At 44.0% G+C, this 57,671-nt stretch carries 44 protein-coding genes and 1 pseudogene (1 of these 45 only partly in view); 41 read left to right on the top strand and 4 right to left on the bottom strand.

The annotated features are described in order from the left end of the window. Positions 1-364 precede the first annotated feature (364 nt). The 11 genes from NST74_RS07170 (at position 365) to NST74_RS07220 (ending at position 10,712) form a co-directional block, all read left to right on the top strand. Complete coding sequence (locus NST74_RS07170) at positions 365-1,609, top strand: glycoside hydrolase family 130 protein (protein WP_341111162.1); 1,245 nt, start codon at positions 365-367, stop codon at positions 1,607-1,609. A 131-nt stretch (positions 1,610-1,740) separates the two neighbouring features. Beyond that, positions 1,741-2,802, top strand: coding sequence for a LacI family DNA-binding transcriptional regulator (locus NST74_RS07175; protein ID WP_341111163.1), 1,062 nt, complete (start codon positions 1,741-1,743; stop codon positions 2,800-2,802). 45 nt (positions 2,803-2,847) lie between these two features. Continuing rightward, on the top strand, positions 2,848-2,991 hold the full coding sequence (locus NST74_RS07180) for a hypothetical protein (RefSeq protein ID WP_341111165.1): 144 nt from the start codon (positions 2,848-2,850) through the stop codon (positions 2,989-2,991). A 286-nt stretch (positions 2,992-3,277) separates the two neighbouring features. Continuing rightward, positions 3,278-3,424, top strand: coding sequence for a hypothetical protein (locus NST74_RS07185; protein WP_341111166.1), 147 nt, complete (start codon positions 3,278-3,280; stop codon positions 3,422-3,424). A 952-nt stretch (positions 3,425-4,376) separates the two neighbouring features. Next, on the top strand, positions 4,377-5,264 hold the full coding sequence (locus NST74_RS07190) for a carbohydrate ABC transporter permease (RefSeq protein WP_341111167.1): 888 nt from the start codon (positions 4,377-4,379) through the stop codon (positions 5,262-5,264). Continuing rightward, entirely contained in the window at positions 5,264-6,094 is an 831-nt protein-coding gene (locus tag NST74_RS07195) for a carbohydrate ABC transporter permease (protein ID WP_341115845.1), read from the top strand. Before NST74_RS07190 ends, NST74_RS07195 begins: the two co-directional genes overlap by 1 nt. A gap of 21 nt (positions 6,095-6,115) precedes the next feature. Beyond that, a complete protein-coding gene (locus NST74_RS07200) occupies positions 6,116-7,309 on the top strand; it encodes an AGE family epimerase/isomerase (RefSeq protein WP_341111168.1) in 1,194 nt (397 codons plus the stop codon). Then, positions 7,309-8,481 carry a glycoside hydrolase family 130 protein gene (locus NST74_RS07205; RefSeq protein WP_341111169.1) on the top strand — a complete coding sequence of 391 codons (1,173 nt, stop codon included), beginning with the start codon at positions 7,309-7,311 and terminating at the stop codon, positions 8,479-8,481. Before NST74_RS07200 ends, NST74_RS07205 begins: the two co-directional genes overlap by 1 nt. A 354-nt stretch (positions 8,482-8,835) precedes the next feature. Further along, entirely contained in the window at positions 8,836-8,979 is a 144-nt protein-coding gene (locus tag NST74_RS07210) for a hypothetical protein (RefSeq protein WP_341111170.1), read from the top strand. 128 nt (positions 8,980-9,107) lie between these two features. After that, entirely contained in the window at positions 9,108-10,391 is a 1,284-nt protein-coding gene (locus NST74_RS07215) for a cellulase family glycosylhydrolase (RefSeq protein WP_341111171.1), read from the top strand. 87 nt (positions 10,392-10,478) lie between these two features. Then, complete coding sequence (locus tag NST74_RS07220; RefSeq protein ID WP_341111172.1) at positions 10,479-10,712, top strand: hypothetical protein; 234 nt, start codon at positions 10,479-10,481, stop codon at positions 10,710-10,712. Between the two features lie 279 nt (positions 10,713-10,991). Here the strand turns inward: NST74_RS07220 and NST74_RS07225 are convergent, their stop codons facing one another. Continuing rightward, positions 10,992-12,239: a prolyl oligopeptidase family serine peptidase gene (locus tag NST74_RS07225; protein ID WP_341111173.1), complete on the bottom strand. Its 1,248-nt coding sequence runs from the start codon at positions 12,237-12,239 to the stop codon at positions 10,992-10,994. 647 nt (positions 12,240-12,886) lie between these two features. Here NST74_RS07225 and NST74_RS07230 point away from each other — a divergent pair. The 6 genes from NST74_RS07230 to sigK (NST74_RS07255) all read left to right on the top strand — a co-directional run bounded on the left by NST74_RS07230 (position 12,887) and on the right by sigK (NST74_RS07255) (position 22,588). Then, positions 12,887-14,200: an ABC transporter substrate-binding protein gene (locus NST74_RS07230; protein ID WP_341111174.1), complete on the top strand. Its 1,314-nt coding sequence runs from the start codon at positions 12,887-12,889 to the stop codon at positions 14,198-14,200. 378 nt (positions 14,201-14,578) lie between these two features. Continuing rightward, complete coding sequence (locus NST74_RS07235; RefSeq protein ID WP_341111175.1) at positions 14,579-14,995, top strand: hypothetical protein; 417 nt, start codon at positions 14,579-14,581, stop codon at positions 14,993-14,995. Positions 14,996-15,009: 14 nt separating this feature from the next. Beyond that, on the top strand, positions 15,010-19,617 hold the full coding sequence (locus NST74_RS07240) for a glycosyl hydrolase (RefSeq protein WP_341111176.1): 4,608 nt from the start codon (positions 15,010-15,012) through the stop codon (positions 19,615-19,617). 163 nt (positions 19,618-19,780) lie between these two features. Next, positions 19,781-21,178 (top strand): glycosyl hydrolase, encoded by a 1,398-nt coding sequence (locus NST74_RS07245; RefSeq protein WP_341111178.1) that lies wholly within the window; start codon positions 19,781-19,783, stop codon positions 21,176-21,178. A 97-nt stretch (positions 21,179-21,275) separates the two neighbouring features. After that, positions 21,276-21,500, top strand: coding sequence for a hypothetical protein (locus tag NST74_RS07250; protein ID WP_341111179.1), 225 nt, complete (start codon positions 21,276-21,278; stop codon positions 21,498-21,500). A gap of 557 nt (positions 21,501-22,057) precedes the next feature. Next, positions 22,058-22,588, top strand: coding sequence for an RNA polymerase sporulation sigma factor SigK (sigK, locus tag NST74_RS07255; protein ID WP_076119904.1), 531 nt, complete (start codon positions 22,058-22,060; stop codon positions 22,586-22,588). A 1,215-nt stretch (positions 22,589-23,803) separates the two neighbouring features. On the opposite strand, the gene NST74_RS07260 is transcribed toward sigK (NST74_RS07255), so the two are convergent. After that, complete coding sequence (locus tag NST74_RS07260; protein WP_076107158.1) at positions 23,804-24,169, bottom strand: winged helix-turn-helix transcriptional regulator; 366 nt, start codon at positions 24,167-24,169, stop codon at positions 23,804-23,806. A 130-nt stretch (positions 24,170-24,299) separates the two neighbouring features. Between NST74_RS07260 and NST74_RS07265 the strand changes: the two genes are divergently transcribed. From NST74_RS07265 to sigK (NST74_RS07365), 22 genes are all read left to right on the top strand, one after another. Continuing rightward, positions 24,300-25,043, top strand: coding sequence for an NADPH-dependent F420 reductase (locus tag NST74_RS07265; RefSeq protein ID WP_341111180.1), 744 nt, complete (start codon positions 24,300-24,302; stop codon positions 25,041-25,043). Positions 25,044-25,160: 117 nt separating this feature from the next. Beyond that, a complete protein-coding gene (locus NST74_RS07270; protein ID WP_341049585.1) occupies positions 25,161-26,129 on the top strand; it encodes a LacI family DNA-binding transcriptional regulator in 969 nt (322 codons plus the stop codon). 270 nt (positions 26,130-26,399) lie between these two features. Then, the gene (locus NST74_RS07275; RefSeq protein ID WP_143759120.1) at positions 26,400-27,317 is read left to right on the top strand and encodes an ABC transporter permease; all 918 of its coding nucleotides are present in this window, start codon (positions 26,400-26,402) and stop codon (positions 27,315-27,317) included. 13 nt (positions 27,318-27,330) lie between these two features. Continuing rightward, complete coding sequence (locus tag NST74_RS07280) at positions 27,331-28,227, top strand: carbohydrate ABC transporter permease (protein WP_076107150.1); 897 nt, start codon at positions 27,331-27,333, stop codon at positions 28,225-28,227. Positions 28,228-28,334: 107 nt separating this feature from the next. Then, positions 28,335-29,960, top strand: coding sequence for an ABC transporter substrate-binding protein (locus tag NST74_RS07285; protein WP_341111181.1), 1,626 nt, complete (start codon positions 28,335-28,337; stop codon positions 29,958-29,960). 28 nt (positions 29,961-29,988) lie between these two features. After that, positions 29,989-32,445, top strand: a complete 2,457-nt coding sequence (locus NST74_RS07290) for a PfkB family carbohydrate kinase (protein ID WP_341111182.1) — start codon at positions 29,989-29,991, stop codon at positions 32,443-32,445. Positions 32,446-32,459: 14 nt separating this feature from the next. Beyond that, a complete protein-coding gene (locus tag NST74_RS07295; protein ID WP_341111183.1) occupies positions 32,460-34,739 on the top strand; it encodes a GH32 C-terminal domain-containing protein in 2,280 nt (759 codons plus the stop codon). 195 nt (positions 34,740-34,934) lie between these two features. Next, a complete protein-coding gene (locus NST74_RS07300; protein ID WP_341111184.1) occupies positions 34,935-40,574 on the top strand; it encodes an S-layer homology domain-containing protein in 5,640 nt (1,879 codons plus the stop codon). Positions 40,575-40,708: 134 nt separating this feature from the next. Continuing rightward, positions 40,709-41,239 carry an RNA polymerase sporulation sigma factor SigK gene (gene sigK, locus NST74_RS07305; RefSeq protein WP_076107143.1) on the top strand — a complete coding sequence of 177 codons (531 nt, stop codon included), beginning with the start codon at positions 40,709-40,711 and terminating at the stop codon, positions 41,237-41,239. Between the two features lie 151 nt (positions 41,240-41,390). Then, a complete protein-coding gene (locus tag NST74_RS07310) occupies positions 41,391-41,675 on the top strand; it encodes a hypothetical protein (protein ID WP_341111185.1) in 285 nt (94 codons plus the stop codon). Next, positions 41,672-41,884 (top strand): hypothetical protein, encoded by a 213-nt coding sequence (locus NST74_RS07315; RefSeq protein ID WP_341111186.1) that lies wholly within the window; start codon positions 41,672-41,674, stop codon positions 41,882-41,884. Before NST74_RS07310 ends, NST74_RS07315 begins: the two co-directional genes overlap by 4 nt. A 660-nt stretch (positions 41,885-42,544) precedes the next feature. Beyond that, the gene (locus NST74_RS07320) at positions 42,545-43,423 is read left to right on the top strand and encodes an ABC transporter ATP-binding protein (RefSeq protein ID WP_341111189.1); all 879 of its coding nucleotides are present in this window, start codon (positions 42,545-42,547) and stop codon (positions 43,421-43,423) included. Beyond that, entirely contained in the window at positions 43,420-45,876 is a 2,457-nt protein-coding gene (locus NST74_RS07325) for a hypothetical protein (protein WP_341111190.1), read from the top strand. Before NST74_RS07320 ends, NST74_RS07325 begins: the two co-directional genes overlap by 4 nt. After that, positions 45,873-46,565, top strand: a complete 693-nt coding sequence (locus NST74_RS07330) for a hypothetical protein (RefSeq protein ID WP_341111191.1) — start codon at positions 45,873-45,875, stop codon at positions 46,563-46,565. Before NST74_RS07325 ends, NST74_RS07330 begins: the two co-directional genes overlap by 4 nt. A 26-nt stretch (positions 46,566-46,591) precedes the next feature. After that, positions 46,592-47,194 (top strand): RNA polymerase sigma factor, encoded by a 603-nt coding sequence (locus tag NST74_RS07335; RefSeq protein ID WP_341111192.1) that lies wholly within the window; start codon positions 46,592-46,594, stop codon positions 47,192-47,194. Then, positions 47,160-48,137 carry a hypothetical protein gene (locus NST74_RS07340; protein ID WP_341111193.1) on the top strand — a complete coding sequence of 326 codons (978 nt, stop codon included), beginning with the start codon at positions 47,160-47,162 and terminating at the stop codon, positions 48,135-48,137. The genes NST74_RS07335 and NST74_RS07340 overlap by 35 nt, the downstream gene beginning before the upstream one ends. A gap of 11 nt (positions 48,138-48,148) precedes the next feature. Beyond that, positions 48,149-48,799: an ATP-binding cassette domain-containing protein gene (locus NST74_RS07345; protein ID WP_341111194.1), complete on the top strand. Its 651-nt coding sequence runs from the start codon at positions 48,149-48,151 to the stop codon at positions 48,797-48,799. A 149-nt stretch (positions 48,800-48,948) separates the two neighbouring features. Beyond that, the gene (locus tag NST74_RS07350; protein ID WP_341111195.1) at positions 48,949-49,128 is read left to right on the top strand and encodes a hypothetical protein; all 180 of its coding nucleotides are present in this window, start codon (positions 48,949-48,951) and stop codon (positions 49,126-49,128) included. Positions 49,129-49,284: 156 nt separating this feature from the next. Continuing rightward, positions 49,285-49,464 carry a hypothetical protein gene (locus NST74_RS07355; protein WP_341116025.1) on the top strand — a complete coding sequence of 60 codons (180 nt, stop codon included), beginning with the start codon at positions 49,285-49,287 and terminating at the stop codon, positions 49,462-49,464. Next, a complete protein-coding gene (locus NST74_RS29930) occupies positions 49,457-49,600 on the top strand; it encodes a hypothetical protein (protein WP_445668130.1) in 144 nt (47 codons plus the stop codon). The genes NST74_RS07355 and NST74_RS29930 overlap by 8 nt, the downstream gene beginning before the upstream one ends. A 123-nt stretch (positions 49,601-49,723) precedes the next feature. Then, entirely contained in the window at positions 49,724-50,056 is a 333-nt protein-coding gene (locus tag NST74_RS29935) for a hypothetical protein (RefSeq protein ID WP_445668131.1), read from the top strand. A 27-nt stretch (positions 50,057-50,083) separates the two neighbouring features. Beyond that, positions 50,084-50,632: an RNA polymerase sporulation sigma factor SigK gene (sigK, locus tag NST74_RS07365; protein WP_341111196.1), complete on the top strand. Its 549-nt coding sequence runs from the start codon at positions 50,084-50,086 to the stop codon at positions 50,630-50,632. A 272-nt stretch (positions 50,633-50,904) separates the two neighbouring features. On the opposite strand, the gene NST74_RS07370 is transcribed toward sigK (NST74_RS07365), so the two are convergent. Continuing rightward, the gene (locus tag NST74_RS07370; RefSeq protein ID WP_341111197.1) at positions 50,905-55,329 is read right to left on the bottom strand and encodes an endo-1,4-beta-xylanase; all 4,425 of its coding nucleotides are present in this window, start codon (positions 55,327-55,329) and stop codon (positions 50,905-50,907) included. A gap of 230 nt (positions 55,330-55,559) precedes the next feature. On the opposite strand from NST74_RS07370, the pseudogene NST74_RS07375 reads away from it, so the two are divergent. Then, positions 55,560-55,772 (top strand): annotated as a pseudogene (locus tag NST74_RS07375) (sigma factor); the annotation flags it as partial. Between the two features lie 78 nt (positions 55,773-55,850). Further along, the gene (locus NST74_RS07380; protein ID WP_341111198.1) at positions 55,851-56,483 is read left to right on the top strand and encodes a hypothetical protein; all 633 of its coding nucleotides are present in this window, start codon (positions 55,851-55,853) and stop codon (positions 56,481-56,483) included. A gap of 106 nt (positions 56,484-56,589) precedes the next feature. Here the strand turns inward: NST74_RS07380 and NST74_RS07385 are convergent, their stop codons facing one another. Beyond that, positions 56,590-57,671: the 3' end of an amidase family protein gene (locus NST74_RS07385; protein WP_341111199.1), read on the bottom strand. Its footprint extends 2,086 nt past the window's final position; only the last 1,082 of its 3,168 coding nucleotides appear in the window; the start codon falls outside the window, past its right edge — the gene reads right to left on this strand; the stop codon is at positions 56,590-56,592.

Here is a 57,671-nt window from a genome sequence, read left to right on the forward strand (position 1 = left end):
AATGGATAATAAAAGTAACAAATTCTACTATTTGTTATGAAATGTATTAAACTTTCACATATTGAAATAATTAATTTTGTGATTGGAGTCTCGCATGTACAGCTCAGGCGTGTGTATAAAGCGCATAAAATTAACATAATTACGCTACAAGAAAACAAATTGCAATAATAATAGGTCTAAAAGAAAGTTGGAGAAATAATAAGATGAATTTGTATACTTTTAAAAAGACCAAAAAGTTTCATTAAACAATTAAAAAATATTGAAAGAATTAGGTGTGTATGATAAAGTTGGCTCGTGGGTGTTATATACGAACGAATAGTATGTGACGCTCATAAAGAATTCGAGGTTTATGGAGGAGGAACTTATGAAACCACAATTTCGTTATTTGGATAAACCTGCCCTAGAGCCAGTACCTGGTTGTTCATGGGCTGACAAAATGGTCTTGAATCCTGCGATCGTAAAAGATCCGGATTCGGATACGATTCATATGCTCTTCCGTGCGACAGGCCCGTGGCCACAGAAGAGAAGGGAGGGTTGCCATGATCCTTACCCCATTTTTTTAGGGTATGCCAAAAGCGATGATTTGGGCAAAACATGGGATGCGGATTTCTCAAGACCCGCTCTGGCACCAAATCTTGGCTACGAGGAGGAAGAACTTTACATTACAGATATTCACGGGAATAGGGTTAGGAATTATGCCAACGGCTGCATTGAGGATCCGCGTATTTTCCCGGTAGAAGGAGAACTTTATGTAACGGTTGCCTGCCGGGCATTTCCGCCGGGGCCTTACTGGCTAAGCGACCAAGATCCGCCGGTAGAAACGCGGTTTGAGTATGTGCCGGAGTGGATCTTGCAGGCTAGCAATGAGGACCCGTTTGTCAAAACAGCACGTTCCAATGATACCGTAACCGTGCTTTACAGGCTTGACTTGGAACAGCTAAAAAACGGAAACTATGAAGAGGCTTTTCATTATATCGGTCCACTTACAGAAGGTCATGTCAGTGATAATCGGGATGTATTTTTGTTTCCTGAAAAAATGAAGATTGGCGATAAACATCAGTATTTAATGCTTCACAGGCCTATGAATGTTTTGCCGTTCCCGGAAGGAGAACGTATAAAGAAGCCGTCTATTTACTTAGCGGCGGCGGAAGCCATATCGGATTTTGCTTCGCCTAAGGCAGAGCACCGGTTGCTCGCATCTCCGGTTTTTGATTGGGAGGAGAACCGTGTGGGAGCAAGCTGGCCGCCTATTAAGGTTGGAGGCAGAGAATGGCTGGTTCCTTATCATGCGAAGAAAAACGTGGAATTCGGGTACACGCAATCTTTTATGATTATTAAAGAGCAAGACAACGACTATCCCGTTCTGATACACCGCTGTCCCGACAGGCTTATGTATGCGGAAAGAGAATGGGAAATGCCTTCCGATTATCCGACGCCGTGTCTCTTTACCACCGGGGGAGTGGTACTGAACGGCGAACTGATTATGTCTTATGGTGCTGCAGACCAAAAAGTAGGGATCTCCTGGGTTAACCTGGAGGAGCTGGTAAACCATATCCGCCAGTATGATCAGGAGGGCAAACTGCTTCAGCGAGATACCATCCAGATTTAAGATTAGGCGATAAGCGCCCTTGAAATGAACCGGTACATGCATTTTGCTACCGGCCATTCAAGGGTATTTGTGTTGAAAAAAGTTTAAAGACACAGTATGCTTAAGAAAATAACTCGTAAGGAGCATGAGAATTGAAGAAAGTTACCTTACAGATGATTGCTGAGCAGGTCGGAGTGTCTAAAGCTCTTGTGTCCAAAGCACTCTCCAATGATCCTGCGGTCAATAATAGTACCCGCGAGGAAATATGGAGAATGGCTCAGGATATGGGATACCGTTTTGACAAGCTGCGCAAATCATCTCAATTCACCAAGACCGGAAACATCGCTGTGCTAATGCCTGAGGCTTATCTGGATGATATAGAATACTGGGGGAAAATCATCCGCGGGATCGACAAGGAGCTCTCTGCCTACGATTTTAGTATGATCCTCTCCGGAATTAATATTTCGCTTGAGCCGGAAGAGGGACTACCTTCTAGTATAAGTGAGTCAAAGGCCGATGGTGCGCTGCTGCTAGGGCATATTCCTGAGTCGTACATGAAAGCACTGGATGCAATAGAGTTGCCGTTTGTGCTGGTGGACTCGAATGTGCCAAGTGCGGAGCATGACCATATCCTCGCGAATAATTACATTGGGGCCTATAGTGCCACCAAAAAGCTGATTGAATGCGGGCACCATAGGCTTGCTTTTGTCGGCGATATTGAGACGGCGTGGAGCTTTAAGGAGCGGGACCGGGGATTCGAAGAGGCGGTTAACGATCATAATGCGGCCGGTGGGGACCAGGCCAGTATAACCTGGGTGCGGGGTGTCGGCGTAAGTGGCAGGGGGAATTACACGAATTCAGAATTTATGGACAAGCTGCGTTTGTCCATAACGGAACAACAGGTTACCGGCTTCTTCTGTGCCAATGACATGCTGGCCATTGAGTTGCTGCGATATCTGATGGAATGGGGATACCGTTGTCCGGAGGATTTTTCTGTCATTGGATTTGACGATTTATCGCTAGCGGAATTTATGATCCCCAAGCTGACAACGATCCAGGTGCCTAAAGAACAAATGGGCTCAAGAGCAGTTAAGACTATTTTTGAACGGATCAAGCACCCTGGAACTGTGGCGGAACAAATCTTGCTGGCAACAAAGCTGATCGAACGTTCTACAGTTAAAATTCTTGATAGGACCGATTTAGCCGGAGAATAGCTTTTTATATAGAAAAAGAAAAGAAGCATCTCTTCCAAAATAGAGATGCTTCTTTTTGTGGTACGCCCAGCATGGGCGTCATCTCTAGGGTTAAAGTCCCGAGTGGTGGCTGCCAAACGCCTGCTGTTAGCTAAGGACAAGGGTGTCCGCAATGAGAAGGAATCTGAAGGAAGCTTACGGAAGGGCTGAACCGAAAGGAGAGAGAAAACTGACGTGTTCTTATGAAGAGTAAGGACAGCAAAATATCCCGCAAGAGAGCTTGCTGCTAAGAGAACCTGTGGAGCCGCCGGGTATGCCGAAGTGCCGAGTTCTTCGGCGGCACAAGTCGCCCCTTCCTTTCGCAAGCCAGAGAAAATCTTGCTGGAGAGTATGCTCAAAGGAGATAACCTTCGACTCGCGTACAAGCAAGTGATGCAGAACGGAGAGTACCTGGAGTAGGTAATGTAATGGAACGGTAGCAAATATCCATGCTTACTTGAGAACACACTGGGAACCGGTAGCAGTTGCTTATGGACCTGCACCAGTCAAACAGGTGGAAATCCCCAAACCCGGAGGTGGCTTTTGGCTGCTGGTCTTCCCTGTTATAGACCGTTTCTCCAGCAGTTTCTTCTACAAGTTTTGAATCCGGTCTGTGAAGCCAATTCTCGTGTCATAGCTACGGCTTTCGCCGGGGAAAAGTGCACATGATGCAGTGAAACAAGCTCAAAGATTTATCAAGGGCATTAGATGGGTCGTAGACCTCAATCTTGAGAAATTCTTTGATCGGGATATTTTTATGGCAAGAGTGGTGCGGAAATTAAGGTGTTATTTGTGTTCCGGGACATCTCCCATTGGTCTCGCCGAGAGTTGGCCTTCGTGAAGCAGGCACATTCGCATCCTTCTCCGAGTCCGTTTGGTCTTGCGTTTGCAGGTGTTTCTTAGCTGACGCCAGATGGAAATAGCTAATTCAGTCCATCACATATCGGTTTAGTCGGCGAATTCGTTCTTCCAAGGATATGGACGACATTCGATTTGTCAGTTCATGAATTCTTTCCTTGAATCGTGAGATGTTTTTCAGGGCTAATTGAATAGTTGCCTGTTTCTGGCTTGTAGAAGAAAAGCAAAAACTGAAAGTAAACCGGGAGAAAAGTACGGTCGTAGGATCCTGGGACCAGATGTTCTTAGGATTCAGTTTTCTGATCCTACTTCTTTTTGGGAAGAGAAAGGGATGAAGAGTTTACTTTCACAATACTTGGAGGTTTGTTAACCTTTTGGAACCGCCGCAGGCAGACCCACATGTACGGTTGGTTTGAGAGGGAAGGGGCTTGCCGCTCCCTCCTACTCGATAATTAATTAAACATAATAGTTTAGTTTAATGAAACAAATAAAATAGTTGAAGAAAAATTATGATTATGATAAAGTTTTAAAAAGCAGACGAAATCAGAATGTATAGGAGGTTATATTTTATTAATATTTTTCGAATAAATTTTTAAATAGTTGAAAAGTAATTTTTACTGTAAGCGATATCTAAAATGAACCAGGGGGATTGGACATGCGCTTTTGGATATTGAACAACGAGAAGGACGGTGCGGCGGATGGGAAGCTCTTATAACAGACAACGAATTCTTATATTACTCACATTTCTTTTTATACCGCTGGGGCTGCTGGGGCTCTTTACTTATTATCCAGCAGTAAGACTGCTGTATCTCAGCTTCACGGATTGGGACGGAATCAGTAAGACGGTAAATTTTTTGGGACTCGACAACTATAAGGAGGTATTTACCAATCCGGATTTGTTTGGTGTATTTATTCATCAGATCCCTTATGTACTTGGCGGGGTGCTTCAAAATATCGTTGCGATTCTGTTTGCAGTGATTCTGAATTCGCGAATCAAAGGACGCAATCTGTTCCGTGTTCTGCTGTTTGTTCCTTATATTATGAACGGTGTCGCGGTCGCCTTCATGTTCCAGTACGTATTCGATACGAACAACGGCTCGCTGAATGCGCTGCTCGGAATGGTTGGCTTGTCTTCGCTTCAGCACAGCTGGCTGGGAGATACCTCTCTTGTTAATTTCTCACTCGCATCGGTCAGCTTCTGGAGATATATGGGTTACACGATGATCATTTACCTGGGCGCCTTGCAGTCGATCCCCGGTGATATGTATGAAGCCGCTACCATCGATGGCGCGAACCGTTTTCAGTCCCTGTGGTATCTGACGCTTCCGAGCTTAACCCAGGTAATCCAGCTGAATATGTTCCTTACCCTGAGCGGGGCGCTAGCGGTCTTCGACCTGCCGTTTGTACTCACAAAAGGTGGACCTGTCGGCTCCAGTGAGACCTTCCTGCTGAAAACGACGGAGACGGCCTTTACTTTCAATAACTATGGCCTGGCTTCCGCCATGAGCATAGTGCTGCTTATTCTGACGGTGGTCATCCTGCTGGTACAGAATGTCGTGCTGAAACGTAAGGGGGATAGCAGATGATGACAAATAAAAAAAACGATCCTGTGCAGTGGCTCAAATACGTGCTGCTTGGCATCGCCAGCCTGATTGTATTGTTCCCGCCGTATGTTGTTGTGCTGAACGCATTCAAGGGGCCGGATGAGAGCTCCAGCCCGTTCGCTCTGCCGGCCAGTTTTCTAAACTTCGAAAATTTCCGAATTGTGATCGACAAGGCAAATATTCTGCAGGCGTTCGGCAACACATTCCTGGTCATTGCTGTCTCTCTGGTAGGGAATATCGTGTTTGGCACGATGGTTTCTTATGCGCTGGCCCGTATTGCTTTTAAAGGAAAAGGACTTATTCTCGGTTTGTTCCTATTTGCCAGCATTATTCCGACGATTACGACACAGGTGGTTATCTTCTCACTGATTCAATCGCTAGGTGTGTTTAACACGCTGTTTGCACCGATTTTGCTGTTTGTCGGAGCGGACGTGCTGCAGATCACGATCTACCTGCAGTTTATCCGCAATATTCCGGAGGAGCTAGATGAGAGTGCGATGATTGACGGGGCGAGCCTGTTTCGTATCTATCGCTCGATTATTTTTCCGCTGCTCAGTCCGGCAACCGTAACGCTGGTTATCCTGAAGACGATTAATATTTATAACGAGTTGTATATTCCTTTCCTTTATATGCCTAAGCAGAAGTTGGTAATGGTCTCGACTTCGATCATGCGGTTTGCCAGCAACAATCAGGCCCAGTGGAGCTATATATGTGCCACGATTCTGATTATTATGGTGCCGACAGTGCTGCTGTATCTGTTCCTGCAGCGCTACATTTTTGCGGGTGTAACCAATGGGGCTGTTAAGGGATAAAGAAGGAAGAGCAGGTGGAGAATGGTGAATAATCAACGTTTATCGGGACAAGTCCGGCTGGAGTTAAGGCGTATTCTGTCCTACTGGAGCAGTAAAACAGTGGACGAACAACATGGGGGTTTTTACGGAGCGCTCGACGGACATTCCCGGGTTATAGAAAGCGCACCCAAGGGGCTTGTGCTAAATGCGAGGCTGTTATGGACCTTCTCTAGGGCATACAGGCATGACGGAGATGGAGAGTGGCTGCGTTTGGCCGAACGGGCGCTGGATGTGCTTGAGGAGCAATTTTTGGACCGGCAACATGGCGGTTATTATTGGACGCTGGACAGTACAGGGCGGCCGTTGCATAACAAAAAGCAGATTTACGGACAGGCCTTTGTCCTGTACGCCTTGTCTGAGTATATGCTTGCAACCGGGAAACGGGAGCTACTGCCGCGCCTTCAGTATATTATCGATCTTGTGGAGCGTAGCTATGACCCGATTTATAACGGATATTATGAGGCGTACACCCGGGAGTGGCAGCTGGAGCAGGATTTGCGCCTCGGCAGCCATGATCTCAACGAGAAGAAATCAATGAATACCCATCTGCATATTCTTGAGGCTTACACCAATGCTTACCGTGTCTGGCCGGCGGATATTCTCCGGCTGCGGCTGCGCAATCTGATCCTGCTGATCGTGGAGCGGATAGTCGATCCGGTGACCGGGCATTTTCAGCTGTTTTTTGATGAGGATTGGACGCTGAAGTCGGACCGTGTTTCTTGTGGTCATGATATTGAAGGAAGCTGGCTGCTGTATGAGGCAGCTCAGGTGCTGGGCGACCCGGAAATTGTAGAGAGAATCAGGCCTGTTGTACTGACAATGGCAGATGTTGTGCTGGCAGAAGGCATTGATCAGGACGGAGGTTTGTGGAATGAGGCTGCTCCGGAAGGCATCATCGACAGGGACAAGGACTGGTGGCCGCAGGCGGAGGCCGTTGTAGGCTTTATTAATGCCTGGCAGCTTACCGGCGAATCCAAGTATTATGCTGCTGCGGAAGCAAGCTGGAATTTCATAGAGAACTTTATGCTCGATCAGGAGCATGGTGAATGGTTTTGGAAAGTGAATGAGGCTGGTGTGCCTTATCACGAGCCGAAAGTAAATGAATGGAAATGCCCGTATCACAACGGAAGAGCATGCTTTGAAATATTGGAACGACTGGAAGGGGAAGAAGAATAGTGAAGAATTCTAATTTTCAGGAACGGTATGAGCAGGTAAAAGCGCGCTATGAAGAGGTTATCGGGCGGAAAAATAAGCCACTTTTCTCGGAGAACGGCATTTACGAACGTTATGAGTATCCCGTGCTGACGAATCGCCATATTCCGCTGTCATGGAGATATGATCTGGATCCGCAAACTAACCCGTATTTCATGGAACGTCTGGGTGTAAACTGCGTGTTTAACCCGGGTGCCATTCAGCTAAACGGGAAGTTCTATCTTGTTGCCCGGGTCGAGGGCGCGGACCGGAAATCATTTTTTGCCATAGCTGAAAGCGAGAATGGTGTGGACGGTTTTACCTTTTGGGATTACCCGATTGTGCTGCCGGAAACGGAGGATCCAGATGTCAATGTCTATGATATGCGGCTGGTTAAACATGAAGACGGACATATTTACGGGCTGTTCTGCACAGAACGCAAAGACCCCACTGCTCCGGCAGGCGATCTATCGAGTGCGGTTGCACAGTGCGGTATTGTGCGCACAACAGATTTGAAGACCTGGGAGCGACTGCCTGATCTGCAGACCAAGTCGGCACAGCAGCGCAATGTTGTGCTGCATCCTGAATTCGTAGACGACAGATATGCCTTCTATACCCGTCCGCAGGACGGATTCATTGACACCGGGTCCGGTGGGGGGATCGGCTGGGGATTGTCAGAATCGATGAATCCGGCAGTTGTGGGTGACGAGATTATTATTGACGAGCGGGCTTATCACACCATTAAGGAAGTGAAGAATGGCCAGGGCCCAGCACCGATCAAAACTCCAGATGGCTGGCTGCATGTCGCCCATGGCGTGCGAAACACGGCTGCCGGACTACGTTATGTCCTCTATGTCTTTATGACGGATCTGGACAAGCCATGGGTTCAAACCTACCGCCCCGGCGGGCATCTGCTTGCTCCTGATGGGGAGGAACGTATTGGGGATGTGTCCAATGTTGTTTTCAGCAACGGCATGATCGCTACAGAGAGCGGGGAACTGTTCCTCTATTACGCTTCTTCGGATACCCGTTGCCATGTTGCGGCTACCGCTGTCGACAGACTGGTGGATTACGTCAAAAATACGCCGGAAGACGCGATGCGTTCTTATGCCTCTGTGCAGCAGCGCTCGGCGCTGATTGGACGCAATCTGGGTTAGCGGTCATTGGTACGATGGCCGGAACTTCTGAATAAGGGGTTCCGGCTGTTTTTTTTATATATCAACATTTATTCGAAACAAATTTACAACAAATTAATAATTGTTAAATAATATGGGCAGGAGATGAGTATCATCCGAACTATGTAAGAAAAAGGCTAGATGGAACCGGATATGAACTCTGCAAACTGGGAGCGGTCCAGTTCAAGAAAGATGTAGCCAGCGGAATATTCGCAATGTATATGATTGGGAACGGGGCCATCTCACAGCTAGCTTCTAGGGGAACAATCTCTGACCATGTAGGCTTTTTCCCGCTTCCGTAAGACAACTCCAGCACGTTTAATGGAACAATAGTGCATGATATTGGGCTTTTGGGTCAACAAGCACAGCGAACACTTGGATACAGCCGAAGCGTTTGTGAAATGGATGCTTGAAGCTTCCGGATTTAACAAATTCGCAGGCTTCATCCCGGTCATCAAGAATAAAGTACCAATGCAATGAAGTAAACCGCTATATAGGAAGAGAAATATTTAAAAACTGCGGAGGATTGACCTTAATGCTAATCTGTCGCAGTTATATTCACGGCTGTAAGAGCTGCTTAACTATCTAGAGATAAGGAATGAGACGCGATGGGAGAACAGGATTTTGTCAAAAGGAAGGGAAGCAGGCTTTTTGTTGGAGAGGAGCCATACCGCTTTGCCGGCCCGAATATTTATTGGCTGGGTCTAGACGAGAATGTAGGCGGAATTGACTGGCCCACCCCGTTCCGGGTCATCAATGCCCTGGATACAGCAGTTATGATGGGGGCCAATGTCCTCAGATCGCACACGCTCGCCGTATCTGCAGGTCACCCGAAGTCACTGATGCCGCGGCTGCGGGAATTGAACGAAGAGGCCTTTGAGAAGGTTGATTTTGCGCTTAACGAGATTGCTAAGCGTGGCCTGCGGGTAATTATCCCGTTTGTCTGCAACTGGAGATATTATCACGGCGGTAAGTCCACCTTTACCGGCTGGCGCGGCCTGGAAGATGAAAACGATTTTTACACGGATGCTGAGGTGATCGCGGATTTCAAATGGTATATCGAACAGGTTCTGAACCGGACTAACACGATCAGCGGTGTGAAGTACAAGGATGATCCGTCCATTATGGCCTGGGAGCTGGGGAATGAGTTGAATCATGCACCTGCCGCCTGGGTGAAGGACATCTGCAACTATATCAAAGGCATTGACCAGAACCACCTGGTAAGTCATGGAAAGCAGTTTGAGGTTGATACAGACAAGCTGGATATTGCACAGCTGGATATTATGGATGTGCATTACTATCCAGCAGATGCCAAGGAGCTGTTAGTAGATGTCAAAGTGGTGAGCGAAGCGGACAAAGTATATATTGCGGGTGAATACGGCTGGTCCTACGGTGAACTTCATGATTTTGTGAAGGAAGCGGAGCAGAATGAAGACGTATCGGGGACATGCTTCTGGTCGTTGTTCAGTCATGATGATCACGGAGGATATGTCCAGCATTATGACGGATTTTCCGTACACTACCCGGGCAATGGCCTAAATCAGGACCATCTGAACCGTATTCAAGCGCTGCGCGGCCATGCGTACCGGACTAGAGGAGAGGCGATTCCAGAGGAGAAAATCACAGACGCACCGCTCCTGTTGAGTGCGGCCGAAGGCAGGATTTCTTTCAGGGGGATAGCCGGCGGGGCATTTTATACCCTGGAAAAATCAATAGAAGGCCCGGAAGGGCCATGGACAACCCTGATTGAGAAAAGACCGTCCTATTATGACGGAGGCTGGAAGGATCCGCTGAGGGTCAAGACGCTTAAAGCCTATTACCGCATGAAGGCAATAAGTACAAACGGCGGGGAAGGGCCATATTCGGATACGGTGGAGTCTGAAGCTTTTTAAAACTACGTCTGCCCAATTACCGAACAAATTCGTTTTTCAAGCTGGCTTAAATAAAGATGGGGATCTCGACGAAAGAGAAGGCAGTTTGTGCCTTCTAGCAGCCGGGCTACCCATCTTTTACGTTCGGAGGTAAACTCATACTTTACACGGCTGAGCCATACGCAGATCGCCCAGTCCGCCATGGGGCTTGTGGACCAATGGTCTGGCTGCAGCTACATCTCCAATATAACGGGACTTTACAAGCAGTTTTTCAAGCTCATGCAGATTTGGGCGACGATACAGCTTATTACTTCTCCGGCTTTGGGCCGGAAATGGTCTTAATCAATGTGGGACGAACAATAAAACGTTTAATGCGAAAAGTAGAAAATGTTCACTTATGAAAATTTAGAATATAAAAAAGGATCAAGTCCAGTTAAAGACGGTTCCTTTTGGTTGTTTAAATAACGGGCATGCAAAAAATAATTAATTGGAATATAGGGTGTTCTCGTAAATAAAGCATCTAAAGGACTAAGTGGAATTGTTTGTCTCGTTCAATTTACTTTTACTTAAGAAGGAAAAATAACCTTAATTCCGGACTCATGAATTAAGGTATTTTGCTATTTACTGAAGCCGTTGCTTGGAAAGCCATTCTATGAGAGATATCTTATTTCCATCTATCATGTCATTGCACTGATTATTATAGACGTAGATCCATGATGAATGCCCTCCAAAATCATAGGCACTCCCATCTGTATTTTTGTATTGACCAGTTGTGTCAATTACTTTGCTAAAATTAGAGAGATGAACATTATCATGGCCGGCAGTCACCAGGCGATTATAAGTGGCTATACTGTAATGAGCAGGAGGGAAAATTGGATCTGTTTCACCACACGTAAACCAAATTGGGATATTTTTATATTTATGCAAATCGGAATCTTTTATGTAACAATCTTTAAGTCCTTCACAGGTTGGGAATGCTGCTGCGAAGTAATTACTGTAGTCTCGAGCCAACAGCATTGTCATATATCCTCCGAGAGAATAACCTCCTATATATATTCTTTTTATATCTATATCTGTATTCATGGAGATGAAGTTTTTTATCAGTGCCATTAGAGAGTCTTCATATATACTAGTTCCATTAAGTGGACTATCATTATCGATTATTCCCCAACCATCTGGGCACTGTGGTACCAAAACATAGACACCGTTAAAAATAGATTGAGTTTCAGGGGAGGCAAAATTACATGACTTGTTTGCTGATACTTGAAGTAAGCCGTCTGTTCCTCCTTCACCCTTACCGTGCAGCCAGATAATTAGAGGCTTTTGTTGGTTATCTTTAGCCGGAGTGTAACTCGCATATTTCAGAGTAATATTATCTGATGAATGTGTATAGCTAGAAATTGAAAATTTCTCTGTATTTTCAATTCTGTTACCCATACTTTGATTAATTGTGAGCCCGGAAATTATTCCGGATTTTGTAACGAAATTTTTGTGTTGTGAAATAGTGAATTCAATATTCACCCAGTGGTTTAGTTTGGAGATGGGATCATAAATGAATGGGAAGTTAGCAGTTATAGACGGATCAATTTCCAAATGAAGTGTAATGAAACTATCACAATATTGTGGTTTCCCGGTTTCATCTGAAACATGAGCATGTGTAACTGTGCATGCTTCGTTTGTTAGAACGGCGCCGGTTAATGCATTAGTTCTAACCGAGGAGACGATAAAAGTATCTTGATCAATATTCTCTGCTGTAACTGACTGGCCTAAGCGGATTATTAATTTGGTGACCGTGGCGCCCCAATCAGTAACGCTCATGATTGAACGGTAAGTTAATGTGTGTTGAAGCTTAGTTAAATGTTTAATCATTTCAAAATAACCTCCATTTAAAAGTTATAGTATAGTTAGCAATATAAATGATAACAAAAATATAAAAGTAATTATATAGTTTAATAAACTTATTTTGATGACATTGGAATTATAATGTAGACATTGAAGGTGTGAAGTGAATATTTAAGTTGAAAAGTTGTCTGATGTAAAATTTGGAAAACAATCTAGACATTATGAGCCGTCCTGAAATCATAGGACGGTTTTATATTTTAATAAATAGGATTAAAAACAAATTCTCGGATTTAATGATTTATCATAAAACTTGAACGTATCAAAAACCCGGAAAACGTGTTCGAGCAAATTTTGTTTGCCACAGAAGTGAAGGTACGTGCAAGTGTTCACGTTCCTAATTAGCTTGAGACTTGGAAAAAAGGATGAAATTGAATACGAGGTGCTATTAGCTTAGAAATGGTACGCGGATTGCCCTATTCTTTATAGATAGGGTGTTTTTTACAATGTTAATTTAACATAAGTGAAAAGGGGAGTGTATCTGTTAATTAATTCTGTGGATGAATTTCATTTTTTATTATAAGTTTAATGAAACAGAATAAAATAGTTGAATTTATCAAATTCATATGTTAATATTCATTTGTAAGCGATATCAAATATCATAAAGGGGGATAAAAATGAAAAAAACAATTACAACAGTGGCTTTACTAGCCATGCTGACTGCCAGTTTAACAGGATGTGGGGGCAATAATAATAACAATGGCGACACTACTGCGCCTTCTGAGACTAATGGTGAGGCTGTAAGTACTACTACCCCATCTGATGCACTGGAGGATATTAGTGGTACGATTACTTACTTAAGCAACCGCACTGACCTCATTGGCAACACATATGACGAATACGCTAAACGATTTAATGAAAAGTATCCAAATGCTCATGTAGAGTTTGAAGCGATAACTGATTATGACAAAACTGCAAAGGTTCGTCTTTCGTCTGGAGAATACCCTGACGTTATGAACATTCCTACAATCTCAAATACGGAGTTAGCGAATTTTTACGCACCATTAGATGATCTTGGCTTTAATGACCGAATTCGTTTTAAAGAACATAAATCTTTCGAAGGGAAAATTTATGGAATTCCTTCTTCTGTAGATGCAGTAGGTATTGTATATAGCAAAAAGACCTTTAACGCAGCGGGTATTACAGAAGTGCCTAAAACATTAGATGAATTTTATGCTGCTGCTGAGAAATTGAAGGATAAGGGAATCGTTGCGTTGGCTTCTAACTTTAAAGATCAATGGCCTCTATATCCATTTGCTCAAGAGACACCTGTTGCTATCTCTGGAAATGCGGACTTTTATAATGATCGTGTGAATACAGATACTCCGTATACGATGGATGGACCATTCGGCCAATCCATGTCGATCATCCGTACCATGTATGAGAAGGGTTACCTGGAACCGGATGTGAACTCGTCTAACTGGGAACAGTCGAAAAAGGATATCGCGAATGGCAAGGTTGGAATGTACTATTTAGGTGAATGGATTATTGACCAGCTTATTACGGGCACGGGTATGTCTTCGGATGACGTAGGATTCTTTCCATTCCCTTACGATAACGATCTTTCAACCAATAATGTATTGCTGCAACCAGGTTCCAATTCTTACGGTGTGAACAAAAATAGCGCTCATATCGCTACAGCCAAAGCATTTGTAAAATGGATGATTGAAGAATCTGGGGATGACAAGAACGTATTTCCTATTTTGAAGGATAAAGAGCCTGGATTGGCTCAAATTAAAGAGTTCGAGTCCTACAACCCTACTTACATTGAAGGAATGTCGGATAGTGTAAATGCGGTTTCCATCACCAACAAGGCACAAATTACGAAAGAAGCCATTGTTCAAGAATTTATTCTGAACAAAAATCCTCAAGACGTTTTTGATAAATACAACGCGTTGTGGGCGAAAGCAAAAAAAGCGGTACTGCAATAATTATTAACTGCTGAAGTGGGGCAAAACGTCGGATTGCCAAGAGCCGGATGTTTTGCCCCGTTTTCAAATCAGGTCAGCTTAAGGATGGTGTAATTAGAACTACCCTGCCGTAAGATTGATTTATTTAAGCTTTACGGATTGGGATGCAATTAGCAAAACAAAATGGCTGAAATATATATTGCTCGTATTGGCAAGCTTAATTGTTCTATTTCCACCTTATGTGATTGTGATTAAAGCATTTAAGAGAAACGGGGAGGATTCAAGTCCCTTTGCATTGCCGGGATAATTTTCGAGTTGTAATCGATAAAGTAAATCTGCTCCAAGCCTTTGAGAATTCCTTCTTCGTTATAGCTGTTTCTCTTATCGGGAATAACCTATTTGGAACACTGGTATCGGAGCAGATGGTTTACAAATAACTATATATCTGCAGTTCAGTTCATTAAAAATATTCCTGAGAAACTTGATGAAAACGCCATAATTGATGGAGCAAGCTTGGTTCGAATCTACCGACATTATATTTCTGCTTCTGAGTCCAGCTACGGTGAAGCTATAACGAGCTATACATTCCATTCTTTTGTATATGCCGAAAAAAAGCTAGTCAGGGTGTCTACTTCTATCATGTGTTTTGCGAGCAGTAATCAGGCGCAATGGAATTATTTTTCGTCCATTATTCTTACCATTATAATTCCTAGCTTGGTTCTCTATCTTTTGCTGCAAAGCTATATATTTGCTGGGCTACCAATCGGCGGTGAAGGGATAGGTATAAATTGTGGGGAATACGCAAAAAAATTATGAGAAGGAGAGCGAAAATGAAAATTAAGGCTATAAAGAAAGGCATATCTATAACCCTAACCTGCATTCTCTTATTTACCACTTTGTTTGGTATAGCTGGGCTTAACCTTAAGGTACCAAAGGCGCAAGCGGCTGCTGCAAATTTGATTGGTAATCCGGGGTTTGAGGATGGGCTGGAAGGGTGGAACGCTGGATCAAGTGGAAAATTCAGTATTAGCAATGAAGAAGCACATGGCGGAAGTTATTCATTAAAGCTGACAAGTGCAAGTCAAGACTGGAACAGCTTTTCATCCGTAGCAGTCGATGTTGTCCCTAATTCAGAGTATACTCTTCAATTCTATGGTAAAGGACAAGGAAATGTTATTTATAAAGTTCTGGATTCCGGATTTTCGGAGTCATTAAAAGAAGGAACTACCGTTAATGTCAGCGAACAGTGGACATTGTATTCTCTGACTTTTAACAGCAAATCATATTCGAATGTAATCATCTATTTATCGGATTCAGTTGATAACGCTTACTTTGATGATTTTTCTCTGACTAAGAATCCTACAATTCCGGCTAATGGCGATTTTGAAACCGGTGATTTATCCGGCTGGAGCGTACTTGGTACTAATAATAAGTTTAGTGTTACTGATGCCGTCTACCATTCTGGAGAATATAGTTTGAAAATTACAAGTAATAATCAGGGCTGGGCAGACAGTCTCTATCAGAGCGTTCCTACCAGCACTAATACTAACTATACATTGACTTTCAACGGTAAAGGACCCGGCAATACGTATTATAAAATAATGAAATCAGATTGGTCATCCGTACTAGCTGAAGGAAGCACTTCGAATACTTCTGCGGCTTGGACCCCATACACGATATCATTCTCGAGCGGAAGCAACTCAGGTGTTGTAATCTATCTTTCGGATACTAATGCTGACGCGTTTTTTGATGATTTTCTCCTGGCCAAGTCTACTGTAAAGCCGGCTGAGCCGGTAGAACCTATGAATAATAGACCCGCTATTGAAACTTCAGGATTCGATGTATCTCCAGTAAATCTGGTAGACAGTCATGCTACTGGTGAAACAGCCTCATTATTTGCCTATCTTAAAAATATTTCGGGATATTACGTGATGTTCGGACATCAGAATGATACAACAGAGCATGTCTCTGATCAAGCAGGCATACTCTCAGATACGTACAATAATGTGAATGCTTACCCTGCGGTGTTTGGTATGGATATGGGAGATGTTTTGAGATCTGGTATAGCTGGCACTGTATCCATAATTAAAGCTGCTTATGAGCATAATGGCACTATTACTTTAAGCGATCACATGCCGAATTTCACATCTGGAGGGTCATACAGCGATTTAACACCTACTATTGCCAATATTTTACCCGGCGGCAAGGACAATGCCAAATTTCTTGCTCGTCTGGATGCTACAGCAGAACTGGCGAGGAAGTCTGTCGATGATAACGGAAACCTGATTCCGATCATTTATCGGCCATTTCATGAAAATTCAGGCATATGGTTCTGGTGGGGAGCATCTAACAGCACGAAGAGCGAATTTATCCATCTTTGGAGATACACTGTTGAGTATTTAAGAGATGTGAAAGGTGTAGATAACTTTTTGTACGCCTATTCACCTAATGGACATTTCACAGACGATACCGATTATTTGAGCCGTTACCCGGGTGATGATTACGTCGATATTCTTGGGTTTGATATGTATAATGACAATCCGCAATACGACAGCGGTTGGATGGAGGCCACACTGAAGGATGCGCGAATCGTCGCAGGACTGGCAGCTGCCAGAGATAAGGTATCAGCTCTAACAGAAACTGGGCCGAGATGGGATGGAAGCAACGGACTTGCCTTAACGGGAAATACAATGCCGGACTGGTACAATTTGCTTCATCAGACGCTGACAGATGATCCCGTGGCCCAAAACATCGCTTATATGATGACTTGGAGAAATCAAGCTAAAAACGGTGGAGCCCCAAGCCATTTCTGGGTACCCTTCAAAGGTGATTCCCAGTACGGAAATCACGAGATGCTCTATAATTTTGTTGAGTATTATAATACAGATAGCGTTCTGTTCGCTGACCGGGTGAAGGGACAATACGATTTAAAAGTCCAGGCTGAGAACAAGGCTCCGTCTGCTTATCTCATGGCACCTGGAATGAGAGAAAAGGTTAAAGGACTGTATACGCTCAAGGTAAAAGTCCTGAATTATGATTCTATTGTCGAGGATGTAGCATTGACTGTGGATAACTCTGCTCCTTTGCAGGCTATTCTTGACAATGATGGTTATTATTCTGTGAATTGGGATACCACCAAGATAACAGACGGTCTTGTGACTGTAAAAGCTATAATTAAGCTTAACACGGGAGAGCTGGTTGATAGCTCAGTCGTCACCGTACAAAATGCAACAGATGTCGAGGGCCGTAAACCTTCAATTATTGACGACTTTGAAACTTACAATGGAGACACTGCCCTGCTCCGCGAAGAGTGGCTAAGGAACAGCAATGGAGATATCAATAATATCAAGCTAGTTCCTGATTTCTTTGGTACCGATCAAGGCTATGCCATGAATTTCAAGTATAATCTGGCTTCTTCCGGGTATACGGGCATATCCAAAACGGTCAATGCTGATTGGAGTGAGAGCAGAGCCGTAGGTTTGGATTTTCAGGGGGATGGACTTGGACAAGACATCATTCTTCAAATCAGCTCTGGAGGATATTCGTTTGAGGCACATCTGAATAATCTGCAAGGATTTAATTCAGACTCTGTAGAGCCACAATCTCTTGAAATTCCTTTTGATTCCTTTCTTCCCAAATCGGGAGGGACATTTAAACCTGCTTCTGTTGCTTCTTTTGCCCTGTATGTGAATGCGGTTAACGGAGCAAAAGTAACGGACAGCAATCTTTATATAGACAATCTGCATTTACTAAGCGCCTTGCCTGAATGGCCGGCTGATAGTGCCCTCGCAACCAGTGGACTCACCCGCAATGAAGTTACACTTCACTGGCCTAAGGCTGAGGATTACAAAGGAATAGACGCTTACGGAGTGTATATGGGAGACCGGCTTGTGGCAGAACTGGGGGCAGACACAACATTCTTTACGGTAAAAGACCTTCAAGAAAACACAGCGTATTCCTTTGAAGTTAAAGCGCGGAATCTGGATGGGAAATGGAGTGCTGTCAGCCTGCTTGCTTCCATAAAGACACTTGCTGGTGAACAGGGTCCAGCGAAGAATATTCCGCCGTATTGGGTGGCAGGAAGTGTAATTAATGTTACGAATCTCACTCAGAATAGTTTATCTTTGAGCTGGCCGACTGCGATAGATGACAATCCGGGAGTTACTTATGTAGTATATCAGGATAATCAATTCATCGCTAAGATCATAGATGATTCTACTACTTATAACGTCACCGGACTATCCGCTGGAACGGAATACTTGTACAAGATACGAGCTGTGGATGCCCATGGACTTGCAAGCAGTACCGATCTTGAGGTAGCGGCGAAGACAATTTCAGCGAATGATGGTTCGTTGCCTGTACAATCAACGCCTAGTTCAAGTACTGCGAAGGAGATCTTGCTGACAACAGTTTCTCTAGACAATGGAGTGACAGTTGCCAAAGCTTCCGCCAATCAGACATCGGTCGCGGTTGATATTTCACAATTGGATAACATCCCTTTGAATGTAGAAATCGGAAGCGTTCAATTGCTTCTTTCAGCTTCGCTTCTTCAGCAGCTGAAGTCGGAGATTTCTTCCTTAAACAACGCAATATTGAAGGTGAAGGCTGAACCACTTGCAGCGGGTTCTGCACCGGCAGGACTGTTGCAGGTCGGCCATGAATATGAAATTCAAATAAGCGTTACTGAGAAGGATGGTAAACAGCATATCTTTACCGGTCCTTTCAAGGGTCTTGAGCTTACTTTAGATTATGAACCGAAAGGGACAGATGCAGAGTTAATAGGAATTTATTATAAAAATGAAACCGCAAATTCCTGGGAATATGTAGGCGGAAAGCTCCTTGCTGCAGGACAAATTACCAGTCCATTAGCTCACCTAAGTAAATATGCTGTCCTTCAGTACAACAAAGTTTTCAGTGATGTTTCAACTAACCATTGGGCTGCACGTGCCATTCAGGTTCTGGCGGCGAAATCGATCATCCAAGGGGTGAGTAAAACTTCTTTTGCACCTGATAACGATGTCACAAGAGCTGAATTTATAAGTATGCTCGCCCATTCCCTTAAACTCTCTACGACACCGTATGTAAATGAATTTATAGATGTAAAGGCATCGGATTGGTATGCTGAGGCGATGGTTTCCGCTTATAAGGCAGGTTGGGTTCTAGGCGACGGGAAAGGAAGCGTCCATCCTGATACTCCAATCAGTCGTGCGGAAATGGCAGTTATAGCAAGCCGTGCTATGAACTTAAGTTTGGCCAGTACCAGCAAAATAAATTTCTTTAAAGATGAAGAGATTTTACCCGTGTGGGCGGTACCTTCCGTACATGCTCTTATGGAGAATGGCTTGATTAAAGGTTATGCAGATGGAAGCTTTGCCCCTTCCAATCATTTATCAAGAGCAGAAGCGGCAGTATTTATTCAAAGAATATTAAATCAATAGTCACAATCATTTTGATAAAGAGAGCAGATTATATAATATCAATTTATATAGTCTGCTTTTTTTTAATACTTAATGAAGGAGGAAGATGAAGAAAATCAATCAAATTGTAAGCGTTATCACTGGCTTATTTTCGATTTTTAATTGTTATTAGGAGGTTATACTAATGAAAAAGCTAATTCTTTGTTTTTTCTCGGTTTTAATTACACTGACTGGTTTAGCATTATTTCCTAACAATGTAGTTGAAGCCGCCACGCCTGTAAACGGAAACGCCACAAGAAAGGCCAAGGATGTATTGAACTATATATACAGTTTATCTGGTAATTACACATTGTCGGGTCAGCATGATAAACCGGGGGACGTTTCTTCAACATTCAATAATGTTAAGAACATTACGGGTAAGTATCCTGGTTTATGGGGAAGCGATTTGGGGTTTGCTTCATCAGGGCTGGATACAATGAACAACCGCCAAGGAGTTGTAAATGAAGCAAAAAACAAGTGGGCTTCAGGTTCCTTAGTCACGTTAACCTGGCATATGATACGCCCTCAAGATAACTCTCCCAATACTTTTGAGGGTAGTGTAAAAGGGCATCCTCTAACTAATAATGAATGGTCACAGATCGTTACTCCTGGTACAACTCTATACAACCAGTTTATTACTCGAATTGACGAAGCAGTTCCATATCTGAAGCAACTACGTGATGCTGATGTACCAGTTTTATGGCGGCCATTTCATGAAATGAACGGAAACTGGTTCTGGTGGGGAGGTAACACAACATATTCCAAAAAACTATACCAAATTATGTATGATCGCTATAGTAATACACATGGATTAAATAATTTGATATGGGTCTGGAATGTTGACCGCCCGTCCAATGGCGCTCCAGCAAGCTATTACCCGGGAAGTGACTACGTAGATATTCTGAGCATGGACATTTATGATAATGATTTTAATAGTTCGTATTACAATACGATGGTTTCACTGGCCGGTAGTAAACCGATTGCCCTCGGGGAAGTTGGACAATTGCCCACATCATCAATACTCAGTTCCCAGCCGAAATGGGCCTATTTTATGGAATGGACAGAGTACCTCACAGGATATAACTCAAATTCCTCAATTCAATCCCTTTATAACAGTACCAAAGTCATCTCTCAGGGAACTACACCGTTTTACAAAGTTTTGTGGAATCAAATCACTTCTCATACAGCGAATATTACGTTTGATTCACAAAATTCAAATTATTTCGAAAGCTGGCCTACTCGAGTGATACGTAGTTCAGCAACCAACGAGGAGATCGTTTGGAATCAAAATAGTATGAGTTCGTTTAAATTATATGGATACTACTGGAATTCTGAGGCGGTATCCCATTTTAGTTTTTATACTTCGAGTAACGGAACGAGTTGGAGTCAGGCTTCACCTGCTATTACTGGTGGTAGCGGAACATGGCAGAGTTATGTTTACACTCTTAGTGGCTTATCCAATGTTAATTATGTAAAAGTCCGTTGGAATAATACTTCAGGTCAATCATGGAGCCCACAAATTGCTGCAGTAACAATTAATTAATTGGAACGTGATAAATTGAAATGAAATGGTAACTTATAAGCAGTCATTTTCTATATCTGAGTGGAATGACTGCTGTTTTCTTGAGGGCTCTATTTCTTTGAGAAGTTTTAAACGAATTGAAACTAATTTGCTTACGCTTCATAATCAATTTCAAGCAAAAGATATCTGGTTCACAGAAGGTAGTTATGTTTCGTGGAATCCGAGTTTCAGTGGAATGATGCGTGAAATGATTGCTGTACCAAGAAATTGGGCGAAATCCTATATCCTTTGGAATCTAGCACTAAATCAGAATAATGGTCCTTCGTTTTTATCAACAGCATAAATTGGGGAACCATCACTGTCCGATCCGATGCGTCTGCGTTTCGTGGTTTCGTTAACCGACAACGTTCTTGGTTAAAGGCATAACAAGAAACTAGTTGTAATCTTGGCATGAGATTCTGTTAGTTTAAAGCATCATCAATGGGACGAAAAACTCACCACAGCGGAGAATTTGTTCGTTTCAGCTGCGGCGTCCCTTCGTTCGCCGGTATTTTGTTTTCGCTTGACGAATAAAACGTTCATTGTCATTATTTGTACGTGGAACTTAGGGCGAATCATAGCAGGTAAAGAGCCCTTTTCAAATGCTGTGGGTATAGTTTTAGAAGTTGGATACTAGCACGACATCTTCTTTTCGGGTATACGTTTTTTGCATACAGGGTAGCAAACAGTGCATCGCAAAGTGCACCGTTTCGCTACGCTGGTCCTCGTGACCGTTGCAGGAGCAAGCAACCGCGCAGTTATATAAATCGGAATCTGTTAAATAAAACAGGCGCATAAGGTTGTGCGTTGTTTTAAAACTGCTTTACGGAATTGAAATTATTTGAGAAGTATCGTTCTAAAATGACATCGTATCATGTCCATAACCTCAAGAAATTCGATAACACCGGAGAAGACATGGAGGATTTAATCTCCATCGGCACGATCGGCCTGATTAAAGCCATCGAGAGCTACCGCCCGAACAAAGGGACGAAACTGGCTACATTTGCGGCTCGTTGTATTGAAAATGAAATCCTAATGCACCTTAGATCCTTGAAGAAAACGCGTAAAGACGTATCTCTCCACGATCCAATTGGGACAGATAAAGAAGGTAATGAAATTACACTTATCGATATCCTCGGCTCTGAGGCTGATGATGTCATTAAAGAAGTCGATTTGAAGATCGAGAAGAGCAAGATATATCGTAATCTTGATATTTTGGATGATCGGGAAAAGGAAGTTGTCGTGGGGCGGTTTGGATTGGATACAGGTGGTGAGGAACGAACGCAGCGGGAGATTGCGAAGGAGCTGGGGATTTCGCGGAGTTATGTGTCGCGGATTGAGAAGCGAGCGCTCATGAAGCTGTATCATGAGTTTTATAAGGCGAAGCGATAAGTTCAAAATAGTGTAATTTTACTTATATCGGTAGAAGCTTGATGTTTTGAAAGCAACTTTTCTACGGGAAAGTTGCTTTTTCATTATCATATTAGGAAAGTACTTATATAGTACATAAGAACAAGAGGTTTAATAACTTTCTAGCTATTAGAGGAGTGCTACAATGAGATACAAAGAAATTTATGACCTCCATGTTCAACTGTTTCATGTATATGAAAATAATGAGATATATCAAGGTCCATATCAGAAGCAACTTAATTATTTAAGAGACAGTTTTTTATAGCTGAAGATATAGTTCAACGCATATTTGTTTTAAACCAGCTATTGAAAATCCAAGAAAAAAGTAGAGAAATAAAGATAAAGTGGTGTTCAGAAGAATATTTTAAATGATATCTGGATTTACTATGAGAAAGATGAGGCTACGAAAATTCTAATCAAAAAACATTAAAGAGAAGTTGGGGGGGGGCCAATGCTTACAATTTTGCTAAAGAAATAGATTCAATTCATAAAGCCCTTAACAAAAATATGATCCATCTGAACCTAATCAGATTGTTATAGGTCATTTGAAAAATCGAATAAAGTCAAATCTGAAATAAGCCTTGAATTAAAAGCTTGAATATGAATAAGTAAGTTATCGCCCTTTTCGTATTAGAGAGGGTAGTTAACATATTGAAAATACTTAGTACACCCAAGTGGCTTTATAAATGCGACAAGCGATGGCTAGATTACTGGTTATGAAATAAAACTGCGTATTCCTTAATACAGAGAAATCCCTGTGTGAGGTGAATTATGTTGACTATGTGATGCAATTGTTCTCAATGAGAATTAGTTTGATTAGGATTTATACGCGCTATACTCAAAATATTTATTTGAAAAATAGTGTTTTTTATACAGCTAATAAATGCTTATTCCATCGCGCTTATTATTATTTGGGATTTCATTATACAATCAAATGCTAATGCTGCAAAAATACGAATAGCCTATTCCGCTTACGTGAACTTAGTGGTGAGGTGTTTTCTATGATTTAGCTTTTTCTCGTTTGTTGAACTAACTGGCAGGATAGTTGACTAAGGTATTAGAAAACCAGATTGGAATGCCGACATGTTGGGAAAAATATATACGTAAAAGAGTCGAATTCTTTGCTTATAAGAATTCGACTCTTTTACGTTACATCAGAAATTTTATGGATACAAGGTCTGCAGTTATATAGGCTTATTATTCTATTTTTTCTCCGTATTTCTTCCCTAAATCCCCCATCAAATCAAGGATAGGAATAAATTCCTTCCCTTTTGATGTTAATGAATATTCAACGCGTGGAGGTACCTCTGGAAACACATTACGTTCAATTAAACCGTCAGCTTCTAGCTCTCGTAGTTGTTTTGTAAGTGAACCTTGTGAAATATCCCATAAAAAAGCTTTAATTTCATTGTAACGATATTCTTTTGATTTTAGAAACCAAAGGATGAGACATTTCCAACGACCCGATAGAATACTTTGAGTATAAGAAATTCCATAGACTTCTCTATTTTCTTTAATAAAATCCTTTTCAAATTCATAGCCATCCTTACAAATTCTAGCCATCATATCACCTTTATGTTCTCTATAGTACGAAAAAGTGTACTACAGCAATTTTTATTGCCTACTTCAAAAATTAGAGTATTGAGCTTAGTATATGATCTATATTTTAAAAACACAATCTGGAGGAATAATAATGAGATTTGGAATTATAGGTGCAGGACCAATAGGAACAACGATAGCTAATAAACTATTTATGAATAGACATGACGTCAAAATTGCGGATGCTCGAGGAATTGAACGTTTAGAAGGAAAAGAGATTGCTGGAACACCTGTGAGTGTAGAAGATGAAATTAAAAATATTGATGTTCTGATCGTATCTATCCCTTTTCATGCAATGCCAAGCATTCGTAGTATTGTAGATAAAGCTGGTGAGGAAGTAATTGTTGTAGACACTTCAAATTATTATCCTTTTAGGGACAATAAAGTTGAAGAAATTGAGGCCGGGAAGGTTGAAAGTGTGTGGGTTGCAAATCAATTAGGTAGACCTATTATCAAAGCTTTCAATAATCAATTAGCTTATACTCTTGAGAATAAAGGAACCCTCGAAGGTACTAGTGATCGCATTGCCATGGCGGTTGCTGGTAATGATCTATCACAAAAACAAATCATTATGGACGTAGTAAACGAGCTAGGCTTCGACGCAATAGATAGTGGTTCTTTAAGTGATTCGTGGAGACAACAGCCAGGAACTCCTGCATACTGTACAGAACTAACAAAAGAGGAGTTAACAGAAGCTTTGAAAAGGGCAAACAAAGAGAAATCCCCGTTCCTACGGGATAAAGTATTAGGAAATTTCTCAGCTGAATTTACACATGAAGATATTGTGAAGCTAAACAGAGAAACATATAACTCCTATCTGAGGGGGAACTCGAACTAGTCAAGAGCAATATAAACATTGATATCTATATCAAGTTGGAAACGTTTCAAAAAAAGATATTGAAACGTTTCCAACTTGATGCTATTATAATTTTTATAGAGAGTTCGGGGGTGTTAAATGACAAGCATTAAAGATGTAGCTAGCTTAGCCGGTGTTGCTGTAGGAACCGTGTCCAGAGTCATTAACAACTCTGGCGCTGTAAAACCCAAGACACGCAAAAAAGTGGAGGACGCCATACAAGAACTGAATTATTTCCCTAATGAAGTGGCCCGGAATTTCAAGATGCAGAAATCTAAGATGGTAGCACTACTGCTTCCGAGCATCTGGAATCCGTTCTTTTCTGAATTGGCTTATTACATCGAGGATGAATTGGACCTGGAAGGCTTCAAGCTTATGTTATGCAACAGCGGCGGCAAACCTGAAAAGGAGCTGTATTATCTAGAAATGCTCCGGCAGAATAAAGTGGCTGGTATTGTTGGCATAACGTACAACGATATCGAGAATAATGTGAGTAATGACATTCCGATTGTAAGCATCGACAGACACTTTAACAAGAAGATTACCTGTGTGACCTCCGATAATTATGAGGGAGGACGTCTTGCTTTAAGGGAGCTTGTGAAAGCGGGAGCCAAGAAACCAGCTTTTATGGGAAGTGTTACTTCTGTTTTTAGCGAAACCATGAACCGGAGACAAGGATTCATTCATGAAGCGGAAGCTTTGGGTATCGATTATGTGATCTACGAGAAACCAGATCCAATTGTGGATGACAGTGCCTATATTAATGAGTTCCTCAACAAGCATGGCGATGTAGATGGTGTTTTTGCCATTACCGATATGCTGGCAGCCAACTATATAGACAGAGCACGCAAGCAGGGCATTCGTATTCCAGAAGATGTGAGGGTCATCGGTTATGATGGTATTCAGGATAATCCTTATTTTCACCCTATTTTATCAACAATCAGGCAGCCGGTGGAAGAGATGGCACGCATGACAATCAGACTGCTCTATAACAAGATCGAAGGCATACCTTTAGATAAGCAAGTGTATCGTATCCCTGTTATATTCAAGCAAGGTGAAACTACATAATCCTATTTGGATCAAAAACGTCAGCGCATCCTGCATAAGTAATCTACTATCTGATGTTTTTCATTCTAAATTGGAAACGTTTCAAAAAAATCAAAATACCCAGATCTTCTAGAATATACAGGAAATATCGGCTCATCCAGTTGACTATTGGCATAGACCTACCAACTGGAGTTTTTCTAGAACTAAAATTGGAAACGTTTCAAAAATGATTACTTTTACACGAAAGGGAGAATAAGAGTGAGTTCAACAACTAGCAGGGCGGATCATTACATGATCAAACCAAAGCGTAAATTATGGAGCAGGCTCAAACGCGACTATCAATTGTATCTGTTTTTACTGCCGATCATTATCCTTTACCTTGTATTTAAGTATTATCCGATGTATGGGGTGCAAATTGCATTTAAGGATTTCTCTCCAAGTCAAGGGATCTGGGGAAGTGAGTGGGTAGGGCTTCAGCACTTCAGAGATTTTTTCGATTCCTATAACTTCTGGAACATTATCACGAATACGCTCTCACTCAGTTTCCTTTCGTTGCTATTTGGCTTCCCGGCTCCAATTATTATCGCAATTATGCTAAATCAAATGCTGGGTAAGACCTACAAGAAATTTGTGCAGACAGTGATTTATGCTCCGCACTTTATATCCACCGTTGTGCTGGTTGGTATGCTGAATGTTTTTTTGTCTCCAAATAGCGGAATTGTGAATCACGTGATCACCTTCTTCGGAGGGGACCCAATTCTATTTATGGCCGATTCAGGCTGGTTCCGCCCTCTGTATATATTGTCGGGAATATGGCAAGAAACAGGATTTGCCACGATTATTTATTTAGCTGCTCTTGCCGGGGTTAATCCCGAACTTCATGAAGCTGCAATTATGGATGGAGCGAGTAAATGGAAGCGTGTATGGTACGTGGATATTCCTAGCATTTTGCCGACGATCGTCATTCTGTTAATTCTCGCACTTGGAAATATAATGAGCATCGGTTTTGAAAAAGCGTTTCTGATGCAGAGTGATCTGAATTATGCTACCTCCAATATCATTCCTACCTATGTGTATGAAATGGGGATTCAGAAGGCCCAATATAGCTTTTCTACGGCAGTCGGTCTGTTCAATTCCCTGATCAATATTATCTTGATTTTCACCGTTAACCGAATCGCTAAAAAAATGACAGAAACCAGTCTGTGGTAAGGAGGAATTTATTTTGAACAAATTAATGAAGCGAAAGAGCAGTGGGGATGCATGGTTTGACATTATCAACTACTTTTTGTTGACCATCATTATGCTGCTTGTATTATACCCGTTGTATTTTGTGCTGGTAGCATCATTCAGTGACCCTAATTATATCTACTCAGGTGAGGTCTGGTTGTTTCCAAAAGGCTTCACTTTGGATGGTTATGAGCGAATATTCAGTGATTCCTCCATATGGATCGGATACGCAAATTCAATACTTTATGCAACAGTGGGAACATTAATTGGCGTAGCTGTGACGGTATTCGCTGCTTATCCGTTAGCCCGTAAGGATCTGGCCGGAAAGTCTGTGATTATGTGGTTTTTGTTGGTCACGATGTTCTTTAGTGGCGGGCTAATTCCAACCTATTTGCTGATTAAGGATCTACATATGCTGAATACGATGTGGGCATTGGTTATTCCAGGAGCTGGTGGTGTATTTAACGTCATCATTGTAAGAACCTTCTTTCAATCCTCCATCCCGGATGAGATGTGGGAAGCGGCTTCAATTGACGGATGTTCCAACACTAGATTCTTCTGGAGCATCGTACTGCCTTTATCAAAATCGATTCTAGCGGTTATGGTGCTGTACCATGTGGTCGGCTTCTGGAACGGATTCTTCGACGCATTGATTTACCTGAATGATGGAACCAAATATCCGCTGCAATTGGTGCTTCGAAATATTCTTGTTCAGAATCAGGTCAGTTCAGGCATGATGATCGATGTGGAATCCTATGCTGCCAAGATGCGTGTTACAGAACTGATTAAATATGGTGTCATCATGGTATCCAGTCTGCCGTTACTGATTTTGTATCCGTTCCTGCAGAAGTACTTTGTTAAAGGCGTGATGATTGGCTCAATTAAGGGATGAGATAGACAGGGTCTTGAAAGGGGGGATGTACAGGATCAGATGATTTATGCAGAAAAGAAATATTTGATTTTTGAATGTGGAACGATATAAGGGGAGGTTATGTATTAGTGAAATCTTTATTCAAAGGTGCTGGAATTGTAATGCTGGCTGGAGCGTTTGCGGTAAGCGGATGTTCTGGAAATGGGAACGGGGCAAATAAAGCGGTTGGTAATCAGAATAAGGAAGCGAAATTCAATCAAACTGGTCTTCCGATTGTTAACAATGAAGTGACTTTAAAAATGGTATCCCCGAAGTCTGCATTGGCACCGGAATACTCGGAGCTAGAAATTTTTAAACGTCTTCAAAAAGACACCAATGTAAAAATTAACTGGACCAATATTCCTGATACCGATTATACAGAAAAGAAAAATTTGCTACTTGCGAGTGGTGATTTGCCGGATGCCTTTTATGCAGCCGGATTCACTGATTACGAGTTAATCAATTATGGTAAGGATGGAACCCTTATTCCCCTAGAGAATTTAATTGAACAATATGCACCTAATTTGAAAGCGCTTCTTGATCGTCGACCTGATATCAAATCCTCGATCACAGCACCGGATGGGCACATCTACGGGCTACCGTCCTTTGAAGAAAATAACCTGGGGACCAATCCCTTCTTCCACGTCATCAATAAAGCTTGGCTAGATAAGCTGGGGCTTAAGGTACCACAAACACTAGATGAATACACGGAAGCTCTGTTGGCCTTTAAAACAAAAGATCCGAACGGCAATGGAAAGCAGGATGAAATCCCGTTAAGCTTCATGCACATGCAGTGGTGTATGGATATTGCTGGACTATTCGGGGCTTTTGGCCTTCCAGATAATCTCGAGCACCGGGTCGTCCGTGATGGGAAAGTTATTTTTACCGGGACTCAGCCTGAATATAAAGAAGCTCTAAATTATTTCCATGAAAAATGGTATAAGACGGGTCTGATAGATCCGGAATCTTTCACCCAAGATGCCGCACAATATCTGGCTAAGGGTAAAACAACCGATGAAACGCTAGGATCTTATGTTTGGTGGGAAATCGAAGAAGTTGTCGGAACCGAGCGAGGCAAGGATTATGTTCTTCTGTCTCCGCTCAAAGGACCGGATGGGAATCAAACCATCGGACGTGCCAATGGCGGTGGCCCGGGACGCGGATCTTTTGTAATCACCAAAGCGAACATCAATCCGGAAATAACCATGCGCTGGATCGATCAGCAGTTTGAACCTTATATGGCTGCTCAAATCCACTGGGGTCCGCTGGATATCGTGTACAAGAAGGACGAAAACGGGAAACTGGTAAATCTACCTCTTCCTGATGGAGCCTCTGCAGGTGAATTCCGCCAAAAAGTTGCTCCGGGATCGGGCGCACCTGGTGTCATTACTTTTGATGAATTCGGAAAAATTGTAGATATGGAGCCTCGGGCCCAGCAGCGCGCTAAAGATTTGGAGCAATATTACAATCCATATATGGAAAAGGAAAACTATCCGAGTATCTTCTTTGAACCGGAGGAATTGGATAGAATCAATAAAATTGAGCCCGAACTGCTTAAGTATGTAAATACCCAAAGAGGAAGATTCATTGTTGATGGCGGCGCAGATGCAGAGTGGGACAAGTATCTGAAGACACTGGACAAAATGGGTCTGAAAGAACTGATGGAAATTTATCAAACCGGTCTGGATCGATATAACGAAAATCTAAAAAAATAAATAAATAGATGATAGGTGGAGAGAAACTGTGCTTGATGTTATCGCCATAGGAGAACTATTGATAGACTTTACTCCGGCAGGGCGTTCAGCTGGGGGGAATGAGCAGTTTGAATGCAATCCGGGAGGAGCTCCCGCTAACGTAGCCGCTGCACTATCCCGATTAGGATCCCGAACAGCATTGATAAGTAAGGTCGGTGAGGATCAATTCGGTTCCATACTGCACCGAACACTGCTAAGCAGTGGTGTTGATATATCTGAAGTATCTTTCACAAATGAAGCGAATACAACACTGGCTTTTGTCCATCTGGATGACCAGGGAGATAGAACGTTCAGCTTCTTCCGAAAGCCGGGAGCAGATACCTTCCTGCACTCGAAGGATATCCCGCTGAGCCGAATTGAAACCTGCAAGACTCTGCATTTTGGCTCATTGTCCATGACCCATGAACCATCCCGTACCGCAACAAGGACAGCAGTTCTCAAAGCCAAAGAGGCAGGAGTTTTGCTCTCGTTCGATCCGAATATCCGGTTTGCATTATGGGAGAGTAAAGAGGAAGCCAGGCAAAATATTTATTGGGGCATGAATTATGCCGATATCCTGAAAATTTCGGAAGAAGAGCTTTCTTTTATAACTGGTACCAGCGACGTTGAAAAAGGCACGCTGGAGCTCCAGCAACAATTTGAAGTCGCGTTAATTGTCGTGACTTTAGCGGAAAAGGGCTGCTATTACCGTGTAGCTGATCATGATGGATATGTACCGGGGTTTAAGGTCAAAACCATCGACACGACAGGTGCCGGCGACGCTTTTCTAGGATGTCTGTTATATAAGATCCTGGAAAACAGAAGTTCTTTGCATGATCTAACCAGCCAGCAAATGAGCAACATGCTGACCTTTGCCAATGCCGGTGGAGCGTTAGTTACAACACGGAAAGGGGCTCTTGGGTCTATGCCAACAATAGAAGAGATTAACCAGATCATTGAGTCTGAGTCCAATACACAGTTTAATGCCGATCGTTTCAGACCGGGGTTTCATTTCTCACCTCCCACGAGCTGGGCGAATGATCCGAACGGATTAGTCTATTATGAGGGAAGCTATCATCTTTTCTATCAATATCATCCTTACAGTAATAAATGGGGTCCGATGCATTGGGGCCATGCTATAAGTGAAGACCTGATTCACTGGCAGCATGCGCCGATTGCATTGTTCCCAGATGAGCATGGGGCAATATTCTCCGGCTGCTGTGTAGTTGACTGGAATAATAGCAGTGGTTTATTCAAAGATTCCCATGGACTCGTCGCAATCTTTACGCATGCGGATATCCATCCGGAGACGGGGCAACCGCGCCAGCGTCAGAGCCTGGCTTACAGCAGTGATAAAGGCCAAACCTGGCAAAAGTATAACGGGAATCCGGTGCTCGCCGAGAATGATTTGATAGACTTCCGGGATCCGAAGGTTTTCTGGCATGCCCATAGTAAGCGGTGGATTATGGCTATTGTCGCGGGAGACCATGTACGTTTCTATGCATCCGACAATTTGCGTGAATGGTCACTGACTGGTAAATTCGGCAGAGAAGAAGGCTCACATGACGGCGTTTGGGAATGTCCAGATTTGTTTCAGCTATCGGTGGATGACACCGGGCGATCCAAATGGGTTCTTATCATCAGCATCGGTGATAATCCCAATTGTCCAGAAGGCTCGCGTACGCAATATTTCATAGGAGAGTTCGATGGAAAGACGTTCATTAATGACAATCCGTCCGATCATATCCTGTGGCTGGATTATGGTAGAGACAACTATGCGGGAGTTACCTGGTCAGATATTCCTGAACAGGATGGACGTCGCGTAATCATTGGATGGATGAGTAACTGGAAGTATGCAAATGAGACGCCTACCGGTTCCTGGAGGGGGGCTATGACCCTCCCCCGCACCTTGTCCCTGACCAGCAAGGACGGAAGTGTCGTGCTTACCCAGATGCCTGTCCGGGAAATAGAGCAGCTGCGTAAAGAATCAATGGTTTGGAATGGAATCACCGTTACTCCTGCATCCCCTTTCCTGCAGAAAATGAATGAGGATCTGCTGGAAATTGAAGCAGATATCGATATCCGGTCCGGTGAAGAGGTTCATATAGTGCTGAAATCCTCTGGGTTGAGTGAGCTTGTTATCGGATATGATCCTGTTCAGCAATGGCTGTTCATCGACCGTTCGAAATCAGGTGTGACTGATTTCCATCCTACATTCGAAAACAAGCATGGTGCAAGATTAGTCTCGAATGGCGGGAAGATCAAGCTACAAATCTGGCTGGATCGCAATGCGGTTGAAGTGTATGCAGATCATGGCTTGGTTACATTGACAGATCAAATCTTCCCTGATGCTCCAATGGATAGAGTTGAAGTAAGTACTCCATCTGGGCAAGTTGTATTGGATTCGCTGCAGATCCATACGCTTAAATCCATTCATATACCGGATGCTGTCTCAGAACAGAAATAAGGGAGGAATGCTGCATGCGTCTCATAAACAGCGAACAAGGACTGATGATGCACTGGGCCTTTGATGAAGGCACCGGAGCAAGTGCTCTGGAGAGTGTATCCAAGATCCGTGATGATATTGAGTCCGTATTTAATCAAGCGGAATTTACCAAACGGATGGGTCCGCAGTGGAGAGAGGGCGTAATGGGAAGCGGACTTCTGTTCGATGGTTACTCTACTTCTATTACCCATTCTTTTAAAGAAGAAGACACAAACTGTGATCAAAAATTCTTGTCAGCACTAAGTATTGGGGTATGGGTGGCACCGCGTTCCTATGACTTAGGTCATGAAGGTAAGCTGACTGCTATTGTAAACCGTCACAATATGGACCGCAAGCAGGGTTATCTGCTAGGTATGTTCCGGCACGGCTCTTGGTCCTTCCAGATTGGGCTAGAAGGAGGAACCTGGCAGGAGCTTTGGTCTCCTGAAGGCTATGAATTGCCCAAGAATGAATGGTCATACGTGAACGCTGTATTTGATGGAACCCAAGGGAAAATTAAACTGTTTCTCAACGGCACTGAAATCGCCTCGACTGACGTGCCGAGCGGTTCCCGTCTCGCTGAGGCAGCAGAGACGGATCTACTCATTGGCAAGAATAATCACAGTAGCTTGCTGATCGAAGTGTTCAGCCTTCAGATGTTCAGTGGGATTATTGATGATCTGAAGATTTATAACCGGGCCTTAAGTGCAGAGGAAGTAGCCGCTTCTTATCAGCATGTGCTAGATTCTACGCACGGAGGCGTCAAGCCACAACTGCATGTTGACGAAATCAAGCTGGACCGGACACCTCTGCTGAGAGATCGACACAGACCGCAGTACCATGTTACTCCACCCGCACATTGGATGAATGAACCTCATGCGCCGATCTATTTTGAGGGCCAGTATCATCTGTTCTACCAGCATAACCCGTTAGGACCATTCTTTTATCATATTCATTGGGGCCATTGGGTGAGTGAGGATTTGGTCCATTGGCGTGATCTTCCCGTAGCCCTGGCACCTGAAAAGGATCAGCTGGCACCGGACGGAATCTGGTCGGGAAGCGCTACTTATGATGCAGACGGATTGCCTGTCTTATTCTTTACAGCGGGAAATGACTGTGCTTCACCAAATCAGAGTGTTGCTCTTGCCCGGAGCACTTATTCTCAGGATAAAGACCCGGATCTGATTCAGTGGGTCAAACATCCGGAGCCGCTCATTGTACAGAAGAAGGGCATGGGTGCATTCGGAGATTTTCGTGATCCTTTTGTCTGGAAGGAAGGTGACAGCTGGTTTGCACTGGTCGGGTCGGGGATCGAAGGTGAAGGTGGAGCAGCGCTAGGGTTTGCGTCACCCGATATGCTGAACTGGACGTATAAAGGGCCATTCTTTCAAGCGGATATTCAAAAGTTCCCTTATCTTGGACCTATTTGGGAGCTTCCTGTGCTTCTCCCTCTGGGAACAGACAAAGCGGGCCAACATAAACATATCCTATTGGTCAGTCCAGTAGGAAAGGGAGCAGATGTCGAGGTATTCTATTGGATTGGGCAGCTCGATAAACTCAATCTTTCATTTATTCCAGATCAAGAGGAGCCGGAACTGATTGACGTAGGTGATTTCCATTTTACCGGCCCGAGTGGAATGGTGGATCCGAAGACTGGACGAAAGATCATATTTACCATAGCTCAAGGCGACCGGACGGCTGAACTCGAATATCAATCGGGTTGGGCTCATAATGGTGGTTTGCCTCTAAGTGTCTATCTGAGGGAAGACGGACGACTGGGAATTGAGCCGATTCAGGAACTTCAGTCCCTGCGAGGTACGAAACTGCTGTCGATTCGGGATAAGTCTTTGGCTGAAGCTAATCTATCACTAAGTGATATCCAAGGGGACATGCTTGAGATTCAAGTGGAGCTAGAACCCTGCAATGCTACACAACTAGGAATCAAAGTTCGGTGTACACCGGATAGAGAAGAAGAAACACTTCTGTATTATGATTTTAATGAAGCCAATCTCTTAGTAGACCGTACGAAAACGACACTGCACCCTGGTGAAAAGTGTAGCGGAATTCAAGGTGGTAAGCTGGAGCTGCAAGGGGAGAATCTGAAGCTACACATCTATTTAGACCGCTCCATGGTCGAGGCCTATGCCAACGGGTTGAAAAGCCTGACGACCCGGGTGTATCCAAGCCATAAGGATGCTTTGGGGTTAGAGATATGGGGAGATGGAGAACCCTTTGTCAAAAATTTAGAAATATGGGAGATGCAATCCATATGGTAACAGAAGCGCCTTGGCGCTTCTTGTCATTTGGCTCAAAGAATGAATGATTAATAAGATTTGCAATCCTCTGACTGAAAGCGCTTTAATTAATTCCTCTCCCTTCATCATCATTGACTATTCATCCTTGCACAAGGGAACATCGCGAAAATAGGTATCGAAGCGGCATGAATAAAAAATTATGAAGGAGGTTTTTGAATGAGAGAAGTTAAAGACAGAAAACCTTGGATATACAGGTTGCTGATAGGGGTTATGGCACTTCAGCTTGTTGCTCCTAGTATCTCGGCTGCAGCTGAGCCAGGTCCTACTGTGGTAGAAGAAACTATTTCAAAAGCAAACATAGAATCGTCCGTTACGGATGCAGTCTATCAAATTCAGAACCCGGGATTTGAAAATGGGGATATGTCAGGCTGGACAGTTGTCAGAGGTCAAGCGTTTGGTGAGAACAGCGTATCGGACGAGACCACCTGGTGGGCAGAACAAATCCCATATAATCAAGAAGGCGGTTATCATCTAAATGGTTGGAAGTATGACGAGGCTACTACAGGAGTGCTCCGGTCCAGCACTTTTGAGCTGGGCGGCAGCGGCTGGATAAGTTTTAAGCTTGGCGGCGCAAAAAATCCTGACAAAGTGTATATAAATATCGTGGAAGCGGATACAGGTCAAGTGATTGCTAGATATGGCAATAAAGCATTTGCAGACGTAGGTTTTCCGAATCCCGCTCAGGGTATGCGGCTTGCCAATATGGAGCAGTACAAGGCGAATCTATCCAATTATTTAGGTAAGAAGCTGTATGTGGAGATCGTAGATAATGCGACCTCTGACTGGGGATTGATTTTTGCAGATGCTTTCTTTATGTATCATGAATCCGAACCTGCCCAAGGCATCAATGCCACAGATATCAAACCGGATTTCAAGCGATATCAAATCCAGAATCCAAGCTTTGAAACTGGGGATCTGAACGGGTGGACCGTTGTGGATGGCGAGGCGTTTGGGCCAGACAGCATATCAGATGAAAGCACCTGGTGGGCGGAACAAATTCCGTATAACCAGGAAGGCGCTTACCATCTAAATGGCTGGAAATACAACGAAGCGGCGACAGGAGTGCTTCGTTCCAGCACATTTGAGTTAGGAGGCACCGGCTGGATAACCTTTAGGCTAGGCGGAGGCAAGCATACAGATCAGGCATTTATCAGCATCAGTGATGCGGATACGGGAAACTTGATTGCCAGATATGGAAACAGCGAATTTAACGATTCTGGTTTCCCTGATCCTGCACAGGGCTTGAGACTCGCGAATATGGAGCAGTATAAAGCCGACCTGTCCAAGTATATCGGTAAGAGGTTATATATAGAGGTCGTCGATCATGCGCTATCGGATTGGGGGGTGATTTTTGCGGACGCCTTCAACACCTTCAATGAAATTGTACCAGAAGAGGGTATTATGGCCGATAACATTATCCCAACCGAAATCGCGAATCGCAGCTTTGAGACCGGAAACTTTGAGGGGTGGACGGTTGAGGGAGATGCTTTTCAAGTGACCGATGAAGGTGGTGCTGGCAAAGAAGGCAGCTTCTATGCCAAGTCTAGCAAGGAAGGGGAGGGCTCATTAACTTCCAGTGCCTTCACACTTCAAGGGAATGGGACGATAACTTTCACCGTTATAGATATCGTTCATCCGGAGGATGCCTATGTCGCGCTATATGATGCTACCACCAACGCCCAACTTGCAAAAACTGGGGCTGTCGGTTCCAATAAGATTATTTCTTGGGAAATGCAAAAATATTATAATAAGGGGCTTTATATCAAGGTTGTCGATCAATCTGATAAGGCAAGTATCTCCGTTGATGCTTTTCAAGCCAACGGTACGGGTAACATTTTTGTTATGAAATTCAATGAAGGTGTCGGAAAGAAAGCGCTTGAAGAAATGCAAAATCTTCAACATGATGTGAATTATGTGTTTAACAATGCAAGATATATGTCTTCCAAGGATCCGAGATGGACTCAGCGCGGTGTAAAAGGTGGTGCACTTCTGTTTGATGGATACTCAAATTATATTGAAGTCAATCCAAAGGATACGATTCCAGTAAGCGATGCGCTAACGATCGAAGCTTGGGTTGCTCCTCGCAGCTATGAATGGGGAGACGGCAATAAGCTGTCTGCAATTGTGAATCAGTCTGATCAGGATAAGGCTGAAGGCTTCTCCCTTGGGATGTACCGGCACGGCACGTGGTCCATGCAGGTAGGGATTGGTGGCCAGTGGATTCAGGTATGGGTTAATGATCATCCGCTCGAGAAATACAAATGGAATTATATAGCTGCTACCTTCGACAAGAAGGCTGGACAGATTAAATTGTACCTAAACGGTGAAGAAGTAGCTTCTCAGGCAACCCCCCTCAATGTTCCAATCACATCATCTACAGCGAGTCTGGTTATCGGAAAAAAAAATAAACCAGTAGAGCTGGCAGGTCTGTTTTCTTACAATATGTTCAGTGGACTTATTGATGAAGTTAAACTGCAGAATAAAGCACTCACAGGACAAGAAATCCTTACTGAATATGAGAGTGTAAAGACGCTTCACGGTGGCACAGTTCCGTTAATTCCGAATGAGGATATTGATGAGGACCCTAGTGTGTTTGAGGGTGATCAGCACCGTCCGCAATATCATGCAATGCCTCCGCAAAACTGGATGAATGAGGCTCACGCACCGATTTATTATAACGGTCAATATCATTTATTTTATCAGCATAATCCGCAAGGCCCATACTGGCATCAAATTCATTGGGGACATTGGGTGAGTGATGATATGGTGCATTGGGAAAATGTGAGACCTGCGCTTGCGCCAGAAGCGGGTATCCTTGATCCGGATGGTGCTTGGTCAGGCAGTGCAGCATATGATCGTAACGGAAACCCTGTTCTTTTCTATACCGCCGGTAACGATTCTTTGTCGCCGAATCAAAGAACGGGGCTGGCAACTCCAGCTGATTTGTCAGACCCTAACTTGGAAAAGTGGGAGAAATATCCTGAACCTGTAACTGAGCAGAACGGAAACGGTATTCATAACGAGTTCAGGGACCCGTTTGTTTGGTATGACAAAGAAACGGACAAATGGTATCAGCTTGTAACATCCGGTCTTAAAGACTTTAGCAGTGGTACAGCTTTGGTATATGTATCTGACGATATGTACAACTGGGAGTATAAAGGACCTTTATACGTAAGTGACAGAAGCTTATACCCGGAATTAGGCACGGTATGGGAACTGCCGGTACTCCTACCGTTAGGCAAGGATAGCTTGGGCAAACAAAAGTATATCTTCATGATCAATCCACATGAAAAGCCAGAGCAAGTACCGCCGACAAACGATGTACAAAGAGATGTTGAAGTCTTTTACTGGATTGGAACCTGGGACCGGGATAACTATAAATTTATACCTGATCAGAACGCACCTTCCAAAATTGATGTAGGTGACGGCTACTTAACTGCAGAGAGCGGTATGGTCACCCCCGACGGAAGAACGGTTGTTTATTCCATGGTGCAGAATGTAAGAACGCCTCAAGCTGAATATCAAGCTGGATGGGCTCATAATCTGGCTCTGCCGATATCCCTAAGCCTGGATGATCATGATGAATTACGCATTGAGCCGATTCAAGAATTGCAGAGTTTACGAGGCGCTAAATTGGTTGATTTTGCAGACAAAAATTTGCAGACTGCCAATCAATTGATCCAGAATGTCAAAGGTGACATGCTAGAGATTGTGATGGAAATTAATCCTGGTGAAGCCCAGAAATTCGGTCTTAAGGTGCGACGCTCCGATGACGGCCAGGAGGAAACACTGATTTACTATGATAAGACGGACGGGACCTTCAATGTGGACCGGACTAAGAGCAGCATTGATCCGGATGTTCGCGTGGATGGCATCCAAGGCGGATATGTGGATCTGGACGGAGAGAACCTGAAGCTGCATATCTTCCTGGACCGTTCAGTGGTCGAAGCCTTTGCTAATAACAAGAAAAAACTGACCACACGTGTCTACGTAGGAAGATACGATTCCTTGGGGTTGCAGGTCTGGGCCGACAACAATATTACGGTCAAGTCGATGGAAGTATGGAATATGAATGCCTTGACGGGTGAACCGGCTGCTCCGGTCGATGTACCTGACAATTGGGATAACTCCGTGTATACCGATATTACGGAACTGACTAACCATGACTTTGCCACAGGCGATTTAACAGGCTGGACTGCAGAAGGAGACGCTTTCCAGGATGTTCATGTGACCGATGCCCAATTTTTCTGGGAAACGATCTACTTCAATCCGTCGCATAAAATTCCAGGCGGCTATCATTTGTGGGGCTTCAACGAGCAAGCTGGCGGTGATAGCTTAACTGGAACGCTGAAATCGCAGAATTTTATTCTTGGCGGGAATGGAAAGATCAACTTCTTAGTCAGCGGAGGGCGTGATATCGATAAACTGTATGTTGCGCTGGTCCGGGCATCAGACGGAAAAGAACTATTTAAAGAAACTGCAACTAATTATGAAGAGTATCAACGGAAGATCTGGGGTGCATCACAGTATATTGGTCAGGAGCTTTATATCAAGGTGGTTGACCAATCTACAGGCGGCTTCGGACATATTAATGTTGATGATTTTAATGTGCCGGTTAAGATGCAGAATACGACGAATCCGACGAATCCGACGAATCCAACGAATCCAACGAATCCAATCGATCCTCCAAGTCAACCTGTGATTCCTGCAAGCAAACCGGATAGTCAGCGCAGCTTGTCATTCGAGTTGGCAAAGGGAGAATGGAAGGTACTCTTTCCGGTAACCTTGGCAGCAAATGACGGCAAGAATGCGCTAAAGGTTAAAAACACAGATGTGGAGATCGAAGTTCCCGCAGAGATATTGAAGGAATTACAAGCGCTGGTTATGGGCAGCGAGCTTGAACAGGCGAAAATATCTTTTGAACTGGAAGCTTTATCTGTAGAGCAAAGCAAAGAACTGCTTGAACGAACTGGACGAAAAAATCACGCAAACATTTCTGCAACCGGAGAGATCTACGGTTTCAAATTATCTATTGTTAAGGCCGATGGAACGGTGTTTACGCTTGAAAAATTGTCAAAGCCTGTCACCATTAAGATGAAAGCAAAGAAGAATTCTCGCCAGGATCTGACGAGTATTTATTACATCACTGATGACGACAGACTAGAATTTTTGGGTGGAATCTTCTCAGGCGATCAATGGACGGCGAATGTGAGCCACTTCAGTAATTTTGCCGTTCTTACTTACGACAAATCGTTTGAAGATGTTAATGCCTCTTACTGGGCCAGTGATGTAATTAAAAGGATGGCTGCGAAGCAAATTGTTTTAGGTGTAAGTGAGACTTTATTTGCACCGAAGCAAAATGTGAGTAGAGCTGAATTCTCTACCTTGATCACTCGTGCACTCGGAATAAAAGCATCGGGTACAGCTACATTCAAGGATGTGAAATCCACGAAATGGTACGCTTCTTCCATCGCTGCTGCTTATGAAGCAGGAATTGTTACCGGAAGAAGTATAGATACTTTTGCGCCAGAGGAAACCATAAGCCGTGAAGAAATGGCGGCAATGATTTACAAAGCGTATCTGTTTCATACAGGACAGAATGTTGCAATTAACCGCTTGAGTAATTTTAAGGATGCCGATACGATCAGCGTCTGGGCTGCAAATGCAGTCGCTGCCGTACAGGAGCTTGGCCTAATCAACGGACGTGGGAACCAATTATTCATGCCGCATGAAAATGTAAACCGTGCAGAAAGTGCTCAGGTCATCTCGCTATTCCTTGATATAGTAAATAAATAACTACTAAAGAAAAGCCGGGGAAGTAAAGTGATGTCAGCCTTCGCCATGACTCCGGCTTTCTTTGATGTAATATGAATTAATATTTTTATTTTTCTCAATCGCCTAAGAAGTTGCCGTCACAACTCTTTAGCTAAATGACATCATATCGTGTCCATAACGTCAAAAAATTCGATAACACCGGAGAAGACATGGAGGATTTAATCTCCATCGGCACCATCGGCTTGATTAAAGCCATCGAGAGCTACCGCCCGAACAAAGGGACGAAACTGGCTACATTTGCGGCTCGTTGTATTGAAAATGAAATCCTAATGCACCTTAGATCCTTGAAGAAAACGCGTAAAGACGTATCTCTGCACGATCCAATTGGGACAGACAAGGAAGGTAATGAAATTACACTTATCGATATTCTGGGTTCGGAAGCGGATGATGTTATTAAAGAGGTCGATCTTAAGATTGAGAAGAGCAAGATTTACCGCAACCTCGATATACTGGATGATCGGGAAAAAGAAGTTGTGGTGGGTAGGTTTGGGCTGGATACAGGTGGGGAAGAGCGGACGCAGCGGGAAATTGCTAAGGAGCTGGGGATCTCGCGGAGTTATGTTTCCCGGATTGAGAAGCGGGCGCTGATGAAGCTGTATCATGAGTTTTATAAGGCGAAGCGCTAGGATCTTAGATAATAACTAAAGATTCACAATAGATTTTGTTAAGAGCGACTTGCCAACAAGGGAGTTGCTTTTTTGTTAACTCAAATAGTTGTGCTAATTGAACATAAAAAAAGCATATTCAGAAACGACGAGACTCTTAGGTTATTTTAAAGTGATCAGTGATCCCTACATTTGGTATAACACAAGCAGGTGGTCTTGGGAGCTAGAAGTAAAGAATTTATGTCCAGAATACAGTGAATCTTGGGTTGCATTCGATAATACCACAGCCAGTATCGTGGCATCCTACGACCATGTTCATCCGGTAACCAATGTCGGAGGAAGAACTCTTGGTACATTGCAATATGGATGGGATAGAATACAACTATCAGATGAGTTTGCTAAGCATGTCATCGAATTAATTGAAGGAAGTGTAAAATCCAAGAAGGTGAATAAATGAAAGTCTGGGCAAATATCGAAATCCCACTGAAAACGTACACCGTTCACCTAGACCATGATTTATGTTCGTATGTTACGGAAATGAAGCAAAGAATTGAGCTTGGATGGAAGAAACAGCAAGGGACAAGCATTCCGCTCGAAGAGGGAGCTCTAGACATTTATGATACTTGTTACAAGGAAAAACTAACCTTTATTGTCTGCAGTAACTGAAAGTAAAGAAATTGAAAAAGCAGCACAGAATTCGCATGTCGAGATCTGAACTGCTTTTTATTATTCTCGGAGATTATTCTGATTCTGCAGTTAGCCTATCATCAAGTCTATAATTACAGGATAACCATTAAGTTCCTTATGAGCGTAGAAAGGGGCTTAAGCGTTACAAGCGCTATTACAATCAAAAGGTATTGATCGACGGACGAAGCTGATCTCAGTGAGAAGTACAATGCCTTTCTTTTTTATAAGAAAAGCGGGTCGCACTCCGTTCCTACAGCTCGCTTTTAAGTTATCAGTAATGTCCCAAAAGAACACAATTCCTTCTATATTGAAAGGGCCACTTCAAAATGAAGCGTCTTTTGGTTCATTACTATTGAGTTTTGGCCCCCTATTTTGTATTCGAAGGTGGAGTAATGGGTTATTACGACCAACCGGAAAGTAAATGGAGCAGATAGTTTGAGATGTATATGTAATAAATGGGAGATTTGTGTAAGCCATAAGCGTCAAGCGACACATCGACCAAATGTCATATTGGCAGCGAAAGGATCCTTTTTTTAATAAATTACCTTTTTATTAAACTTTTAGAAGGAAGTGTCGTTATACTATTCGACAATCTACTCGTGCGCACGGTAGTTGGCCAAGTACGAATGGAGGCAGGTAATGATGCATGTAGTTATCCAGCAATTGTGCAAAAAATATGGTAGTAAACAAGTACTGAACGGAATTAACCTGACATTGGGTACGGGGATGTTCGGCTTACTCGGTCCCAATGGGGCGGGAAAATCAACTTTAATGCAAATATTGGCAACAGTAATACCGAAAACATCAGGGGATGTACAAATTGGACAATGCAAGCTTGGGCGGGATGAACGTGAAATTCGTGGCTTGCTTGGCTACCTGCCACAAGAGTTTGGCGTCTATCGCAAGTTGACAGGCGCGGAATATCTCGATTATGTCGCGTCCATGAAGGGCATTACAAATGGAAAAGCCCGGAGGAAAGCAGTAGCCGAAATGTTGCGCCGAGTCAATCTGGAGGAGAAGCGCCATGTGCGTATAGGCAAATATTCTGGCGGGATGCGGCAGCGCATCGGTATTGCCCAGGCGTTGCTAGGGGATCCGCAGTTCATTATTGTGGACGAGCCTACTGCAGGGCTTGATCCCGAAGAACGCATGCGATTTCGTGATATGCTGACAGATCTGGGTAAAGATCGTACCGTTCTATTGTCTACACATGTCGTCGCCGATATTGATAATAACTGTAAGAGTATGGCGATTATGAGCGGAGGGCGCATCATATTTCACGGTACGCAAGAACAATTGCTCCAGCGTGCGCAGGGACAAGTGTGGACGGTCCAAGTGGGTGATGAGAAGCTTGCAGAGCTCAAAGAAACTGCAGCCATCTTGACTGCAAAGCGTTCAGGAGCCGGCTATGAGGCGCGTGTTCTTGCCAGTTCTGTCCCATTACCTGGAGCAGTCCAGGCAAAGGCAGGACTTGAGGACGGATATATCGCGGTCATGAGAGCGGGGAATAGCCAATGAGCCTGATTCGCTATTACAAAACCGAGTGCAAGCTGCTGCTGCGTGGTCCAGGCTTGTATCTGATGCTGGCAACCGTGGTCGGCATCCTGTATTTGATGTTTCAGACCGCCGATGCCAAATTGGATCGTGCAGTATACGTGATGGATATTTCAGAGGTGTATTGCCTTGTAGCCCTCATTATTTTGCCTTTGCTGGCAACAGCGATCGCACGGCGGGATGAAGAATGGAAGACAGCAACCATGATGGCTACCTTTCCGTATCGAACATGGGAAATGGAGGCGGCACGCTTGCTCTGTGCTGTAACCCTTCCGTTAGCAGCTGCGCTCGTGCCGATGGGGGCTTATGTATGGTTGGTCGTATATGATGGCATCTCATGGGGAATGCGTGAATGGTATACCTCAGCTGTATTGGCTTCCTTTGCCATCCCGATGTTATTTGCAACTGTTATTGGCTATTTAGTAGGTATCCTTATCCGCAAGCGATACAGTTACTTGGTCAGCTTCGTCCTGTTGCTTAGCTTGGCAATTATTTTACCGGAATTTTTTAAGACCGATCGCCCTTCTTTTTCATTACCCCCTCATACGCAGATTTGGTTCGATTATTCACTAGTTAAATATATTGGTAAGTCTTACTCACGTATGTGGGGATTTATATATGATCCGGCATTTTGGCTACATCGCGGCATGGTTGCAGCTTTAGCAACTGGAATGGTCATGACTGTTCTACTTGTAGTGTGTAGACGCAGGCGGGAACGGGTCAAAGCGTGGCTGGTCTATCCCACGATGCTGATTCTAGGTGCAGCATTGTTATGGGCAGGTAGTGCGATGTACGGATACCTGCAGGAACGGGTAGATATTGCGGATGCCAATAAACGTTTCTATCGCGAACGTCTTACTTCAGCCAATGATATCACGCAACAGCGTGAATTGGAGCAACTGCTCGTTGCTGGAATTGCAGCGGGTAAATATACGGAGGCGGATATTAAGGAGATGTCTCGTATCACCCTTAACACAGACGGGATTACCAGCAATCCGCTATCGGCATCGCATATTAAAGATCTGCTTGTCGGCATGAAGTTTCAGGATCTGCACATTAATAACTATAAGCTGGAGTTGGAATTATTGCCGCGGCATGGGCTAGAAATACAGGCGACGATGCAAGCAAGCAATGGACAAGCGGAAACGCTAGGGAGATTCCCCATCATGCTACGGCATATATTTGATGTACAGGAACTGAAGGTGAACGGTGCTGCTGCTGCCTATGAGTGGGAAGAGGCTACAGATGTACTTTGGATCAAGCCTGCTACGGATGTTATGCCAGGGGAGCATCTGGAGATCGAGATGACATATAGCGGTACCATAAATGATTGGCGTCATTATTATTCCGTCGCTCCTAGCAGGGATAGCTGGGAGCAGATCGCTGTTGTCGACGATAATAGGATTTTCCTGCCAGCTTTCTATGGCTGGTACCCTGTTATCGGCAATAGCCGGCTATCGGAATTGCTTACCGATCACTACGAATGGGGGCGTCACGCTACAGATGTTCTGGACACACAATTGCCGCGCCCTATGGCGGGCTTTGAAGTTGCTATCACAGGGCCAAGTAGCTTGAAACTATTCTCCAACGCCTCTGTCATTACTAGTAAGATGGCTGGAGAGGGAGCGACCGTCACGCGACTGGAGCTGGATGAAGCAAGCGGACTTACATTATTTGGGGGCGATCTGCAGCTTGCAGAAGCGACAGCAGACGGCAAGACGTTACGTCTGCTGGCATCTGGTCAATTGCCTGACCGTTCTGTCGAAGAAGCAGCACAGTACGCAACTAAGTATTACGCCCAAGCGGCGCGTACTTTGAAAATGTTGGATGGAGAAGCTGCAACAAGCTTTCCCCAGTCGGTTACTATGGCACTTGCCGATTATCCGTATTATAGTTTGAATATGGTGAGTATGATCACCCTTGGCATGGTAGATGCAGCAGTTGGAGGTCCGGAAGCTCGCGATGTTCACTTTTTGTCTAAGGTGTCTGTATCAAGTTATTTTGGGGCGGAAATTGATCGAGGGAAGAATGGGAACATCCAACTGAGAACGGGGCAATACTGGCTTGATTACAGTGCCAAACGCAGAGAGAATAGAAATGCGAGATTGGTCTATTTTAATAGCCAATATATACTGAATAACTTTTTTCAGGCCTATATTGAGCGCAAGGTGACGGGAGATGAACTGAAAGGTCCACTGTTCGAACCTGTTAGCAGCTATTTTTTGAACGGTACACCGAATCAGGTTTATGACCTTATGAATACCATATACAGAAAGTACGGTATTGAAAGTGTCTACGATGTCATCAAGCTTGTCTATAACAGTATTGGCACAGAGCAGCTAATCGAAGACAGCGATGAACAAATGGAAGAGCTTCTGCGAGGCTATTTGCAAAGGAAAACGGAGGGAGGAAAATGAAGGTCACCCTCATCCTTTTTTCCCGTGCAAAATATGCATGGCGCATCCTATGGAGCGGCTACTTGTTAGCTATAGCTATTATTGCGGCGCTGATAGCAGCTAGTTGCCTCATGCTGCCAGTGTTGTTACCATCTCCAGGTTTTTATCAAGTCAAAATTGTTTATATTTTTATTCTGCCTTTACTTACGATTGCTTTAAGTGCAGCCTTGTTCGCCGATGATTTCAGTGAGGGTACTTTTGCACATCAATTCAGCTATCCATATTCACAATTACTCGTGTTCGCCGAGCGAGGAGCGGTCGCTGTGCTATTGCTTGTTATCTATGAAGCAGCGTTGCTCTGGACAATTGACCGCTGGGCGATCCCTTTAAGTTCGGCACAACTAGCGTACATAATCAAACATAGCCTCAGTGTGAATATGTTTGTCGGTGGTCTGGCGGCACTCAGCAGTCTGCTAGGGCGCAATATGGCTGTCGGGCTAGGAGTGGGTGCAACGGTGTGGCTGCTGGAGTATTTTATGTCCAGTATGCCGCTCAATCGTTACTATTTATTTCAAGCTGTCTGGCCGGTGAGCCGGTTCGCAGATAAATCGCACAACGCAATCGCATTATTTGTGGCAGCTGGAATACTGCTATTCTGCTGTTTGCTTCTATTGGGGAAAGGCAGAGGTTGGCTCGTGCGCAGGCAATAGTGCTGAGCGAGAAAGGAGGGAGTGAAGTGAACAGCAGGGCTGTTGTTACGGATGAGCAAATGCTCGAGCAATACAAGCAAGGGAATACAGCCGTGCTGGAGTTGTTCGTCTATCGGTATCATCACACCATCTATGCGTATATATACCGACTGACCAGCAAGCGTCAGCTCGCAGAAGATTTGGTGCAAGAGTGTTTTGTCAGAGTATTCACGGCTTTGCAAGCTGGTCGGTTGCCTGAACGGTTTCGACCATGGATTTATCGAATTGCGACGAACCTGTGCCGTGATGTATGGAAATCCGGAGCTTATCGTTATGAAGTAGCGGCTAAGGATACCGGAGTGTATGATGCGGCTGATGGCGGTAAAGATACGGTAGCGTCTTTTTTAGACAAGCAGTATGAGCGTGAAGCAGTCATTGCTGCCCTTGCCGCTTTGCCTGAGGAGGAGCGGCAAATTGTTATTTTGCGTTTTTACGAGGAGCTCAAGCTGGATGAAATAGCCGAGCTGCTGGAACTGCCGCCTGGAACGGTCAAGTCCAAGCTCTACCGGGCATTCAGACGGCTGGCCGATACATTGCAGAAAGAGGAGGAGCAGGATGAGCTACATTTCCGGAAGCAGGAGCGCCGATAACGGCAGTCGCGACATTCAACTGCACAGGGAATTGCAAGAGCAGAAGCGACTGGAGGAAAAGAGCGAAGCAGCAGCGGATCGATGGGAGCATGACCAGATCGAAGCCGTATTCAGCCAATTGGATCGCTATACGGTGGAAGGCCCCAGTGGTCAGCAGACCCAATCCTTGCTGGCGCTTGCTGCTGGATATGCTACACAGCCTGAGCGGGCAGTTACCGCCCCCTCGTCCAGACGAGTGGCAAGGCATGGCGGTCCTGAGTGTCAACCAACTGTCGCTATGTCTTTGCCAGTAAGGCTTATGCAGCGCATGGCAGTCCAGGCAAGGACGATGCATTGGCTGTTTTGGCTGATATCTGCGCTTATGGTTGGCACAGGAGCAGTCATCGAGGGGTTAGCTGCAAGTGAATGGTTCAGTATCCCAGCCCAATCGGAAGTATTTCTATTTACGATTCTGTTGCTCCCTGTAGCCAGTGTGGCCTATTCGCTCCGATCCATGCATACGCCAATGAGTGAGCTTGAAGCGACCTTTCCTGTTCCCCCCTTACAGCTTATGGTGGCCAGAATAGGAACCATACTGCTGTATGACCTCCTTCTAGCGCTGTTGTTCTATGGAATACTCGTGACGACGGGTACCAGTGGTGAATTCGGATCTAGCACTGCTGCACTGGTAACAAATCTATTACTGCCGATCTGCCTGAGTACGTTTGCAGCGCTGGCTGCGATGCTTCGCTTCGGGACATGGCCTGGTACCGCGGTTGTGCTCGCAGTGGGCGTCATCCAGTTTTCTGCTGGCGAGAGGCTTGGCGTGTTTCAACTATTCAGCGAATACGGCTCCGCTCACTGGCTTGCAAGCAAGTTTGTTGGTGTTAGCCTGGCGGTAGCGCTTGGTATTTGTACAAGCATGTTGCTACGCCATCAGCATTATTCCATGCAACATGAATAGGGGGAAGAGCGGTGCGAGGAGCTGAGCTGAAGCTGGCCGGGGTCGAGCTTCATGAAGATAATGGTCACCTACTGCTAGGGGATGTGAATCTGACTTTGCCTCCAGGCTGGTATGGTCTGGAGGGAGCCAATGGTAGCGGAAAAACAGCATTGCTCAAAGCAATAGCTGGCCTTTACCAGCCTGTACGCGGCCTGATTACCTATCAGCTTCATGGTGTGGCGTTGTCAGGGAATGCCTTTAAGTCTTATCTGGGCTACAAGCCACAGCATGCAGCGTACTATGACAATATGAACGTTGAGGCTTACTTGCGTTATGTGGGTGAGATGAAGCTGATGCCACGGACGACCATTGAGGAACGATCTCGCGAGCTATGTGAACGGCTTGGGCTCTCTGATGAGAGGAAGACGTCCATTCAGCGATTGTCAGGCGGTAACAAGCAACGGCTTATGATTGTTCAGGCGATGCTTGCTGATCCATGGTTTCTGCTGCTGGATGAGCCTCTCTATGGTTTGGATATCGAGATTCGTTTCTTGCTGTTAAATGCGCTGTACGAAATGACACCCGGCACAGTCGCTATCTTTTCAGGCGCATTGGAGGGCCTGAAGGGTGGTTGGCTGGATGCTGTGATCAAACTTGACAATGGCACAGCGGCGCTGTACTGATACAGCGCCGTTTACTAAAATAAATTATCCTGTTGCGGCTGCGATACTTGCCTGGCGGATAGCCAGACACTTGTTTGAACCATTTGGTGAAGGGATGGATAGAGTCGGCCTCTAGCTGGCTGGCAATGGAGACTCTTCTACCATTATTATTGGCAAAGTTAAAAGTATTTGATCTTTATGCTGGTGAATTACAACGTAAATTGATTATCCTGTCACCAAAGTCACATGAGAACTCTTATCTGGATCGATTCTCGAAAGCGTACATTGTGCAACATGAGCCTACTGTACCACGGAGTAAAGTGATGGGGTTGAATTTGCAACGTATATGACCATGTGGGTAAATGAATTAGCCTGTTAGAGTGAGTTCTCCATTGATTATTCTTACGGGTTGATTGGTTGGATGATGTATACAGACTTAAGCTAATATAAAATGTACTTTGCTGTGGTATACTCGAGCTATCAGATAAAATGAGGTGTTTGTATAAATGATGAATCTTACGCAGGACCTTGCTAAATTGATTCGATTAACAGGTGATCGTGCCAAATTGGATGCAAAAGCAAATGGGACATATATCGTATATAAAACAGCTGCTGGGCAAATTGTTAAAGAATATAGTACCGGTGAGATCAAGGAAATGAGTGAACAGGAACTTAATCATGAATGAGACTGTTGCAACCATGTTTGTGTTTGCTGGTAATAATGGAAGTGGTAAGAGCACAATCCGCAACTTGATTGTTGACCACCTTGGGGTAAGTGTGAATATTGATCCGGATGCACTAGATCGCAAAATTAATACTTAATATCCAGAAAAAAGTAAAGTATCTGCTGGCAAAGAAGCCATAAGAATAACCAGAGAATGTATCCGAAATAAGTGGGACTTCACTGTAGAAACCACTCTAGCTGGTGGTAATGTTATCAGGCAGATGAGAGATGCAAAAACACAAGGCTTCGAAATCATTATGTTTTATGTGGGGCTAGGGGATGTGCGGCTTAATATTGAGCGTGTTGCTATGCGAGTAAAGAACGGTGGTCATCATATTGAAACAGAGGATATTATTAGACGCAATTTAACAAGTATGAATAATCTGTTGTCTCTCTTAGACCTAATAGATCAGTTGTTAGTTGTTGATAATAGTAAAGCAGATGGTGAGATTATTCTTGGAGCGGATATAAGCGGGATAATATATTATTCAAATGAATTGCCTGAATGGGTACAAAAAATCGATCGAGAACTACAGTTGAAATATCAAAAGTAAACTAATTCAAATCGGGAACGATCTTAATTGGTTTATTTTTTTACATCGTATCATGTCCATAACGTCAAAAAATTCGATAATACCGGAGAAGACATGGAGGATCTGATCTCCATCGGCACGATCGGCCTGATTAAAGCCATCGAGAGCTACCGTCCAAACAAAGGCACAAAGCTAGCCACTTTTGCAGCACGTTGTATTGAAAACGAAATCCTGATGCATCTTAGATCATTGAAAAAGACCCGTAAAGATGTATCTCTGCACGATTCAATTGGGACAGACAAGGAAGGTAATGAAATTACACTCATTGATATCCTCGGTTTGGATGCGGATGATGTCATTAAAGAAGTCGATCTGAAGATTGAGAAGAGCAAAATATATGGCAATCTTGATATTCTGGATGACCGGGAAAAAGAAGTTGTGGTGGGGCGGTTTGGGCTAGAAATAGGTGGGGAAGAGCGGACGCAGCGGGAGATAGCGAAGGTGCTGGGGATTTCGCGGTGTTATGTATCGCGGATTGAGAAAAGGGCGCTGATGAAGCTGTATCATGAGTTTTATAAGGGAAGCGGTGAGATATAAAGATTTACATTAGTGCTTATTTTCAGCAACTTGCCAATATGCAAGTTGCTTGTTTGGGTAAGGCAAGTAGATTGATATACAAGAAATATATGATTTCCAGATCCAACAAACTGTCGAAACCAACTTTGAAAGCTAAGATGTGAAACCAGAGTGCTATATGGGATGCAATAATTGTTCTTCAGTATTTTTGTAGAAAAACCCCGAATAGGGTCCACTTTTTTAAGTGTCAACTATTCGGGGTTCAGTTCACTTATGAGGGATAAAAATTAATTCTACATCTTCCAGATTCGATAAAGAATCATTGCTGCTTCAGCGCGAGTCAATGAATCGGCTGGCGCAATTTTATCGTTCTTGCCATTGATGATTCCTCTTCCTACAAGGAAAGCTGCACTGTCCTTGGCGTAAGTGGAAATGCTTGCTGCATCGGAATAAGAAGTCAGATTTCCGCTTCCGACAGATGGCTTACCAGCTGCTTTCAGGGCTCTTGCTGTAAGAACCATCATATCTTCACGAGTAATGCTGCTGCCCGGTTTGAATGTATTGTCCTCAAATCCTGATGCAATTCCGAGCTCCCGTGCAATAGCTACAGCTTGCGCATAGTAAGCTGTAGGCTGTACATCACTGAAGGTAGCCGCATTCGTGCCGGAACCTTTCAATTCAAGCGCTCTAACAAGCAGGGTGATAAAGTCTGCTCTCGTGATAGAAGCTGCAGGCGCGAAGGTATCCTCAGAGATTCCCTTGATTACGCCACGTGCAGCCATTGCCTCAACCGCTTGTTTCGCCCACTGTATGTTTTGCATGTCGGTAAAGGAATGAGTAACGTAGGCTACAGCATAGGTGCTGAAATGAGTTGTCTTGAATACAACCGAACCGCTCTTCGCATCATAGCGTCCGCTTGGCACAGCTGTTGCCTGTCCTTGGCTGTCAATGTATAGGATCACGATTTGATCTGCATTGACAAGCTCCTGTGCCGTAGCTGTATATGGAATGGATACTGTTACAGTGGCTGCTGGGTTATTCCAAGCAATAACAGTGTCGCCAGCTTTTACACTAAGATCGATAATCGGACGGCTGCCCACTTTTCCGCGAACTCCTGTATTCAAGCTATCCCCCGAGACTTTCTTAATCTGAATGGATACTTGATCCGCTTGCCCTGTCATATTAGACAGCATGTTCGACGGAATAAGAAGTTCAGCATTGTCTGTCTTAAGGATAAACTCAACATTGCTGTTGCTTTGCAGGCTTGAAACAGGCAATTGTACAACATAGGATTGCACATTTGCTTGCTTCGGTATCTCGATGGTAACCTGTTTCTTGCCATTCGCACCTGGAGAAGCCTGATCTATCGCTTTATTTAGGCTGGCACTTGAAACTGTTGCGGTGGCTGTTCCGTTCTCGACTTTTACAGCAGGCAGAATGGACACCACACCGTTGTTATTGTGGACCGTATCGGCGGATGGAGTACCGGATCCATTGCTGTTTCCCCCATTGCCATTGTTTTGAGAAGGTTTGCCAGTCAGCGTTAATTCTCCGAATACAGAAGGATCTTGGTATCCTTGACCGGATGGATCGTTCCATGCGTTCGCACTGATTCTGTTGCCGTCTTTAGCATCATTGATCTGCGCATCGAAGCCAATTTTGGCGTTGTTCGCAGGTTTAACCTTTTTGAAAGGAATCTTCATTTCAACCGTGTAGTTGGTACCGGAAACAGAGACTTTTGATTCGAAGCCTGCAGCAATTTCCTCAGGGTTAAAGGAAGCTGCGTTCTCGAAATTCACTCTGTATTGCCCATCATCGTCTTGGAAAACAGAAGTCTTGCCATTGTTCTCATCGACGAACACTTCCACGGAATCTTGCTCCCAAGCATTCGGGTTGGATTTGTCCAGCTTATCGTCTTTGACTTGGACCAACACATATAGATTGTTGTCATCCCAGAGTGCTTTTGCTGTTCCTGTAGCACCTGACCAGGCCATTTGCTTGGTCTCCAGTTTCATTTCAGGAGCGTTGCTCCATACGCTGTCTACGGATCCGTCGATTGCAGGTGTTCCATAATAAGCGCTGGATTTCTTGTATTCAAGCTCTTCAGGCGGATTTTCCGCTATGAACTTTTCAGGGTCAGTGACCGCGGAGAACGCCTCTTTTGCTTGAAAATTCTTGTCGAATAAGGTTGGATTCTGCTCGGCTCTCCAACTGGTGCTGTCATTTAATCCCCAGAAGGTGACACGCGGAATATGCTCGCTGTTCTTCTTGTAGAGATCCATTAGTTGGGCATACAGATAGGCCTGCTGTTTCGCTTCTTTGGTAGTGATTGTAGAATTGGTGCCTGCCATGATGTCCAATTCAGTAATAACAACTTCTACGCCCAAAGAAATGAAACGTTCGAGGGACGATTTGACATTTTCCAATCTGGTGCCCAAATTGTAGTGGGCCTGCATGCCAATTCCGTCAATGAGTTGTTCGCCGGGATGAGCTGCAGCGTACTTCTCATTGAGTTCTTTCACCATGCTGTAGATGGCTGTAGATTTATTCTGGTTGTCATCGTTGTAATCGTTATAGTAAAGCTTGATATCCCAGCCGTTTTCGTCAATGACTTCCTTTGCCGCAAGGAAGGATTCCTCGATGAAGTCAGGACCAAGGGCCTGTAACCAGCCGGAATTGCGGAGAGCATTTTTCCAGTCTGTCGGGTTAGCCGGGTTGTCGTTCATGGCTTCGTTGACAACGTCCCAGGATTTCACTTTGTTACCGAAGTGCTTCACTACGGTCTGGATATGTGTTCTCAGATTCTTCAGAGCTTCTTCGCGGCTTAATGGTTTACCATCAGCAGCGGTATGCAGCCATGAAGGTGACTGTGCATGCCAGACGAGTACGTGACCGGCAATGTCCAGATTGGCATCCTGTACCCTTTTAACCAGAGCATCTTCTGCGGTGAAATCAAAGTTTCTGTTGGCATCATAGGCATAATCCGGCTTCATATCATTCTCAAACGTGACGATATTGTGGTGCTTCGTCAGAAGCTTGAGTCTGGTCTCGTCAAAGGTAGCCGGGTTAACGATGTTACCGATCAAGAATTCATCCTTATAAATGTCCTTGAGGTTAGGGAGATTTTCTTGAATTGGAGGTGCCGCAGCTACTGGTCCCAAATATTTCAGAACAAAGTCATCCAAGTAGAAGGTACGATTGCCGCCGTCGTCGTTTGCGGTCTCAATGTAAGCATTGAGTACCGTTGGAGTAGTGGTAAGCGTATATTTGCCTTTGAGCTCTACCCATTCTGAATCGGTAACGGTTGCATTTTGTGAAACGTTTGCAAAACCGCTGTCCGCATACTGAACACTAATACGAAGTGTTGTAGGCGCTTCACCAGGTGCCATTTTCACCCAAGCTGACAGCTCATATTCGTGATTCTTGGCCATTTTTCCGGCAGCATTGACTAAGGCTGCATCATATTGTGCAGTAGTAGTAACACTCAAGCTTTGTTTTCCGTTAGGCGTATGGTTAGCTTCTTGGGAAAGCTTCACCGTTTCTTTGCCATTCCGTGGCCCGAAGCCATCCAAGCCATTCTCAAAATCTGCAGAGATGCCTGTCTTATCTACAACCTCCGGTGGGGTTTGGCCAAGGGTCACATCGGTGATGATGACTTCATCAATGTAAATGTCCGAGGTCAAAGTATTGCCGGATGGTTCAACAAAGATAATGACTTCCTTGGTTTGAGATGGGATTTCAAAGCCTTTCGTTTCAAATAACGTCCAATCTGAAGCGCTTACTTTTTTGTTGCCGATGATCCAAGGATATTTGTTACTTGCTACCTCGGAATCAATCTTGGATCCCAGATGGAAATCGCCTTCACCTGATCCAAGTCTAACCTTAAGAGAAATGTCGTACTTACGATCGGATTTCATAATGTCAGTAAGTACGAGAGCAGGAATTGCTTTTTCATCTGCCCGTTCGAAGAATTTTAATGATTTGGTGCCATGGGAGGCTAGTTCATCCACGACCGCTGTCTTACCATTGGATCCCCAACCCAGCTTACTCCAGCCTCCGGTATTTCCGTCTTCAAAGCTATGGTTAAGGACTACAGTAGGTTGAACAGGTGCTTGTGCCTGGGTGACGGTGATTTCTCCGATATAGAAGGGAACCTCCTGACCAGCATCATCAGACTTGATCCGCAGCACTGTATTCTCAACACTGGTAACGGAAAGAGCGGATGCTAGTGTAACGCCTTGTCCCGCTTTGAAATCAGAGGAATAGATTTGAGAGTAACCCTCTTTATTATTAACGTCCGTTGATCCCTTATTGCTTACAATTTCCAAGACGGCTTTGCCGGCTACCGGCGGGTTAGCATTATCGTCAACATACACGGAAGCGGTTACAGTATACTCTTGGCCAACAACCAAGCCCATATCCGCGAAGGCGATATCTACGCCGTCCCAGCTATTGAAGCGGGTGTTTACAGATAAAGCTGCTCCATCGGTATTTCCATCAAACGTCTTGCCATTGACAATTGCCAGTGTTGGATTACCAGATTGGGTTAATTTGGTGTCTTTTACCGATTGTACATCCTTAAAAGTTTCTTGATATACAGTTTTCGAATTAGCTGCTGCCAGATCTGCTGCGTTGACTACCGGAGCCACCAAGCCGACTGGAAGAAGTAAGACCGCTGCGAGCAACCCGGAAACAACCTGCCTAAACGATTTCTTCATTAATGCATCCCCTTCAGCGATTTTTTGGAATAACGTGAAGCGCTTACAAAGATATTTGGAACTCACCTCCTAATAGCCCAGAGTATAGCATTGGACTTTAAGGACTTAATACTCTCAAATTAAAGAAGAATCCTTGTTTTTTTTAGTTATTTACAAAAGAAAGAAAAATACATATCTATCTCGCCAAGACGCCGCGTTTATGATATTGAAGTCGCACCCATGTCCGCAACCTTAAGAAATTCGATAATACTGGGGAGGGAAGACATGGAGGATCTAATCTCCATCGGAACAATTGGCCTGATCAAAGCCATTGAGAGTTATCGTCCAAACAAAGGCACAAAGCTGACCACTTTTGCCGCCCGTTGTATCGAAAATGAAATCCTGATGCACCTAAATCACTGAAAAAGACCCGGAAGGACGTATCGTTTCACGATCCGTTTGGACAGACAATTGTTTATTGTGAATAAGGATGCTAACAATCTGTTTACTGAAGCTTAAATGACTATTCAGTTACTCAGAGCTTGACGTATCCCAATTCGGCGGATTCCAGAGACTTCTCAGATCGCCATATTTACAGCAAGTCGGGTCGTCTGTATGTTGTACTAGGTGACTGGTCTCCGACGTTGTTGGTTTTTGATGAAGCAACTTTCTTGCCAAGTAGCGGTAATAAGGGGATTAATGGGATCGGGGAGATGGTATTCACCAGTGATAACAGTAAATTCTTTTACTGGAGTCAATATGGCTGGGATGCCGGATTTGCCGGTTCAGATGTCTACGCCTATTCCATTTATGGGGACGGCAGTTTTGTCAAAGTGGACCAATCAAATCTGGGGTACCCGAATATGGATAGAGACCCGCTGGATACGCCGATTTTGTTAGTGGAAAGTCAGGGAATGATTATAGCGAAGAACAAAGTTTTTAAAATGAATAACCTGCAGGAAGTGATAGGGACGTTCCCGGAACTGATTTATGCAGTAGATGTAGTGAATCATACGGCATTGGGAAAAAAGGGTATCTATGATCTTACATCCTTTCAGAAGGTCCAAACTATTAATTTAGCCGATGCGACCAACATATTCTATGATGATAAGGGAAACCTTTATTATTTCATTAATAACTCTTTGTTTATCAATGAACCTTATCATTTTTATTAAGTTTTTAGAATAAAGGCAAAAGACCGTCTTTGTCACAAAAGGCGGTCTTTTGTCTTTTCTAGCTAGATCACTCAAGACAACTCGTAAAGCTTTAATTGAATTTCTTTTAATTAGAAGTTTTCAGTAAGTTGAACACAATTGTTGCAAACTCTGCTCTAGTAATATCTTTTTCAGGCTTAAATGTAGTGTCTGCGTATCCTGTAATAATATGATTGGATGCGAGTGCATCAATGGAATCATAATACCATGCAGCTTTTTTAACATCTTTGAATGACGTGCTTCCAGTACCTGTTAGCTTAAAGGCACGAGTGATTAGTGCCGCTAATTCACCACGGCTAATCTTTTCATTGGGACGGAAGCTTCCGTCACTATATCCGTTCATCAAGCCGGATCCGGCAGCTGCAACAATAAACTTATTGGCCCAATGCGTTGAAGGTACATCTGAAAAGTTACTTACTTGTCCTTCAAGTCCCATGTATGTTGCAATTACCTTAATAGCTTCGGCACGAGTCAAGCCTGAATTTGGACGAAATGTTCCATCGGAATAACCTGACAGTAATCCCTTAGCAATAAGTGCGTCAATGCTTGCTTTTGCCCAATGGTTCAATGTATCTGTGAAACTGACAACTTCTGGCTTAGGTGTTGGTGTTTCTACTGGTGCTGGTATTGCTGTAGGAGCTGGTGTTGGTGTAGGCGTTGCTGTTACCGGGGGAGTTACGGTATCTCCTCCAGGACTTGGATTGCTTGGGTCATTATCTACTGGATTAGGATTAGTAGAGTCTGAAACATATTGAAGTGCTGGAGCAAACGTTGTAAGTAGTCTAGCTTGACTTTGCTGCTCAAGAGCGTAGCCCATGCCTAAAATTTTTGCGTCGTCCCATGCTCTACCAACCAGTTGCATAGAAATAGAATATCCGCTGTCATTCGTTCCTACAGGAACAACTACCGTAGGGAGACCCACATTAGAGGTTAATACACCCGTGTTACGGTCAGAACTTAATTGAGAAGCTGATGCATCATTGTTATATACGTCACTAATAAAACCTGCATAAACAACAGCATCAACACCATTCGCGTCCATCCAGTTTTTAATAACTTCCTTATAGTCGGTTCTATACTTAATGTAATCTTGTACAGCTTGTTCAGTCATACGAGTTGGAGTACTATATCCTCTTTGATTATAGATAA

The organism is Paenibacillus sp. FSL F4-0125, assembly GCF_038008565.1.
Lineage (GTDB): Bacteria > Bacillota > Bacilli > Paenibacillales > Paenibacillaceae > Paenibacillus_AQ.

Coding starts and splice junctions, on each gene's coding strand:
- NST74_RS07170 (WP_341111162.1), top strand. CDS start 365: ATGAAACCACAATTTCGTTATTTGGATAAACCTGCCCTAGAGCCAGTA.
- NST74_RS07180 (WP_341111165.1), top strand. CDS start 2,848: ATGCTTCTTTTTGTGGTACGCCCAGCATGGGCGTCATCTCTAGGGTTA.
- NST74_RS07190 (WP_341111167.1), top strand. CDS start 4,377: ATGGGAAGCTCTTATAACAGACAACGAATTCTTATATTACTCACATTT.
- NST74_RS07195 (WP_341115845.1), top strand. CDS start 5,264: ATGACAAATAAAAAAAACGATCCTGTGCAGTGGCTCAAATACGTGCTG.
- NST74_RS07200 (WP_341111168.1), top strand. CDS start 6,116: ATGGTGAATAATCAACGTTTATCGGGACAAGTCCGGCTGGAGTTAAGG.
- NST74_RS07210 (WP_341111170.1), top strand. CDS start 8,836: ATGATATTGGGCTTTTGGGTCAACAAGCACAGCGAACACTTGGATACA.
- NST74_RS07215 (WP_341111171.1), top strand. CDS start 9,108: ATGGGAGAACAGGATTTTGTCAAAAGGAAGGGAAGCAGGCTTTTTGTT.
- NST74_RS07225 (WP_341111173.1), bottom strand. CDS start 12,239: ATGATTAAACATTTAACTAAGCTTCAACACACATTAACTTACCGTTCA.
- NST74_RS07230 (WP_341111174.1), top strand. CDS start 12,887: ATGAAAAAAACAATTACAACAGTGGCTTTACTAGCCATGCTGACTGCC.
- NST74_RS07240 (WP_341111176.1), top strand. CDS start 15,010: ATGAAAATTAAGGCTATAAAGAAAGGCATATCTATAACCCTAACCTGC.
- NST74_RS07245 (WP_341111178.1), top strand. CDS start 19,781: ATGAAAAAGCTAATTCTTTGTTTTTTCTCGGTTTTAATTACACTGACT.
- sigK (WP_076119904.1), top strand. CDS start 22,058: ATGACATCGTATCATGTCCATAACCTCAAGAAATTCGATAACACCGGA.
- NST74_RS07260 (WP_076107158.1), bottom strand. CDS start 24,169: ATGGCTAGAATTTGTAAGGATGGCTATGAATTTGAAAAGGATTTTATT.
- NST74_RS07265 (WP_341111180.1), top strand. CDS start 24,300: ATGAGATTTGGAATTATAGGTGCAGGACCAATAGGAACAACGATAGCT.
- NST74_RS07270 (WP_341049585.1), top strand. CDS start 25,161: ATGACAAGCATTAAAGATGTAGCTAGCTTAGCCGGTGTTGCTGTAGGA.
- NST74_RS07275 (WP_143759120.1), top strand. CDS start 26,400: ATGATCAAACCAAAGCGTAAATTATGGAGCAGGCTCAAACGCGACTAT.
- NST74_RS07295 (WP_341111183.1), top strand. CDS start 32,460: ATGCGTCTCATAAACAGCGAACAAGGACTGATGATGCACTGGGCCTTT.
- NST74_RS07300 (WP_341111184.1), top strand. CDS start 34,935: ATGAGAGAAGTTAAAGACAGAAAACCTTGGATATACAGGTTGCTGATA.
- sigK (WP_076107143.1), top strand. CDS start 40,709: ATGACATCATATCGTGTCCATAACGTCAAAAAATTCGATAACACCGGA.
- NST74_RS07315 (WP_341111186.1), top strand. CDS start 41,672: ATGAAAGTCTGGGCAAATATCGAAATCCCACTGAAAACGTACACCGTT.
- NST74_RS07320 (WP_341111189.1), top strand. CDS start 42,545: ATGATGCATGTAGTTATCCAGCAATTGTGCAAAAAATATGGTAGTAAA.
- NST74_RS07325 (WP_341111190.1), top strand. CDS start 43,420: ATGAGCCTGATTCGCTATTACAAAACCGAGTGCAAGCTGCTGCTGCGT.
- NST74_RS07330 (WP_341111191.1), top strand. CDS start 45,873: ATGAAGGTCACCCTCATCCTTTTTTCCCGTGCAAAATATGCATGGCGC.
- NST74_RS07340 (WP_341111193.1), top strand. CDS start 47,160: ATGAGCTACATTTCCGGAAGCAGGAGCGCCGATAACGGCAGTCGCGAC.
- NST74_RS07355 (WP_341116025.1), top strand. CDS start 49,285: ATGATGAATCTTACGCAGGACCTTGCTAAATTGATTCGATTAACAGGT.
- NST74_RS29930 (WP_445668130.1), top strand. CDS start 49,457: ATGAATGAGACTGTTGCAACCATGTTTGTGTTTGCTGGTAATAATGGA.
- NST74_RS29935 (WP_445668131.1), top strand. CDS start 49,724: ATGAGAGATGCAAAAACACAAGGCTTCGAAATCATTATGTTTTATGTG.
- NST74_RS07370 (WP_341111197.1), bottom strand. CDS start 55,329: ATGAAGAAATCGTTTAGGCAGGTTGTTTCCGGGTTGCTCGCAGCGGTC.